Genomic DNA, 50,987 nt, shown 5'->3' with positions numbered 1-50,987 from the left:
CCGGACCTGATCCTCGCGTCGGATCAGCAGCAGGCGGGGCTCGACGCGCTCGGGCAGATTGCACCGGTGATGTGGTTCGAAAGCTTCGACGCCGCGCAGGACAACCCCGCGAAGGCGCGCGAGACGTTCCTGACCCTCGGCCGCCTTCTGGACCGCGAGGCGGCGGCGCGCGAGACGCTGAAGGAGATCGACGCACGCACCGCAGCCGCGGGCGCCCGCGTGCACGCGCATTTCGGCGGCGAGGTCCCGCCGGTTGTGCCGGTCCGCCTGCTGACGCCCGCGGCCGTTCGCGTGCACGGCGCGAACTCCATGGCGACCGCCGCGCTCGAGGGGATGGGCCTCACCCATGCTGATGCCGGCGCGCCCACCGACTGGGGCTTCACTCAGCGCCGGGTCGAGGACCTGTCGGAGTACGAGGACGCGATCGTGCTGCACATCGACCCGTTCCCGGCGGGTGAAGAGCTTTACGACACGCCGCTGTGGCGCTTCATGCCCTTCGTGCAGGCCGACCGCTTCGCCGTGGCCGAGCCCGTCTGGACCTTCGGTGGCGCGCTTTCGGTCGCGCGGCTGGCCGAGGCTTTCGCCGACGCCCTGACCGAACTGCCGGTCGAATGAAACGCCTGATCGCCTTGGTCCTTCTGTGCACGGCGCTGCCCGCCGCCGCCGAGGTCACGGTCCACGACCGGCGCGGCCCGCAGACGTTTGACGCTCCGCCAGAGCGGCTGGTGGTGCTGGACTGGGCGCTGGCCGAACAGGTGCTCGACCTTGACGTGGCGCCGGTCGGCGTGGCCGAAACGGACAACTACCGCACCTGGGTCGTGCACCCGGCGCTGCCAGAGGATGTCGTCGACGTCGGCCTGCGCACCGAGCCGAACCTGGAGCGCATCGCACAACTCTCCCCCGACGCCATCCTGACCGCCGACGTGGAGCCGGAAGAATTCGCGCGGCTGGAAGAGATCGCGCCGGTCGTCGTCTTCGACGCCTGGGATGCCGACCACGACAACGTCGCCGCCGCCCTGCGTATCTACCGTGAACTGGGCGCGCTCCTGGACCGTGAGGCGCTGGCCCAAGACCGGCTGGCGGCGCAGGAGGCGGAACTGGACGCCATCGCGGCCGAGCTGGCGCACCGCTTCGGTCCCGACCCCAAGGCGACTGCCATCCGCCTGAACGACAAGGCGAGCGCCTGGGTCTACGGCGAGAATTCCGTCCCCCTCCACGTCCTGCGCCGGCTGGACTTCGAGCCCGAGATCGAAGTCCCGTCCTCGACCTGGGGTGTCGCCACCCGGCGGCTCGAGGATCTGGCGCAGGCCGAAACTGGAGTGGTGCTCGCCATCCGCCCGCACATGGGCGGGGCCGAGGCGATGCAGACGCCGCTGTGGGATTTCCTGCCCTTCGTCGCGAACGGCCGCTTTGCCGAGGTCGCGCCGGTCTGGAGCTACGGCGGCGCGCTTTCCCTCGGCCGCCACGCCCGCGCCTTCCGCGACGCGCTGCTCGCCCTCGAATGATCCCTGCCGCCGCCGTACTGATCGCGCTCCTTCTCGCGGGGGCGCTGCATCTGGCCGTCGACGCCGACGCCGGCGCGGCGCGCCTGCTGGCGCTCGCCTTTGGCGCCGAGCCGCAGAATTTTGCCGAGGCGCAGGCGTTCTATGCCGCGCTTCCCCGGGTGATCCTCGCCATGCTGGTGGGTGCGGCGCTGGGGACGGCGGGCAGCCTGATGCAGCAGATCACGCGCAACCCGCTGGTCTCGCCCCTGACGCTGGGCGCGGCCTCGGGTGCGTGGCTCGCCACCGTCATCGCCACGCTCGCCGCGCCCGCGCTTCTCGCGGCCCACGGTGCGTGGGTCAGTCTTGCCGGTGCGATCATCGCGGTCGGGCTGGTGATCGCCATCACGGGCATTCGGGGACTCGTCGGCGTGCAGGCGGTGCTGGCGGGGATGGCCGTCAACCTTCTCTTCGGCGCGGTGGCCAGCGCGGTCCTGCTGCTGAACTCTCCTTATTTCGGCCACCTCTTCCTGTGGGGGGCGGGGGACTTGGCGCAGACGGACTGGCACTGGGTGGCGTGGCTGTGGCCGCGCCTTCTGCCTGCGCTTGCCGTCGCGCTGCTGGCGGCCCGCGGCCTCGCGCTGCTGCGCCTCGGCGCGGCGGGAGCCGAGGGGCGGGGCCTGACGCTCTGGCCCTTCCTCGCCCTCACGGCGCTGGCCGCGCTGGCGCTGACGGCGTTCAGCGTGACGGCGGTGGGCATGATCGGCTTTGTCGGCCTGATCGCCCCCAACATTGCCCGCCGTGTCGGCGCGCGCCTGCCCATGGCGGAGGTCGCGGCGAGCGCCGTTCTGGGCGCGCTGGTCCTGACGCTGACGGACGCGCTGGCGGTGCTTGCCACGCAGCACGCGCGCGATCTGGTTCCCTCGGGCGCGACCACGGCCTTGATCGGCGCACCGGCGCTGATCTGGCTGGCCCGCCGCCGCATGGCGGCCGAGGATCACACCATGTTCCGCCTGCCGGGCACCCGGCCCCGACCGCCGCACCACCTCGGGCTCGCGCTCCTCGGCGCGTTGGCCTTGGCCGCGGTGGCGGCGCTATGCGTCTCGCCCGGCGCCGGGGGCTGGCGTATCGGGCTGCCCGACCCGATGATCTGGTCGTTCCGCTGGCCCCGCGTGCTGGCCGCCGCCGCCGCCGGGGCGGGCATGGCCGTCTCCGGCGTCATCCTGCAACGGCTGATCCGCAACCCGCTGGCCTCGCCCGACATCCTGGGCATGTCCTCGGGGGCGAGCTTCGCGATGATCGGCTTCACCGTCATCGCCGGCGGCTCGATCCACGAGGCGGGGCTGGGCCTGGCGCTTCTGGGCAGCTTCGCCGTGCTCCTCGCCCTGCTGTGGCTGGGGCGCAGGCAGGGCAATGCGCCCGCCGTGATCGCGCTCGTCGGCATCTCGCTGGGGGCGCTGTTCGACGCGCTGGTGAAGCTGGCGCTGGCGTCGGGCACCGACGACGCCTTCGCCATCCTCGGTTGGCTCGGCGGATCGACCTACCGTGTCACCGCGCCGAACGCGCTCATCCTGACCGTGCTGGTGGCGGTGCTCTCGCTCGCCGCGCTCGGCCTAGGCCGGTGGCTGACGCTTCTGGCGGCGGGCGAGGGCGTGGCGCGGGGGCGGGGCCTGGACCCGGCGAGGGCGAATCCGGTGGCAATGGTGGTGGCCGCCGCGCTGGCCGCCGTGGTCACCGCCTTCATGGGCCCGGTCAGCTTCGTCGGCCTGCTTGCGCCGCACGTCGCGGCGCTTCTGGGCGCACGGCAGGTGGGCCCGCAACTGGGCGCGGCGGCGCTGACCGGCGCATTGCTGCTGGTCCTGTCGGACTGGGCGGGGCGGACGCTTCTGTTCCCGATGCAATTGCCCGCCGGCACCGTGGCTGCACTGATCGGCGGCTTCTATTTCCTGGCGCTTTTGCTGCGGGCCCGGGCTCGGCCGAATACCTGACTGCCGAAGTCGGAATTGACAAATCCGAGTCCCTTGGTCAGGTTCTGCAGCAGCTGCCGCCCGAGCAGGCGGCCCATCCGGTTCAGGGAGATTTCCATGCGTACCACCATGACCGCCGTCCTGGCGCTCGCCGCCGCCACGCCCGCGCTGGCGCAGAGCAAGGGCGAGGTGCTGGCCACCTATGCCGACATCGCTGCCGCCGCCTACGAAGACAGCCTGATCACCGCCCGCGCGCTCGATGCCGCCATCCAGAGGCTGATCGCCGAGCCGTCCGCGCAGACCCTGCAGGCAGCGCGCGAGGCCTGGCTCCGGGCTCGCGTGCCCTACCAGCAGACAGAGGTCTATCGCTTCGGCAATCCCATCGTCGACGACTGGGAGGGCAAGGTGAATGCCTGGCCGCTCGACGAGGGGCTGATCGACTATGTCGACGCCTCCTACGGCGGAGCCACGGACCAGAACCGATACGCCGCCCTCAACGTCATCGCCAACCCGACCTTTTCGCTTTCGGGTGAAGACATCGACGCGACCGAGATCACGCCAGCCCTGCTGGAAAACGAGCTGCACGAGGCCGACGCGGTCGAGGCCAACGTCGCCACCGGCTACCACGCAATCGAGTTCCTGCTTTGGGGCCAGGACCTCAACGGCACCGACGCGGGTGCGGGAGAACGCCCGTGGACCGACTACGCCACGGGCGAGGACTGCACCGGCGGCAATTGCGACCGGCGCGGCGACTACCTTCAGGCCGCGAGCGACCTGCTGGTCAGCGACCTGGAATGGATGGTCGGCCAGTGGGCCGAGGGCGGCGCCGCACGCGAGGCGGTGCTGTCGGACGAGGATGCGGGGCTGGTCGCCATCCTGACCGGCATGGGCTCGCTGTCCTATGGCGAGCAGGCGGGCGAGCGCATGAAGCTCGGCGTCATGCTCAACGATCCCGAGGAAGAGCATGACTGCTTCTCGGACAATACCCACAACAGCCACTTCTATGACGGGATGGGCATCCGAAACGTCTATTTCGGCGAATACGTCCGCGCCGACGGCAGCGTCGTCTCGGGGCCCAGCCTGTCGTCGCTGGTGGCCGAGGCCGATCCACAGGTCGACGCCGCGCTGCGCGAGGATCTCAACCAGACGATGATCGAACTGGGCCAGCTCAAGACCGCGGCCGAGGCGGGGTTCTCGTACGACCGGATGCTCGAGCGTGGCAACGAGGCCGGCGAGGCGCTGATCATGGACGCCGTGAACGCGTTGGTCGAGCAGACCCGCTCGATCGAACGTGCGGTCGCCGCGCTGGGCGTGGACCAGATCGGTTTCGAAGGCTCCGACAGCCTCGACAACCCCAACGCGGTGTTCCAGTAAGCCGCCAGTCGCGGCGCGGCCCCCGGGTCGCGCCGCATCGCATTCCCGAGGACGACATGACACGCGGACCGAAGCTGCTTTTCCTCGCCACGGTCCTGGCGGGCGGCGCGGCCCTCGCCGCACCCACCGACGACCTGGCCGCGCCGCACCTGGACGTGATCCCGCGCACCGCGGAAGAGTCCGCGCGCATCGCCAGGATCGTGCAGCCCGCCAGCGACTTAACCGCAGCCGAGCCGTTCGAGGCCAACCCCGCCGGCGCCGCCACCGTGCGCGCGCGCAGCGATGCCGACGCCTTCTCCCTGCCGTCCGGAAACATCCCGTTCGAGCGCGAGCTGGACTTCAAGGTCGGCAACGGGCTGTTCAGGAAGCTCTGGGTGTCGTCCCCGTCCTCGACCCGCGCGTCCGACGGGCTGGGCCCGCTTTACAACGCGCGCTCGTGCCAGCGCTGTCACCTCAAGGACGGGCGCGGCCATCCGCCCGAGGGGCCCGACGACGACGCCACCTCGATGTTCCTGCGTCTTTCGGTTCCCGCCGCGCCGGACCAGGAGATGAGCGAGATCGAAGCGTTCCTGCTTTCCATCGAGGACGCCACGCCCCGCACGCGACCCGAGCCGACGTATGGCGGCCAGCTTCAGGACTTCGCCGTGCAGGGCCACGCCGCCGAGGGCAAGCTGGGCGTCACCTACGAAGAGGTCGAGGTCGAATTGTCGGACGGCGAGACCGCCACGCTGCGCGAACCGACCTACACCGTTGAAAACCAGGGGTACGGCCCGCTTCACCCCGACACGATGCTGTCCCCCCGCGTCGCTCCGCCGATGATCGGGTTGGGTCTGCTGGAAGCCGTGCCCGCCGCCGACATCCTCGCCCACGCCGACCCCGACGACGCGGACGGCGACGGCATCTCGGGCAAGGCGCAGATCGTCTGGTCGTTCGAGCACGACCGCCCGATGCTCGGCCGCTTCGGCTGGAAGGCCGGCGCGCCGACCATCCGCGAGCAATCCGCCAGCGCCTTCGCGGGCGATATCGGCATCTCGAACCCGATCTTCACAGCGCCCGGCGGCGATTGCACCGACGCGCAGGCCGGCTGCCTCTCGGCCCCCCACGGCGACGACGAGGTGCGCGGCCAGGAGATCGATGCCGAAGGGCTGGACCTCGTCACCTTCTATTCCCGCAACCTCGGCGTGCCCGCCCGGCGCGACATCGAAGACCGCGAGGTGCTGCGCGGCAAGCAGGTCTTCTACGACACCGGCTGCGCGTCCTGCCACACGCCGAAGTTCGTCACTCACCGGCTGGAAGATCAACCCGAGCAGAGCTTCCAGCTGATCTGGCCGTACACGGACATGCTGTTGCACGACATGGGCGAGGGGCTGGCCGACCACCGCCCCGAGGGCCGCGCCACGGGGCGCGAATGGCGCACCGCGCCGCTCTGGGGGATCGGCCTGACCGAGCAGGTGAACGGCCACACATACTTCCTGCACGACGGTCGCGCGCGCTCGCTCCTCGAAGCCGTGCTCTGGCACGGGGGCGAGGCGCAGGAGGCCCGCGATCGCGTCGTCGGGATGCCGAAGCCCGACCGCGACGCCCTGATCCGTTTCCTGGAGAGCCTGTGATGCGCCACCTCGCCGCCGCCTTGATCTTCGCCGCCAGTCCCGCTTTCGCCGGGGTGGAGGAGGCCATCGACGACCACATCCTGCCCGCCACCGCCGCGTTCGAGGCGGCGACGGAAGACCTGGCCCGCACCGCGCAGGCCGATTGCCGGGCCGAGACCCTCCGCTCCGCCTACCAGGACGCCTTTGACGCCTGGATGGGCATCAGCCACCTGCGCCTCGGCCCGCTCGAGGAAGACGGCCGCGCGCTCGCCATCGGTTTCTGGCCCGACACGCGCGGCATGGTGCAGCGCACCGTCGCGGGGCTTCTGGCCGACGCCGACCCGGTGGTGGAGTCGCCGGAGGCGTTCGCCGAGGTCTCGGTCGCCGGGCGCGGGCTCTTCGCGCTGGAACGGCTGCTCTACGACGACGCGGTGTCGGGCTATGGGGCGGACGACTATGCCTGCGCGCTCGCCACCGCCATCGCCCGCGACCTGCACCGCATGGCCGAGGACATCGACACCGAGTGGCGCGAGGATTTCGCCGCCACGCTTCGCACGGCGGGGAAGCCCGGCAACGATACCTTTCTGACGGATAAAGAGGCCGCGCAGGCGCTTTACACAGCGTTGACCACGGGGCTCGAATTCACGAAGGACCAGCGCCTCGGCCGGCCCATGGGGACCTTCGACCGCCCGCGCCCCGAGCGGGCAGAAGCCCGCCGCGCTGGTCGGTCGCTGCACAACGTCGAACTGTCGCTCGAGGCGCTGCGCGACCTTGCCCGCGCCCTCGCCACCGGTCCGACCCCGGACACCGAGGCCGCATTCGCCGCCGCGCTCGAACTGGCAGCCGAACTCGACCCCGTACTGGCCGATGTGGCGCAGGTGCAGGGCCGGTTCGAGGCCGAGATCCTCCAGCAGCGGATCGAGGCGATCCAACACGCCGTCGCCAACGAGATCGGCGTTACGCTGGGCGTTTCGGCGGGCTTCAACGCCACCGACGGAGACTGAGCCATGACCACGCGACGCGGATTCCTCGCCTCGGCCCTCGCCGCCGCCGCCATTCCCCGGCTCAGCTGGGCCGACGCCGGCGCGCCCGCCTACCTTGGCGCCGCGCGCGAGGCGGACGGCGCCTTTGCGCTCTTCGGCCTGTCGGCCACGGGCGACGACCTGTTCCGCATCCCGCTGCCCGACCGGGGCCATGCCGCCGCCGCGCATCCGGACGCGCCCGAGGCCGTGGCCTTCGCCCGCCGCCCCGGCACCTTCGCGCTGGTTATCGACTGCGCCACCGGCCAGGTGCGCCACCGGCTTGAGGCGCCGGAGGGGCGGCACTTCTACGGCCACGGCGCCTTCATCGACGGCGGCGAAACGCTGTGCACGACCGAGAACGACTTCGGGACCGGCGACGGCCGCATCGGCCTGTGGTCCCGCTCGGCCGGGTATCGGCGGATCGGCGAGATCGCGAGCCACGGCACCGGCCCGCACGACATCAAGGTGCTGCCGGGCGACGTGCTGGTGGTCGCCAATGGCGGCATCCGCACGCATCCCGATAAAGGGCGCGAGAAGCTGAACCTCGACACGATGCGCCCGAGCCTGGTCTACCTCGACGCCGAGGGCGCGCTGCTCGACAAGGTCGAGCTGGAGCGGGACCTCCACAAGAACTCGATCCGCCATCTGGCCGTGCGGCCGGACGGACTGGTGGCGTTCGCAACGCAGTGGCAGGGCGCTCCGTCCGACGGTGTGCCGCTCCTGGGCCTGCACAGGCGCGGCGCTGCGGCAAAGCTCGCCGAGGCGGACCTGGCCGAGCAGATCGCGATGCAAGGCTATGCCGGCAGCGTCGCCTTCGCGGGCGACGGACAGAGCGTCGCCATCACCTCGCCCCGCGGCGGGCGGCTGCACCGCTTCGCGCCCGACGGCGCGTTCCTCGGCACCGTGCGGCGCAGGGACGTCTGCGGCCTGGCCCCGGCGCCCGGTGGCTTCCTGGCCTCGGACGGACTGGGGGCGCTGGTGGAAGTGTCCGACCGCCTCAGCCCGCTCGCCAGCCGGGCCGGGCGTGCCTGGGACAACCACCTGATCCGCCTCGACACCGCCTGACCCAACGGTAACCCATGGGTTATCCAATGGGCAGGCATACAAGTATGGGATGTGCGCCGCAGATGCCAAAGTGTCGCCGCATTCTTTGGCCGCGCGGCGGTCGGGCCCCGGTGCGCACGGCGCACATCACCCATCCGAAAGGCGCAAAATTCTCCGCCCGCGCCTTACTGCTGCCCATATGTTCTGCGACATCCTGCCTGTGCGTCACTTCCGGAGCCGGCGATGATCGGGCGAGCTGCCAAAATACTGTCCCGTGCCTTCCCGAACATGTTCTACGCGACCTCGATCGCGTTGCTTCTGGCGGCGCTGGTGATCGTCTATTTGGATAACCAGAAGACCGCCGAGCGTCTTATCGCACTGCGCCTGTCGCCGCCGGCCACCGTTCCGCTCGAGTCGTTCGACGCCGAGCGGCACACGGGGCTGGCGGGCGAGGTTACGCTGCTGGCACAGGCGGACTTGACGGCGCCGGCGCGGGTGACCCATGGCGGGCCGCTGTCGCAGCGCCCGGCGGTCGCCTTCCCGCTGCTGCCCGCTGGGGCCGAGGCCGGCCCGGCGCTGGGCTTCGCGGTCTTCCCGGACGCGGAGCCGGACAACGGTACCGTTCTCTGGCCGCGCTACCTGACCGACGTGCGCGGCGTTGGAAAGCGCGGGCCGCTGGTCGAGCTGAATGGCACGCTGGGGGCTCCGGCGGGATTGGGCGAAGCGGTGCGTGCGGCGCTTTCGGACCGCGCGCTGGACCTCGTCCCATCGCCGGTGGCGGTGACGCCATGGGTGGGATCACGCGCCGCCGCGTTGGCCGAACCGGTCCGGACGGGCGCACGCGTCGTGCTGTTCTGGCTCGCCGCGCTCTGCCTGCTGGCGGGACTGGGCGGCACCTGGTGGAGCAGACGGCGCGAGGCGGCGCAGGAGGATGACAGGCAGATCATGCCGCAGATGTTCGCTGTCCCGTACTTCCAGCCGCTGACCGAAAGCGCCAAGGCGCGCGACCGCTTCCCGCCCTTGCCGGGGCCCGAGGACCCGCGCCTGCGCCCATCGGTGGCTCGTGGCCGCCGCCGCCACCTGCCGGTGCCGCGCCCCGTGCGCCTGAGCGTCGAGCGCAGCGCCCGCTGATCGCCGGCGAGGCGGTCGGAGCGTTTACCAAAGCTTCAGAAGGTCGTGGAAAGCGTGCTGCGGTCGACCGTCTTGCCGCCAATCCGGCGCCGACCGTGGGCGCACGGAGTGCCGCGCCTCAGAAGTCGATCTTGACGCCGGGCAGGTCGAGCTCGCGCACGAGGTCCCGCAGCTCTTGCCGGGCCGCGATGTTCGACATGTTCAGGTTGCCCACGCCGACATCCTTGAGGTCCAGCAGGGTCAGGCCGCGCGGAAACAGTTCGCGGAAGATCACGCGTTCCGAGAAGCCCGGCGCGACGCGGAAGCCGATGCGCTTGGCCAGGTTCGTCAGCGCATCCCCCATCTTCTTCTTGTTGTGCATCTGCTGCGCGCCCAGCCGGTTGCGCACCACGATCCAGTCGATGGGCTTGAGCCCGGCCTGCGCACGCAACTGGCGCGCGTTCCACACCATCTCGGAATAGACCGACGGACCGAGGATGCGGTTCGTCCGCCCGTCCACCCGCGCCAGCAGGTCGAAATCCACGAAGCTGTCGTTGAGCGGCGTGATCAGCGTGTCGGCAAGGCTGTGGGCTACCTGGCTGAGCCGCGTGTGCGAGCCGGGGCAGTCGATCAGGATGAAGTCGCTGCTTTCCTCGAGCTCGGCCACGGCGGCCGAGATGCGGCGGTCGTGCGGGTTCTCGCCCTCGGCCAGCGTCGCCTGGTCGACCTCGGGGAGTTCGCGGTAGTCGGGGCAGGGCAGATCGAGCCCTTGCCCGGCACAGAAGGCCAGGCGGTTCTCGACGTAGCGACCGAAGCTTTTCTGCCTGAGATCGAGGTCCAGCGCGCCCACGCGGTGCCCCATGCGCACCAACGCGGTGGCTACGTGCATCGAGGTGGTGGACTTGCCGGAGCCACCCTTTTCGTTCCCGACGACGATGATGTGGGCCACTTTCGTGTTCCTGCTTTGCGATTGGCTGGGGTTCGCGCCGCGCGCGGTTTTCCGCCGACACGCTACGGCGGAGCAAGATGTATTGGAAGGCACGCCGCCGGGCAACGGCGGGATCAACGACATCTTGCGTGCGCTGTGGGTCGCCTGCGCCACACCCTGCGTCGTGTGCGGCGGGCGGGGTAGGGGGCTGTCCGCCCCCTCTGACCCTGCGGGTCATTCACCCCCGAGGATATTTCAGGACCGAAGATTGTGCGGGGCGGGTATTCCGTCCGTGCAAAAGAAAAGCGGGCCCCGAAGGACCCGCTTTCCGATCTCGTATCCGGGTGGCTCAGAAGCCGAGGCCTTCGTACTTCTTCTTGAAGCGCGAGACGCGGCCGCCGGTGTCCATCAGGCGCGACGTGCCGCCGGTCCAGGCCGGGTGCACCGAGGGGTCGATGTCGAGCGCGATCTGGTCGCCTTCGCTGCCCCAGGTCGATTTCATCTGCACGACGTCGCCGTTGGTCAGCTTGACGTCGATGAGGTGGTAGTCGGGGTGGGTGTCCTTTTTCATCGCGCGTCCTTTCAGGCTTCGGCGGCGGCGCCGGTGTTCTTCGGCTTGTAGTTCGTCTGCTCGGCGATCCGGGCCGACTTTCCGCGGCGCGAGCGCAGGTAGTAGAGCTTGGCGCGACGGACCTTGCCGCGGCGCACCACGGTGATCGAGTCGATGTTGGTCGAGTAGAGCGGGAAGATACGCTCCACGCCCTCGCCGAAGGAAATCTTGCGGACGGTGAACGTGCCGGCGATGCCTTCGCCGTGCTTGCGGCTGATGCAGACGCCTTCGTAGTTCTGCACGCGGGTGCGCGTGCCTTCCGTCACCTTGTAGCCGACGCGGATGGTGTCACCCGCCTTGAAGTCCGGAATATCCTTGCCGAGCTCGGCGATCTGCTCGGCTTCCAGTTGTGCGATCAGGTTCATCTGATCCGCTCCTTTATGTCGCTCACGGTTTTCCCGCGAAGTTTGGGCGCGTCCTCAGAGCTCTTGGTCTCCTTCCGGGTCCATGCCGTGCGCCGCACGGCATGCCCGCCAGAGGTCAGGACGTCGTTCCTTGGTCAGCCTTTCGGCTTCGGCCCTCCGCCAGTCGGCGATCTTCGCGTGATGCCCGGAGAGGAGAACTTCGGGTATCTCGCGGCCTTCCCAGACGGTGGGCCGTGTGTACTGCGGGTGTTCGAGCAAACCTTCGGAGAACGATTCCTCCTCGGTCGACGCCTGATTCCCGAGCACGCGCGGTATAAGTCGGACGGTGGCGTCAAGCAAGGCCTGCGCGGCGATCTCGCCGCCGGTGAGGACGAAGTCGCCAAGGCTGACCTCCTCGATGCCGTAATGGTCGATCACGCGCTCGTCCACGCCCTCGAACCGGCCGCAGAGCAGGGTGATCCCGTCGGTGCGGCTGAAGCGTTCGGCCATGCGCTGGTCGAAGGGCCGGCCGCGGGGCGAGAGGTAGACGACCGGCCAGCGGGCGCGGTCGGCGGGCGTGTCCTGCTGTGCATGGGCGATGGCGCGGCCGACGACGTCGGGGCGCAGCACCATCCCGGCACCGCCGCCGGCGGGCGTGTCATCGACGTTGCGGTGCTTGCCCACGCCGTAGGGGCGCAGGTCGATGGTTTCGAGCCGCCACAGGCCGTCCTGCAGCGCCTTGCCGGTGAGCGAGGCGCCGAGGACGCCGGGGAAGAGGTCGGGAAACAGCGTGATGACGCGGGCCTGCCAGGCGCCGGCGAGGTGCGGCGTGTCGGTCATCAACTCGCGCGGCCGAGCCGTGGCGCGGATGGAGAGCCGGCCGTGAGAGCGGGTGGGGGTGGTCATGCGCCTTCTCCGACGGGGCAGCCGCTTGGGCCGGAGGGCAGCGCGCAGCGCCCGCCCCGTGGAAAGCGGGGCGGGCGCTGCCCGGGCCGCTGGCCCGGGCGGTCGTATCGAGCGCGGACCGGTCCTAGGCGATCGCGATGATCCCCAGCAGCACAAGCAGGAAGAGCACCAGCACGATGCCGATCAGGATCTTGGCGCCGGTCAGCGCGGCGCCGGAGATGCGGCCGAAGCCCAGCAGCGCCGCGACCGCGGCGACCACGAGCAGGATGAGAATGAGTTCGAGCATGGATTGACCTTTCACTGTCCCTTTCGTCTGGACAGGGAACGGTCCAGGAAACCTGTTGTTCCTGTTGCTTGCGGGCGCTCACTCGAACAATCCCTCGGGCGGATCGGCCACGATGCGACCCTGCGACAGGTCGACCGTCGGCACCGCTTCGCGCGTGAAAGGAAGAAGGACGGTGCGGCTCTGGCCCGAACGTCGGACCTCGAGCAGGTCGGAGGCGCCGTGGTTTAGCACCGCGGTCACGCGGCCCAGCTCGGTCCCGCCGGTATCGTGGACGGCGAGGCCGATAAGGTCGGCATGATAGAATTCGTCGTCGGGAAGCGAGGGCAGCCGGTCGCGCGGGGCGAAGAGCCGCACGCCCCGCAGGGCGTCGGCGTCTTCCTTGGTCCGCACGCCCGACAGGCGGGCGAGCAGGCCGTTGCTGGCCTGCCCGGTCAGGCGGACGTCGAAGCTGCGCGCGCCGTCCTGGGTGGTCAGCGGACCGTATCCGGCGATGGCCTCGGCCTCGGCGCAGAAACTTTTCAGCCGCACCTCGCCCTTGACCCCGAAGGCGCCCGCGATGGCACCGACGCAGACCTTGTCTTCAGCCATGCCTGCTCCCGCCCTTGGCGGCGGGGCGCGGGGCCCCGCCGGTCATGTACCCGGAAAAGGGGCGGATTACTCCGCGCCTTCCTCGGCCGGGGTCTCGGCAGCAGCGGCGGCCTTGTCGGCCTTCGCCTGTGCGCGCTCCTGCGCGGCCTTGCCCGGCTGGGCCTTCTTGGGGTTGTTGCGCTCGGCCTTTTCACGGATGCCGGCGTTCTCGAGGAAGCGGGCCACGCGGTCGGTCGGCTGCGCGCCCTGGGCGAGCCAGTACTGCACGCGCTCGAGGTTCATGATGACCCGGCGCTCGTCGTCCTTGGCCAGGAGCGGGTTGTAGGTGCCCAGCTTCTCGAGGAAGCGACCGTCGCGGGGCATCCGCGAGTCGGAGGCGACGATCGAGTAGTGCGGACGCTTCTTCGAGCCGCCGCGGGCAAGACGGATTTTCATGGCCATTTGCGTTACTCCTTTGAAATGGCGCGTTGGGGCGCGGGTGCGCCTTACGACTGGTGTGCCTCGTGGTGCCGGATGACTTCGGCGATGATGAAGGCGAGGAACTTCTTGGCGAACTCGGGATCGAGATCGGCGGCGTTCGCCAGATCTTCGAGCCGCGCGATCTGGGCCTCTTCGCGGGCGGGATCGGCGGGAGGAAGGTCGTGCTCGGCCTTGAGCCGGCCCACCGCCTGGGTGTGCTTGAAGCGCTCGCCGAGGGTGTAGACGAGAATCGCGTCGAGGCGGTCAATGCTCTCTCGATGCTCTTTCAGAAGCGCGGCGGCGCGGGCGGTGGCGTCGGACATTGGCGGCTCCGATTGTGCATTCCGTACGTTCCCGGCGCGAGGATGTACGTTTTCCATCACACGTGCTCCGGCCGGGGATGGCGGTAGACGACGTCGCCGGCGTCGGGCCGCGCGGCATCCGGGTCGGGCCGCGCGCCGAGGCGTTCGGCAAGCGCGAGCGACCTGCCATTGTCGGGGTCGATGTAGCTGACCAGCGTCTCGAAGCCGAGATCGCGGAAGGCGAAGGCGCGCGCGGCGGTCGCCGCCTCGGCGGCAAAGCCGTGGCCTTCATGCCCCTCGAACAGGAGCCAGCCGAGTTCGCGCTCGGGGAAGTGCGGGGGGCGGTTGAGGCCGACCTGCCCGACGAGCGCGCCGTCCTCCTGCCGCTCGACCGCCCAGGCGCCGAAGCCCAGGATCTCCCACTGGCCGACATCGGCCCCGAAGCGGAACCACGCGTCGCGGCGCGACAGCGGCCCGCCCATGTGGCGCGCGCGGTCGGTCGCGAAGAGTGCGGCGAAGGGCTCGAAATCCTCGGCGACGTGGGGACGCAGGCGCAGGCGGGCGGTTTCGATGGTGGGTGCGCTCATGCCGCGATCTCCGCGGCGGGGACGTGATCCATCGGACGCGCTGCCGCGCGTCGTGCATGCATCCAGTGGCGCGTGATCGCGCCGGGGCAACCGATGCCGCGGGTCGAGGCGTCGGATCGCCTCCGGCGGGAGTATTTGGAGCAAGAGGAAAACACCCGCCTCACCGCTTCTTGCCGAAGCCCGAGAGACCGGGGGGCAGGCCTGCGCCGCCGCCCATGCCGGGGAAGCCTGCGGGCATCTTGCCCGAGGCCATCTGCGCCTGCGCCGCCTCGATCTCGGCCTGGCTGGGGCCGCCCTTGCCGAAGAGCCCGCCCATGGCCTGCTTGAGCATGCCGCGGCCGCCCTTCTTGCCGAGCTTCTTCATCATGTCGCCCATCTGGCGGTGCATCTTGAGAAGCTTGTTGAGTTCGGACACCTCGAGCCCCGCGCCGGCGGCGATGCGCTTCTTGCGCGACGCCTGGAGCACCTGCGGGTTGGCGCGTTCCTTCTTGGTCATCGAGTTGATGAGGGCGATCTGGCGGCGGATGATCGAGTCGTCGAAGCCGGCCTCGGTCATCTGCTTCTGCATCTTGCCCATGCCGGGCATCATGCCCATGAGCCCTTCCATGCCGCCCATCTTCATCATCTGCTCGAGCTGCATGCGCAGGTCGTTCATGTTGAACTGACCCTTGCTCATGCGCTTCATCATGCGCTCGGCCTGTTCGGCCTCGAGCGTCTGCTGGGCCTTTTCCACGAGCGAGACGATGTCACCCATGCCGAGGATGCGGCCGGCGATGCGCTCGGGGTGGAATTCCTCGATCGCGTCCATCTTCTCGCCCAGGCCGACGAACTTGATGGGCTTGCCGGTGACCGCGCGCATCGACAGCGCGGCGCCGCCGCGGCCGTCGCCGTCCATCCGGGTGAGGACCACCCCCGAGACGCCGATCTTGCCGTCGAACTCCTCGGCCACGTTGACCGCGTCCTGGCCGGTCAGGCCATCGACGACCAGCAGCGTTTCGCGCGGGGAGACGGCGTCGCGCACGGCGGCGGCCTGGGCGATCAGCTCCTCGTCGATGTGCAGCCGACCCGCGGTGTCGAGCATGTAGACGTCGTAGCCGCCCAAGCTGGCCTGGGTCTTGGCGCGCCTGGCGATGGTGACCGGGTCCTCGCCCTTGACGATGGGCAGGGTGTCGACGCCGATCTGCTGGCCGAGGATCGCCAGCTGCTCCATCGCGGCGGGGCGGTTGGTGTCGAGCGAGGCCATCAGGATGCGCTTGTTCTGCGTATCCTTGAGCCTCTTGGCGAGCTTGGCGGTCGTCGTCGTCTTGCCCGAACCCTGCAGGCCGACCATCAGGATCGGGGCGGGGGCGTTGTCGATCTTGAGCGCGCCCGGCTCGCCTTCGCCCGAGAGGACGTTGACAAGTTCGTCGTGCACGATCTTGACGACCTGCTGGCCCGGCGTGACCGACTTCGTGACGGCCTGGCCGGTGGCCTTGTCCTGCACCGCCTTGACGAAGTTGCGCGCCACCGGAAGCGATACGTCGGCCTCGAGCAGGGCGACGCGGACTTCGCGCAGGGCGGTCTTGACGTCGTCTTCGCTGAGCGCGCCCTGCTTGGTCAGGCGGTCGAAGACGCCGGAGAGGCGGTCTGACAGGTTCTCGAACATCGCGTCTCGGCTCCTTCCACCGTTGCACTTTGGGGCGAACGTAGGAACGCCCCGCTCAAACGCCAAGCGCTCCTACGGGCGCAACGCGCTGGTAGGAGGCGATCCCGGCCACAGGCCAAGGGACCGGAAGTCTGGCGGCTTCCGGAGTTGCGTGGGGGGATAGGCGGGAACCGGCGCGGCGTCAAGTGGCTTGCAGAGAAGGGCGTGACACGAAGGCAGCACCGCCCTAGGGTTTAGTGCGACGCACTGTAGACGCGGATGTTGCAAAAGAGTTAATGCGAGCCCGTGCGTGCAATATTCGCTTGAATGAGCCGGCATTCGTGGAAATGCTGGGGCAAAACGCAACAGGAGTTAGATGATGAAATTCACTACGATTCTCGCGGCCGGCATCCTCGCGTCCTCGCAGGCGTTCGCCGGCGGTCTTGCTGGTGCCACGGAAGAGGCGGACGTCGTGCGGCCGACCGCCGTCGTGCCGGTCGGCGCGGGCGCGATCAGCCCGTGGCTCATCGCCGGTGGTGCTCTTGCAACGGCTGGTGTGGTCGCAGCGATCGCCGGTGACGACGATGACGGCACGACCACGACGACCACTACGGTCGTTGATGAGTGATTCTTCAGTTTCCGATGTAGAAAAAGGGCGCCTTTAGAGGCGCCCTTTTTTGTTTGAGGTGTTGGTTTGAGTCGCATCGCACGGAGATTGGCCGAGGGCCAAGGCGGTGTGGCGTTCATCTCTGCTTTCGTGACAGCTTGATCCGCGCTGGCGCGGTTGTCGCCAGTTGCTGGCCACACGGCTTGGGCGGGTCTACGATCGCGCTCCTGTGCGGCATCATCGGCGACAAGCGCGCGAAGCAGTGCTTACGCGGGGCGCTTAATGGCGCCCCGCGTTGTGCATGATGTGTATGGCGCGATCTCAGTCGTCTTCGCGCGCGTTGCGTTTGGCACGCAGCACGGCGAGTTCGCGGACCGAGTAGTTCGAGGGCTCCACGCCCAGATCATAGGCCAGTTGGCGCTTCGCCGCGGTCGTTCCGGCGGATATGTCGGCCCCGGCTCCGGCCAGAAGGTTCTTCAGGCGGAAGTCGTCGTTCTCTTCCAGCGCGCGGCGGATGAGCTGAAGTTCGGCCGCCGTGTAATCTGTCGTGTCCAGATCAAGTGCGCGGGCGAAGGCCGGTGCGGCGGCGGAGCGTGTCGAGGGGGCGTCGGCTTGTTCGAGAACGTAGTTCACGATGAAACGGTTGTCCTCGGCGCGCGCCGATTTCAGGCGGACGAGTTCCGCCGCGGTATACTGTTCAGGCTCCACGCCGAGGGAGCGGGCGAGTTGCGCGTTGTCGGCGAAAGCGGGAGCGGCGAGGCCGAGGGTGGCGGCGGCGATGATCGTTTTACCGAGCATGTCTCAGTGTCCTTTCTGTCTTTGTCTCGGGCCGCGAGGCGGCCGGTAAATCTGCGGCGGACGGCGGTGCGTCCGTCGTGGCAGACAGATGCTCTTCGACCGGGGCAGGGGAAAGGACGCTGATGAGCTACATCCTAGTGCGCAGATGCACAGAGAGAAGGTGTTGAAAATCATACGGGAAGGCCGGGGATCGGAGTCTGTGCGGGGCGGTACGTATTTGTTGTGCATTCCTGCTAGGCAAAGCCGGGATTGCGCCGGAGGAGCCGCCGGCGGGTCTGCAACGGCGCGGGGCGCTTGCAATCTTTTCCCGCGTGCCGTTGAAAGGAGGCCCTATAGCGGAGCAGGACGATGGCCGTCAGCAACTGGGACGAGATCCGAACGGCGTATCACGTGGCGCGGCTGGGCACGGTCAGTGGCGCTGCGGATGCGCTGGGGGTGCACCATGCCACCGTGATCCGGCATATCGACGCGCTCGAGTCGATGCTGGGCGTCAAGCTGTTCCAGCGCCACGCGCGCGGCTATACGGCGACCGAGGCGGGGCAGGACCTGCTGCAGGTGGCGCAGGCCACGGACGATCAGTTCACGCAGCTCGTCGGCCGGATACGCGGGCGGGGCGAGACGGTGTCGGGCGAGCTGGTGATCACCTCGCTCGCTTCGCTCTCACCGCGGCTGACGCCGGTGCTGGCGGACTTCCAGGCGGCGCATGACGGGCTGCTGGTGCGATACCTGACCGACGAGCGGGTGTTCCGGCTGGAATACGGCGAGGCGCACGTCGCGATCCGCGCGGGCGCCGCGCCGGAAGAGCCCGACAACGTTGTCCAGCCCTTCGTGACGATGCAGTTCGGCCTCTATGCCACGCATCGCTATGTCGAGCGGTTCGGGCGGCCTTCGGGCGACGACGACCTGACCGGCCACCATTTCGTGGCGCAGGACGACCGGTCCAACCGCGCACCGTTCCATCGCTGGCTGACGGCGAACGTGCCCGAGGCCTGCGTGACCTTCCGCGGCACCGACGAGCGGGTGCTGCGCGACGCGGTGCTGGCGGATGTGGGGATCGGCTTCGTCTCGACGCTCGAGGCGGACGATCACCCGGACCTTGTGCAGGTCATGCCGCCGCGGCCGGAATGGGCGGCGCCGCTGTGGCTCGTGACGCATGTAGACCTGCACCGGACCACGAAGGTGCAGGCGTTCCTGACGCACCTGAAGGAGGCGGCGAAGAGCTGGCCCTCGACGTGAGCGATCACGCCCGCGGGCACCTCGCGATGCTGGTCTTCTCGACCTTCGTCGCCGGTTCTTTCGTGCTGGGATCGATGGCGGCGAACCACATCGCTCCGACGGCGCTGAACGCGGTGCGCTTCGCGGCGGCCTCGATCCTGCTGGGGGTGATCGCCGGCTCGACCTCGGGGCTCAAGGCGTGGCACGCGCGGGCGCCGTGGCGCTACGTCGTGCTGGGCGGGATGTTCAGCCTGTACTTCGTCATGATGTTCGAGGGGCTGAAGACAGCCGATCCCGTCTCGGCCTCGGCGGTGTTCACGCTGACGCCCGCGATGTCGGCGCTCTTCGCCTGGCCGCTTCTGCGGCAGGGCACGTCGCGCGGAACGGCGGCGGCGCTGGTCGTGGGCGGGGCCGGGGCATTGTGGGTTATCTTCAAGGGTGATCTGGGCGCGCTCGTCCGGCTTGAGGTCGGGCGGGGCGAGTTCATCTATTTCTGGGGCTGCGTGGCGCATGCTCTCTATATTCCCATGGTGCGCATCCTGAATCGGGGCGAGCCGGCGCTGAGCTTCACGTTCTTCACGCTGCTGGGCTCGTGCGCGGTGCTGCTGGTCTGGGGCTGGGGCGACATCGCGGCGACCGATTGGATGGCGCTGCCGCCGATTGTGTGGATCACGATCGGCTATACCGCGATCTTCGCGACGGGCGCGACCTCCTTCCTGCTGCAATACGCGTCGCTGCGCCTGCGGGCGGCGAACGTCATGGCCTATACCTATCTCACGCCGTCCTGGGTGATCCTGTGGGGGATCGCCCTGGGAGCGCCGTTGCCGGGGCTCTGGGCCTTGGGCGGGATCGCGCTGACCATCCTGGCGCTGGTGTTGCTGTTCCGCCTGAGCAGCAGTGCGGAACGGCAGCGGCAGGAACCGACTGCGCCGGCGAAAGGTTCATCTCCGGCACGTTGAGGAGGCCGGAAATGAACCAGATCATCTATATCGTCGGACTTGTCGTCATCGTCCTGGCCATCCTGAGCTTCCTCTGAAGCTCAGGCGGCGGGATCGGCGGGGGCGTCCAGCTCCTGTGCCAGGAAGCGTTCGAAGGCGTCCAGATGGACCGGCTCGAACTGGCCGAAGCCCTGCATCCAGACCGATGCCTCGCGCAGGGCGTCGGGCTCGAGCTTGCACCACTTCACCCGGCCGCGCTTTTCCTGGCTGATCAGCCCGGCGGCGGCGAGGATGCCGAGGTGCTTCGAGATCGCGGCAAGCGACATGTCGAAGGGATCGGCCACGTCGGTTACGGCCATGTCGTCCTCGAGCAGCATCGACAGGATGGCGCGCCGCGTCGGGTCGGCGAGGGCGGCGAAAACGGTGTCGAGGCTGGGGCGCATCGGCGGGATATAAGGGCGCCGCCGGCCGTTGGTCAACCTGAAGGTTGAATATGGATCGGCGCGCCGGACGCAGGGGCAGGCGGCGACGTCCAAATTCAGCGCCAGACGAAATCTAGCAAAAACAGACACTTGTCGCGGATTTTTCCGCGGTGCAGCGCGCTTGACTCGGGCGGGTCCTGTTTCTAGTGTCCGCCCGACTTCCGAGGGGCCCCGGTGACATGGCCGACGATCCAGACAAGGCACGCATGCGTGCGCTCGAAGAGCGGATCGCCAAGGCCAAGAAAGCGCAGGAGCCGGCCCCCCGGTCCGAGAGCCATTACTCGCACGGCGAACTCGCCTGGCGGATGGTGATCGAACTGACGGCCGGTCTGATGATCGGTCTTGGCATCGGGTACGGGCTCGACGTGCTGTTCGGCACGCTGCCCGTTTTCCTTGTGCTGTTCGTGCTGCTGGGCTTCGCGGCCGGCGTTAAGACGATGCTGCGCACCGCGAAGTCGGTCCAGCTTGGGCATGATGAGGCGGATCAACCCGCCGACGGGGACGAGAGGAACTGAAACGTGGCGACGGAAGCGGAAACCGGCGGCTTTAACATCCACCCGATGGACCAGTTCATCGTCTCGCCGCTCTTCGGTGACGGCGAGGTGCACTGGTACACGCCGACGAACGTGACGCTCTGGATGGCGATCGGCGTGCTCTGCGTTGTGCTGCTGCTGGTCGTGGGTACCCGCGGCCGCGCCGTGATCCCGTCGCGTCACCAGTCTCTGGCCGAGCTGACCTATGGCTTCGTGCACAAGATGGTCGAGGACGTGACCGGCAAGGAGGGGCTGAAGTACTTCCCCTACATCATGACGCTGTTCATGTTCATCCTGGTCGCCAACTTCCTGGGACTGATCCCCGCCGCCTTCACCGTCACCAGCCACATCGCCGTCACGGCCGTGCTGGCGCTGGCCGTGTTCTTCGGCGTGACGATCCTGGGCTTCGTGCTGCACGGAAAGAAATTCCTGGGCCTGTTCTGGGTGACGTCGGCCCCGCTGGCGCTGCGGCCCATCCTGGCCGTGATCGAGCTGATTTCGTACTTCGTGCGTCCGGTCAGCCACTCCATCCGTCTTGCCGGCAACCTGATGGCCGGCCACGCGGTGATCAAGGTGTTCGCCGGTTTCGCCGTCGTCGCCTGGGTCGCGCCGCTTTCTGTGCTCGCCATCACCGCGATCTACGCGCTCGAACTTCTCGTGGCCTTCATCCAGGCCTACGTCTTCACGATCCTGACCTGCATCTACCTCAAGGATGCGCTCCACCCGAGCCACTGACGGTCACGACAACCAAATCCGCCAATTCCATCGCAAGGAGAGAGTTCTATGGAAGGCAACATCGCTGAACTGGGTCAATTCATCGGCGCTGGCCTGGGTGGCCTCGGCACCGGCATCGCCGCCCTCGGGGTGGGCAACGTGGCCGCGAACTTCCTGTCGGGCGCCCTGCGCAACCCGTCGGCCGCCGGCAGCCAGACCGCGACGCTGTTCATCGGCATCGCCTTCGCCGAAGCGCTCGGGATCTTCTCGTTCCTCGTGGCGCTTCTGCTGATGTTCGCCGTCTGATCCTCCTTGTGATCCTTATGACCGGGCGCGGGTGATAACCTCACCCCGCCCGGTTTCTTCCGAGGTTTCAGGGGGACGACATGGCAACCCAAGACATCACGGTTGTGACTACCGAAGATCTCGCCCACGAGAGCGCGTCGGGTATGCCGCAACTCAACGTCGAGACCTTCCCCAATCAGATCTTCTGGCTTCTGATTGCCCTGGTCGCGATCTACTACATCCTTTCCCGCATCGCGCTGCCCCGCATCGCCGCGGTTCTGGCCGAGCGGCAGGGGACGATCACCAACGATCTGGCCGCCGCGGAAGAGCTGAAGCTTAAGGCGACCGAGGCCGAGAAGGCGTATGACAAGGCGCTGGCCGATGCTCGCGCCGAGGCGCAGCGCATTGCGGCGGAGGCGAAGGCTGAAATCCAGGGCGATCTGGACAAGGCCATCGCGGACGCGGACGCGGAAATCGCCGAACGGTCGGCGGAGTCCGAGAAGCGCATCGCCGAGATCCGCGAAGGCGCCATGCAGAGCGTCGAGATCGTCGCGAAGGACACGGCCGAGGCCATCGTCGCCGCCCTGGGCGGCGCCGCCGATGCGGCCACCGTAAACGCGGCCGTCGACGCCCGTCTGAAAAGAGGTGCGGCATGAGAGTTCTGACCATCGCGCTGACGCTGGCCACCGCCAGCCCCGCGCTGGCCGCGACCGGGCCGTTCTTTTCGCTGGGCAACACGAACTTCGTGGTGCTTCTGGCCTTCCTCGTCTTCATCGGCATCCTGATCTATTTCAAGGTGCCCGGGCGTCTGATGGGCATGCTCGACCAGCGGGCCGAGGGCATCCGTTCGGACCTCGACGAGGCGCGCAAGCTGCGCGAGGAAGCCCAGACGCTTCTGGCCTCGTACGAGCGCAAGCAGGCCGAGGTGAAGGAACAGGCTGACCGCATCGTCGCCAATGCCCGCGAGGATTCGCGGGAAGCGGCCGAGCAGGCCAAGCGCGACCTCAAGGACTCCATCGCCCGCCGGATGCAGGCGGCGGAGGATCAGATCGCCTCGGCCGAGGCAGCGGCCGTGCGCCAGGTGCGCGACCGCGCGGTCGAAATCGCCGTCGCGGCGGCGGGCGAGGTCATTGCCAAGCAGATGAGCGCGCAGAAGGCCAATGCGCTGATCGACGACTCGATCAAGACGGTGCAGGCCAAGCTGCACTGAGCAGACGGCCAAGCGGCAAACATCGAACGGCCCGTGCGACAGCGCGGGCCGTTTTCTTGCGTAACGGGCTCATCGGCCGCCTCCGGCCTCTTCGCGCGGGGCGGGACCGGCAGGGAGCGAGGAGCGCCGGCTCAGCGTCCGATTTCGTTCTGGAAGCGCTGGCGGGCAATCTCTTCGTTGCGATCGGCGCGCTGCTGGTCGAGCAGGGCGCGCTCGATATAGCTCAAGTGCGCCTCCACCGCCGCCCGCGCCCCCGGCGCGTCGCGGGCCTGTAGCGCGTCGTTGATGGCGCGGTGCTGATCGAGCAGCATGTCCCGCGTCGTCCGCTGGCGGAACATGACCTGGCGGTTGTAGAAAACGCCCTCGCGCAGAAGCTCGAACATCGACCGCATCATGTGCAGCATCACGACGTTGTGGCTCGCCTCGACGATGGCGAGGTGGAACTGCGCGTCGAGCCGCGCCTCGTCCGCCGGGTTCCGCCCTGCATGGGCGGTCTCCATCTTCTCACAGATCGTGTTGACGACCTTGAGGTCGGTATTCGATCCCAGCCGCGCCGCACGCTCGACCGCGAGCCCCTCCATGTCGCGGCGGAAGGCGATGTAGTCGAACACCGCTTCCTCGTGGGTCGAGAAAAGCCGGGCCAGCGCGGGCGAGAAGGCCGAGCCCAGAACCTCGGCCACGAAGATGCCGCTGCCGGCGCGCGCGGTCAGCAGGCCGCGGTTCTGCAACTCGGCCACCGCCTCGCGCAGGGAGGGGCGCGAGACGCCCAGCTTCTCGGACAACTCGCGCTCGGACGGCAGGCGCTCTCCCGGCCGCAGGACGCCGCGCAGAATCAAAAGCTCGATCTGCCGCACGACCGAGTTCGACAGTTTCTCGGGCTGGACCTTCTGGAAGGGCATCGCATCACCGTCTGGATTGGTTCGGATATATGACCGGCCCCTCTGCCGGGGCAACAAAAAAGGCCGGGCGACGTGTGCCCGGCCTTCCTCGTTTTTTATGTTGCGGTCAGCGCGTGGGGACGATGATGATCTCGACCCGGCGGTTGAGCTGACGGCCTTCGGCGGTCAGGTTCGACGCGATCGGTTCGTTTTCGCCCGCGCCGATCGCCGCGAGGCGGCGGCCCGACACGCCGTTGGTGGCCAGAATGTTCGTCACGGCCTGCGCCCGGCGCTCCGAGAGCTGCTGGTTGTAGGCGGCCGAGCCGGTATTGTCCGTGTGGCCCACGACGCGCACCACCGAGTTCGGGTAGCGTTGCAGGTTCTGCGCCAGCACGCCGAGATCCGACCGCAGCGTCGGTGCGACGGTGGCGCTGTCGGTGGCGAACAGGATGTCTTGCGGCATACGCACGATCAGGCGGTCGCCCGTATTGACCACGTCGATGGCGCCCGACGAAAAGTCGTCGCGCAGTTCCGCCGCCTGCCGATCGAGCTGGTTGCCGATCGCCGCGCCGACGCCGGCGCCAATTACCGCGCCGATGGCCGCGTTGCGGCGCTCCGAGCTTTCACCTTCGGTCAGTGCGCCGATGGCACCGCCGGCCAGCGCGCCGGCCAGTGCGCCCTGTCCGGTGCGCTGAAGGTCCCCGCCGGGGCCGAAGCGGCTCTGCTCGGCGCAGGCGCCGAGGGTGAGCGTTGCGGCAACGGCGCAGATCAGGGTCTTCTTGGTCGTTCTCATCGTGTCCTCGTTGTTCTGTGACACATCTCCAACGCCGTCATACGCCATAAACGGCGCTTGTGCAGGGGAAATTGTCGTCTCGGCGTGGTGTCGCCGTCACAGTTTCGTCTGCGCGGCCTCGGCCGCAAGCAGCGCGCGTTTGACCGGCAGGCCCCAGTGATAGCCGCCCAGCCCGCCGCTTTTGCGCAGGGCGCGGTGGCAGGGGATCAGCCAGCTGACGGGGTTGCGGCCCACGGCGGTGCCCACGGCGCGCACGGCCTTCGGGCTGCCGATAGCGCGGGCGATTTCGCCGTACGTCGTGACGTGGCCGGTGGGAATGGACAGCAGCGCCTCCCACACCTTGATCTGGAACGGCGCGCCGATGAGGTGCAGGGTCGTCTCGCCGCGGCCCGACACGGCGGCCTCGACATGCGGCCTGACGGCGGTGGCGTCTTCGAGGAACGTCGCGGCAGGCCAGCGCGCGGTCATGTCGGCGTAGGCGGCGGCGTCGCCGGTTTCCTCGGCGAAGGCGAGGCCGCAGAGGCCACGATCCGTGGCCATGGCCAGCATCCGGCCGAAGGGGCCGTCGAACCAGCCGTAGCGGACGGTGAGGCCCGCGCCCTTGCGGGCGAATTCGCCGGGGCTCATCGCTTCCCACCGCAGGAAAAGGTCGTGCAGGCGGCCGCCGCCGGACAGCCCGACCTCGGCAGCGGTGTCGAGTGTCGTGAAGCGTGCATCCAGCAGCCGTTTGGCGTGGCCGAGCGTGAGGTATTGCTGGAAGCGCTTGGGCGACACGCCGGCCCAGCGGCTGAAGATCCGCTGGAAGTGAGCGGGCGAGAGGTTCATCTCGGCCGCGATTTCCTCGAGCGTCAGGTCGCGGCCGTCGTCGCTGTCGATCCGCTCGATCGCGCGGCGCATGAGGCGCCAGTGGTAGGTGTGTTCGGTCGTGGGGGGCTGGTGCAGGGTCATCGGCTTGTCTCCTGCGCTCAGAGGTAGGTGAAGGCGCGCGGCGGCGCGACCCGGATTTTGCGGAAAGGCTGGACGTCGCGCGTGAGGAGTGGCCTTGCGCGGGAACAGCGGCGATCGCAGGGCCTCTGTCGTGAGGGCAGGGCACGACCCCGGGCGGCGGCGAAGAGCCCGCTCATGGGGGCGGTCGCGCGCTGCCCGGCCCGCTGGCCCGGGCGGATGGGCGGATGGGCGGAGGGGACGGCGCTTTTCCTTCCGCATCCACCCTTGCCGGCTTGCAGCCCAGCGGGCATACCGCTGCCGATGGCAAAGCAGCTTCCCTATTCCACCGTCCGCGAGATCTTCGAGCGGTTCCACGCCGCCGAGCCCGAGCCGAAGGGCGAACTCGAGCATACGAATGCCTTCACGCTTGTCGTCGCCGTGGCGCTCTCGGCGCAGGCGACCGATGCCGGCGTCAACAAGGCCACGCGGGCGCTGTTCAAGGTTGCCGACACGCCCGAGAAGATGCTGGAACTGGGCGAGGAGGGGCTGACCGAGTACATCAAGACCATAGGCCTCTACCGCAACAAGGCGAAGAACGTCATCAAGCTGTCGCGCATCCTGGTCGAGGAATACGGCGGCGAGGTGCCGTCGTCGCGCAAGGCGCTGCAATCGCTGCCGGGCGTGGGGCGGAAGACGGCGAACGTCGTGCTGAACATGTGGTGGGGCCATCCGGCGCAGGCGGTGGACACCCACATCTTCCGCGTCGCCAACCGCACCGGCATCGCGCCGGGCAAGGACGTGGACGCGGTCGAACGCGCTATCGAGGACAACATCCCGGCGGAATACCAGCGCCACGCGCATCACTGGCTGATCCTGCACGGGCGCTACACTTGTGTCGCGCGCAAGCCGAAATGCCCGGCCTGCCTGATCCGCGATCTCTGTGCATACGAGGACAAGACGGCATGAAGACATTCCAAGTGGTCGGCATCGGCAACGCGATGGTCGACGTCCTGGCCCATTGCGACGACGCCTTCCTGGCCGACACCGGCATCGAGAAGGGCATCATGCAGCTCATAGACATGGAGCGCGCGGTGGACCTTTACGGCAAGATCGGTCCTGCACAGGAGGTCAGCGGCGGCTCCGCGGCCAACTCCATCGCGGGCATCGCGCATCTGGGCGGGCGCACGGCCTACGTGGGCAAGGTGAAGGACGACCAACTCGGCGCCATCTTCACCCACGACCTGCGGGCACAGGGCGCGACCTATGAGACGGCGTTCGCGCCGAAGGACCATGTGGCCGAGACCGGGCGCTGCATCGTGCTGGTCACGCCCGACGGAGAGCGGTCGATGAGCACGTATCTCGGCGTTACCGAGTTCCTCGAAGAAAGCGACATCGACGAGGCGCAGATGGCGGCGGCCGAGTGGATTTACCTGGAAGGCTACCGCTTCGACGGGCCCGAAAGCCACGCCGCCTTCGCCAAGGCAATCGCGGCGGCGAAAGGAGCGGGCGGCAAGGTATCGCTGACGCTCAGCGACCCGTTCTGCGTCGAGCGGCACCGCGACGCCTTCCGCCGGATGATTGCGGAGGACGTGGACCTGCTGTTCGCCAACCGCGCCGAGATCCTGTCGATGTACCAGACCGGGGATTTCGAGGAGGCGCTGAGCCGCGCCGCGGCCGAGGTGGAGTTCGTCGCCTGTACCGAAAGCGAGAAGGGCGCGCACATCATCACCGCGGGAGAGCGAGTGCATGTCCCGGCGGTTCCAACGAAGGTGCACGACGCCACCGGCGCGGGCGACCTGTTCGCTGGCGCGTTCCTGTGGGGGCTGAGCGAAGGGCACGGTCCCGAGATCGCCGGCCGCATGGGCTGCGTCGCGGCAAGCGAGGTGATCAGCCACATCGGTGCGCGGCCCGAGGCCGACCTGAAGGCGCTGTTCCAGAAACACGGGCTGCTCTGACCCGATGCTCGACGATCTGAGGCTGCGCGGGTTCGACATCGCGGTGTCGAACCACGCCGAGGCGATTCTGTCGGTGGACTTCCCGCGCGAGGTGGCCGAACTGGCCGAGGCGCTGACCGCGTTCAGCCTGAGCGCGGGGGAACTCATCGCCTCGGGCGGGGGCGAGGCGCCGTCGACCCAGCGCCTGCGCCGGCGGCTGACGCAGGCGGGATGGACCAAGCACGTGTTCCGCACCGAGACCAAGATCGACGGCAAGGTGCGCCAGGCCCAGAGTCACGAGATCGATCACGTGCGGCGGGCGGTGAAGGGGACGCTCGCGCTCGAGATCGAGTGGAATAACAAGGACCCGTTCTTCGACCGGGATCTCGAGAACTTCCAGCGGCTTCACGCGCAGTCGGCCATCAGCCTGGGCATTGTGGTCACGCGCGGCTCGGCGTTGCAGTCGGGGCTGTTCGACCTGGTCCGCGACTTCGTGACCGAGCAGGGGATCACGGGCGAGAAAGACGTGACGGCGCACGGCATGAAGGACCGCACCCAACGCCAACGGGAAAAGGTGGCGAAGTCCGTCGCGCGGGGCATGCCCTTCGCCGACGCCTTCGCGCGCCAGTTCGTGTCGGACAAGTTCGGGCAGGCGACGACGCACTGGGCCAAGCTCGAGGACCGCGTGAAGCGGGGCGTGGGCAACCCGTGCCCGCTGTTGCTGGTGGGGCTGCCGGCGGCGGCGATCACCGATACGCCGCCGGCCGAGCCGAAGGACGGGCTTCTGTTCTAGCTCACTCGGCCGCGACAGAGCCCGAGTTGTAGCCGTAGGTCTTCCAGCTGGGCTTGTAATCGGCGTCGGCCTGGTTGCCCCAGACGGTCCAGCCCTCGCGCACGCCGCGGCCGAACAGTTCGAGGTATGGGCCCCACGAGCAGCTTTCGATCAGCTCGTACTGTTCGTCCGGCTTGCGGGAGTGTTCGCGCTTGCGGGTCTGGATCATGTTGACCTGTCGCCGGCCCGCGGCCTCGGTCCGGGCGTTCTTGCCGCGGGTGCCGAACAGCAGAAGCTCGGTCACGTTGCGGAAATAGAAGCCTACGCCGCGCCCGTCCGAGCCGCCGTCCTTGCGGATCTTGTGCCAGACGATGTTCGACTTGTACTCGAACCCCCAGGCCTGCATCACCCGCAGCCCGTCGGGCAGCAGGGCGTTCGGCACCCACAGGTAGCAATGCGCGCGGTTCTGCATGTGCTCGGCCACTGGCAGGGCGCAGATGTCGTCGGTCGTCAGCGTCGGGTAACGCGACAGGCGCTTATGCTCGGGCGCCACCTTTCCGGTGCGGTTGACGAAGCGCCACGGCGGGTCTGCCATGACGCAGCCGAAGCTGTCACCGCCCAGGAAGGCGCGGAGGTCTTGTACGGGCGATGAATCCATAGCCGACATATTGTAGGCCCCTGCGCCGTGGCTCAACTGGAACAATGGGCGAACAGCATTATGGGCGCAGGGCCTTCGGGTCAACCTCCAGCGCTCGCGATATCGCGCCGCGACAGCCGGTCGCGGACGAGAGCCGCAAGCGCCGTCCTCCGCCCCTCGTCCCCGTCGCTGTCGGCGAGCCGCCGGGCAGCCTCGGTCAGCACGGGATCCCGGGCCGACCGACCAAGTCCGGCAAGGAAGGCTGCGGTGTAGCCGGTCATTCGGGTGTCGCGGACCGACAGAAGATTGGCGGCATGGGACAGGTCGTCGTGCAGCGCGTCGGCGTCCGGCCGCACCTCGGCCTGCGGCGCGGGACGGGGGGCGTTCGGCCGCGCCTCGGGCGGCAGGTGCGACAGGACCGCCTGCTGGAACGCGGCAAGGCTGCCGAAGGGCTTCTCGAGAAACGTGTCGGCCCCGGCGGCCAGGGCCACGTCGCGCCGCTCGGGGTCGCCGGAGGTCGCCAGCAGTGCGTGCACCCGGGGCCGGGCGGCGTGCAGATCGCGCAGCAGCAGTGCGCCCGAGCCGTCGGGCAGGCCCAAATCGACGACCGCGACCGAGGGGCGATAGGTGGCCAGATGCCGCTGCGCCGCGCCCAGCGAAGCCGCCCGGCGCACCCGCGCCCCACTCTTCAGGCACATGAGGCGCAGCGCTTCCCCCGCGTAGCGGGAATCCTCGACCACCAGCACGGTCTGGCCGAAGAGCGGCCGTTCGGGGCTGGGACGGACCGAAACGAAGTCGGGCAGGGGCTGGGTCATCGTGTCCTCCATTCTGGCGTGTCCTCCGATTTGGAGGGCGAGTCGGTGAAGGGCGCGTTAACTCTGCGGCGCGCGGCCGAGTGCGGCTTCGCGTCGCTTGCGGCGTGCCGCCCGCGCGGCCATAACCGCCCTGCTGACAAGGAGCCGCCCATGATCGGACGCCTGAACCACGTGGCCATCGCCGTTCCCGACCTCGACGCCGCGGCGGCGCAGTACCGCGACACGCTCGGCGCCTCCGTCGGCGCCCCGCAGGACGAGCCGGACCACGGCGTAACGGTCGTCTTCATCGAGCTTCCGAACACGAAGATCGAGCTTCTGTATCCGCTGGGCGACAGTTCGCCCATCGCCGGTTTCCTGGAAAAGAACCCGGCCGGCGGGATTCATCACATGTGCTACGAGGTCGACGATATCCTGGCGGCCCGCGACCGGCTGAAGGCCGAGGGCGCGCGGGTGCTGGGCGGCGGCGAGCCGAAGATCGGCGCGCACGGAAAGCCCGTGCTGTTCCTGCACCCCAAGGATTTCAACGGCTGCCTGATCGAGCTCGAGCAGGTCTGAGCCCCGGCGCGGAGCCCCGCGCCGCCGCATGACGTCCCGGTCTCGGCCGGGTAGGAGGTTAACGACATGTCCATCACCTCGGCCATCGTGCTTTATGCCGTGATCTGGTTCATGACGCTTTTTGTGGCGCTGCCGGTGCGGCTGCGCACGCAGGGTGACGAGAACGAGATCGTGCCGGGCACCCATGCGGGCGCGCCGGCAAATCTTCAGATGAAGCGCAAGGCGCTGTGGGTCACCGGCATCAGCTTCGTGCTGTGGATCTTGATCGCCGGCATCATCCTGTCGGGCTGGATCACCGTGCGCGATTTCGACTGGTTCGGCCGGATGGACCCGATTCCAACAAGTGGAACAGGTGGGTGAACACCGCCGCACCCAGCACGGGCACGGTCAGGTTCACGACCGGGATGGTCAGCGGCAACGCCATCAGCGTGCCGGCCAGCCAGATCGTGCCGCCGTGCCGCCGGCGCGCGGCGCGGGCGCCCTGGCGGCCAAGCCGGCGGATCGCCACCATCTGGAAGTACTCCCGTCCAAGAAGGAAGCCGTTGACCGCCCAGAACACGAACGGTGCGGCGGGCGCGACCAGCAGGTAGACGATCAGGCCGGCGAGGTTCACGCCCACAACCAGGGCGAGGAACCCGGCCGCATCGGCGATCTGCGTCGACCACGCGATGCGGTCGGCGGGCGGCAGGTGCGGGTAATGCTTCGCCTCGACCGCGTCGGCCACGTCGTCCAGGAAGAACCCGGTGAAGACCGAGGCGACCGGCACCATCAGCACCACCGACAGCACCAGCACCAGCAGGATACCGGCGACCGACGCGGCGTCGTCCACCCACGCGATCTCGCCGATCCAGGGCAGCGACATCGTCTCGGGCAGAAGCCAGCCGATGCCGGTCACGGTCAGCCAGCCCAGCCCGGCCAACAGCAGGACGGTCAGGCCGAGCCCCAGGATCAGCACCCGGCGGAAGGTCGAGTCGCCGATCTGCCCCAGCGCGCGGGAGAGGGCCGTCAGGATCATGCGTCGACCCAGGTGGTCAGCGCGTCGATGTCGGGGCGCGGACGCTCGGGCGGGGCGAACTTCTCGGTCCCGATATGGATCAGGCCGGCGACCCATTCCTGCGGGGCGAGGCCGAGCCCCTCTTCCACGAAGGCGCGATCGTGCGAGGCCCAGCCGGTCAGCCAGTTCGCGCCCCAGCCCGCCGCGAGCGCGGCGTTGAGAAGCTGAAGGCAGGCCGCCCCGGCCGACAGCGTCTGCTCGATCTCGGGGATCTTGTCCGACGGCCTGGGGCTTGCCACAACGACCACCGCGAGGTCGCCGTCGGCGTACTGGGTGCGCTGCTTGGCGATGTCCTCGGGAGTCTTGCCCAAGCGCGCGCCGCGGGTTTCGACCATCTCCGCCAGGCGGACGAGGGCGGGCTTTTGCAGCACGATGAAGCGCCACGGCTCGAGCTTGCCGTGATCCGGCGTACGGCCGGCGGCGGTCAGAAGCGGGCGCAGCTGGTCGCGATCCGGCACCGGCGTCGTCAGCGTCTTGGCGGGGCGGGAGCGGCGGGCGAGCAGGAAGTCGAGCGCGGGCTGATTGGCGTCGGGCATGGGGTCTCCGAAGTGCATTTATAGTGAGGCCGGGGGCTGTCTGCCCCCGGACCCCCGAGGATATTTCTTGACCGAAGATGATCTAGGCGTGGAGCCGTGCGAGGTCGTCGATCCAGCCGTCGAGGAAGGCATCGAAGGCCGGGCCGGGCTGGCGCGCGGCATAGACCGCCGCCTGCGGGTCGGGAGCCTCGACGGCGCTGCCCGAAAGCTCGGCGATGACGGCGTGGCCGCAGAAGGGCACGTACATCTCGGAATAGCCGCCCTCGTGCGTCATGACGAGGCGGCCGTCGCACAGGTCGTCGGCCATCTGCATGGTGCGGCGCGTGAGCTCCCGGAAGGTCCCGGCGGTGCAGAGCATGCGGCCCAGCGGGTCGATCAGGGCGGCGTCGAAGCCGCAGGCGACCACGATGGCGTCGGGGCGGAAGCGGGAGAGGGCTGGGGCGACGATGCGGTCGAAGGCGGCGAGATAGCCGGTGTGGCCGGTGCCGGCGGGCAGCGGGATGTTGACGTTGAAGCCTTCGCCCTTGCCCTCTCCGCGCGCCGAGGCATCGCCGGTGTTGGTGGGATAGTTCCGCTCCTGGTGGAGCGAGATCGTCAGCACGTCGTCGCGGCCGTAGAAGATCGCCTCGGTCCCGTTGCCGTGGTGCACGTCCCAGTCGATGACGGCGATGCGCGCGGCGCGGGTCTCGGCGAGCGCGGCCTCGACGGCGACGGCGATGTTGGCAAGCAGGCAGAAGCCGTTCTGCCACTCGGGCAGGCAGTGGTGGCCGGGCGGGCGCGACAGGGCATAGGCGTTCTTCACCTCGCCCTTCAGCACCGCCTGCAGCGCGGTCTGCGCCAACCCGGCCGAGCGCGCCGCGATCTCGAACCCGCCAGGCAGGAACGGCGCCGAGCTGCCGAGTTCGCCGCCCTTTTCGTCGGACATTGCCTTGAAGGTTTCGAGGAAGGACAACGGGTGCACGCGTTCGAGGTCGACCCAGCTTGATTCGGGAGCCGAGCGGACGTCGAGTTCCTGCGTCAGGCCGGTGACGTCCATCAGGGACTTCAGGCGGCGCTTGGTCTCGGGCGCCTCGGGCAGACCGCCGAAGGTCGGCTGCACCAGCCCACCGGCGGGCACGGTGAAGGCATAATTGCCGCCGCCGTGCCAGAAACAGCGTTCGTCCCAAAAAAATCCCGTGGTCATGCGCGCCTCCGTCGTGTCGGGTGGGAACCTGACCCGAGGCCGGGGGAGTGTCCAGAGGAGGAAGCATGGCTGATCTGAGCGAGCAGGCCCGCCCCGGCGCCGAGATCGTCGTGAGGGTGACGCCGAAGGCGTCGCGCGACGCGGTGGAGGTGGATGCGGGTGGGGTGCTGCGCATCCGCGTGACCGTCGCGCCCGAGGGCGGGAAGGCCAACGCGGCGGTGCAGAAGCTTCTGGCGCGGGCGCTGGGCGTCCCGAAGTCGCGCCTGACGCTGGTGCGCGGTGCCAAGGCGCGGGACAAGGTGTTCCGCGTCGAGGACTAGTCGCCGCCGATTTGCAGCCGATATGCGCCCTCGGGCAGGTCGAGCGCGGCGGCCAGGTCGCGCAGCTGCGACATCGACAGCGTGACCGTCTGTACCCGGTCGGTGCGCGTGTCGAGCTGCTCGACGGTGACGCAATCCTCGAAGGCGTGGATGGTGATGTCTTCCTGGCGGTGGACGGCGGCCTCGTCCACCAGCGTCACCACGGTCGCGTCGAAGTCGTGTTCGATCGTAAACATGCGATCCACCCTACGCCGGCCACGCGCCGGCGCAAGCGGCAGGAACCCGCACCGGGGCAGGGCGTTGCCGCGGGCGGAGGGCGGATGCTGGAGTGGATCAGGCAAAACTACGAGATCGTGCAGGTCGCCGTGGGCGTGGTGACCGTGTTCGTCTGGGTCGCTTACCTTCAACTCCTGCTGATCTCGTTCCGCCGGCAGCGGCGGCCGATGATCCTGATCAATTGCGGCGCGGGCGAGGGTGTGCGGGCGCGGTGCTTCATCTCGAACCTTGGAATGGAGCCGGTGTATCTGCTGGACGTGACGATCCGCGTCGAGACGTGTGAGGGCTTCGAGACGGCGGCGATCACCGACCGAAATCCAGAGCTGGAGGGCGAGGTGTCGCGCCCGGCGGACGCCACGCACCAAGGGCCGCTCGAGACGGGCAACATTCTCGACATCGGCAGCTTCGAGACGCTGGTCGAGCGTGCCATCGGTGACGAGGAGGGCGTGCACTGGGAGGACGTGGTGCGGCTGGAGTTGACCGCCATCATTGCCACGGCCGCGGACAACCGCCTTGGCGGAGCGCGCCGGAGCTTCGCCATCGAGGAGGGCGATCCCTACCGGCTGGTCGCCGAGAGCCTGACCGCAAGTCAGATCCGCAGCCGCGCCGACCGGCGGCGCATCACCCGTTGGCTGGAGGAGCGGCGGCGCGGCGTCGCGCGTTACAGCGAATGACGGCGCATCCTGCGCCTGTGCAGGGCGAAGAGTGCGGGGGCGGCGATCCGCTCGTAGAGCCAGCCCGCGAAAGGACGGACGCCGCGGCGGTCGACTGCGCAGGCGAGCCAGCGGTACCGCGGCATCGCTTCCCACAGCCGCAGGAACGCGTCGAGCCCGGCATGAAGTTGTCCGTCGCGCACCACGTAGAGCCGCCGCGCCGCCGTCTCCCGCGTCAGGCCGTGGCGGGTCAGGTCCGTCTCGTGCAAGTCGGTGAATCCGATGGGCAGGCCGCGCGCATGCGCGTGCCGGCGATAGGCCGTGATCTCGGCCGAGCAGATGGGGCAGCGCCCGTTGTAGATGACGTCGAGCCGTTCCGTCATGCGCCGCGACGTAGCGGCGGCATGCCGGGCGGACAGGCCCGGGCGCTTGCGGCTGGTCGCCGCAGGCGGGGACGCTATGGTGACATTGAGGACGAGCAGGAGAAACACACATGCGCGCACTGATCCTGACCCTTGCTCTGGCGCTTTCGGGCTGCGCCGTCGCTCCGACTGCGCCGGTGCCTGTCCCCGAGACCCGGACGGCCCCGTCAGCCGTGCCGGCGCCGCGGATGAACCCGGACGTCGCGGCGCGGAACTTCGTGAACGTCGTGCAGCGGGTCGAGCCGGTGGCCGAAGACATATGCCGGGCCGAAACGCGCGGCGTGAACTGCGACTTCGCCGTGGTCGTGGACGACCGGCAGGGGCTGCCGCCCAATGCGTTCCAGACCATCGGCCCGACCGGGCGGCCGATCATCGGCTTCACGCTGTCGCTCATCGCCGAGGCGCGTAATGCCGACGAACTCGCCTTCGTGCTGGGGCATGAGGCCGCGCACCATATTGCCGGACATTTGGACCGCCAGCGTCAGTCCGCGCTGACCGGCGCCATGCTGGCCGGTGCGCTGGCGACGCTGGGCGGGGCCGACGTCGCCACGGTCGAGAACGCGCAGAGCTTCGGGGCCGAGGTCGGCGCGCGGCGGTACTCCAAGGGCTTCGAGCTCGAGGCCGATCGGCTTGGCACGGCCATCGCGGCGTATGCGGGATACGATCCGCTCCGGGGGGCCGAGTATTTTACTCGCTCGCCCGACCCGGGCAACGTCTTCCTGGGCACGCACCCGCCAAATGCGGACCGCATCGCCACGGTGCGGGCGGCGGCGGCGCGGCTTTAAGGCCGTGCGGCGCGCATGGCGCAACACATCGCCGGCCGGGGCGCGATTGTTTCCGCAGTGACAGCGGTTTCCCGCGTGCCGGGCCGGCTTTCGCCCCACGTCGTTGTCAACGCCGGGCGCTCGGGCCAAGCATGCCCTGAGCGGAAGCATAGGATCATCACCTGCCTCCGCGGCCGCAGAAGGGGCGAGCGATGGAGATCGAGATTCGCGGCGACCGCATCGGGACGTATGCGGATGCGCGTCTGAACGGGACACAGCCGCCGCGCGCGATCCTCACGCTGCGCGGGGTCAAGCCGCTGGGTGCCCGCACCCAGACCTTCCGGCTTGACCCGGCAGACAGCGCCGCGGGTCACCCGCTCTATCGTCTGCGCGCCACCAACGGCGCGATGCTCGCCCGCGATCTCGCTCCCAGGACCGACCTGCCCGAAGGGCTGGGCGTTGGGACCACGCACGTTCTGCTGGAGAACGGGGAGGGGACGCGCATCGTCGTGGAACTCGACGGTCTTGCCGAAGGCGAAAGCCGGCGCGTCTATGCGCAGGAGCCGGACCGCCGCGAGCGACGGCGCGATCTTGACGAGGCCGAGCCGCCGGGCGGTGCCGCCTGCTTCGCCGCCGGGACGCGCGTGACCGGTCGGCTCGGGCGGCAGAGAATTGAGGATCTGCGCCCGGGCGACCCGGTCTGGACACTGGACCGGGGGCTTCAGCCGGTGCGCTGGATCGGCCGACAGACCGTCGCCTTCGGACCCGAGACCGAGTATCTGCGCCCGGTGCGCATCGCGCCCGGGGCACTGGGCGCCGGCGCGCCCGCGCGCGAGGTGGTGCTTGCCCCGCATCACCGGGTGCTGGTGACCGGCTGGCGGGCCGAGTTGTTCTTCGGCATGGAGGAAATCCTGGTGCCGGCCCGGGCCTTGACCGGGGCCGAGGGCGTGACGCGAGACACCGCCGCACCGCATGTCAGCTACGTGGGTCTCGTCTTCGAGCAGCACGAGATCCTCGAGGTCGGCGGCCTGCTTTGTGAGAGCCTCCATCTCGATTCGCTGCGGGTCGAGGCGTTGACCGACGCCGAACGCTCGGACCTCTTCACCGTGTTCCCGCAGCTTCGGCTGTTCAGGTCGGCCGTCACGTGCGGCCCCGTTCGTCCCACCGCCGCGCTGGGAGAGGGGCAGATCGGCTTCGGCTGAGCACGCTTGATTCAGATCATGTCCGGCCCGGCGCCTCTGCCTCACTCTGACCGTAACGGCAGAGACGAGGAGGAGCCGTCATGCTCGGTATGTCACGCTACGACCGCCACGCGATGCTCGTGAACCGCATGGCCGACACGGCCGGCGTCGACTTGGGTGAGGCGCTGCAACGCGGTCGGATTACGCCTGACGATCTTTCGGATCTCGTGTTCAGCTGTGTCGCCTGTCGTGACGCCGATGCCTGCCCGAAATGGCTGGACGACCATGCGGGGCGGACCGTGCCAGCGCCCGGCTTCTGCCGCAACAAACCCTGGTTCGAGGCCCGCCGCGCCGAAGTGGTCGCGGATGCCCCGAGAGATCACGGAGAAGAAAGATGAGCCTGTTCGAGAAGATCGACCGCCACGTGTCGCTGATGCACGGAATGGCCGAGCGCTGTGACGCCGACCTGAGCGCGATGGTCGAGCGTCCGCGCGGTGCCGAGATTTATCGCGCCGCCGTGCTGCGCTGCACCGGCTGCCGCTGCCCGGGTGCCTGCGCCCACTGGCAGGCCGAGCACGAGACCGCGGAGGCCGCGCCCGCCTTCTGTCGCAACCGCGAGCTGTTCGCGGAGCTGGCCTGAGGCGCGGGAAATGGCAGACGTGTCTGCTCGGCGGGGCTAAAGTGCCCGCGAGAGCCTGCTGGAAGGGGGGCGCGATGAAGCGTCCGCATGTTTACTTGGCGTCCATCCTGGCGCTGGCCGCCTGTGCGGCGGCCGAAGCGCCTTCGCCGCTTGCGGTCGGCGAGCCGTACCGAGAGCCGGTTGACCAGTGCCGGTGGGTGACGGAGAGGGCGGCGCTCGATGCGTACGCGCGGCCTGAGGCCGACCTCGTCGCCTGTCCGGCAGACTATGACGGCATCGGCATCTTCGTGATGGACGTCAACGCGCGGCCGGTGGGACGGTGGGGCGCATGGCAGTTGTTCGAGGTGCCGCATCCCTGAACAGGAACCGCCGCGCATTCGGGTGGGTTGCAGCCCCGTGACCCAAGGAGGCTCGCATGCTCCGCTTCGTCCTGCCCGCGCTCGTCCTGCCCGCCCTGACGGTGGCCCTGGACTTGCCTGACCTGCCCGACACGCTCGAGACACCTGAAGAACTGGGCGCGGCGGCCGAGACACTGGCCGGGACGGCGGCGGATCGAGTGCTGGTGGCCGGCTTGATCGGAAGCGAGCTCGCCGGTCCCTCGGGCAAGGCGCTGGGCACGGTCGAGAACCTGGTCATGCTGCCCGGCGGTCGCATCGTGGCGGCGCTGGTCGAGATGCCGGACGGTACGCGCATCGCCGTGCCGTTCCAGGCGGTGAAGATCGCCGGCGCGGCCGAGACGGCCCGCGCATCCGTCCCGTTCGATGCCGAGGAACTGCGCGACCTGCCCGCGCTCGCGGACTTGGCGACGGCGCTGGATGGCTGACCCGTCGGCGCGGACCCTGACGATCGAGGAACGGCCCGAGATCCCGCGCGACGGTCTGATCCTGGGCTATGGCGCGATGGTGCCTCTGGCGCTGGGCGCGGTGGCGATCTGGATCGCGCCGGAGCGGTGGGCCGACCTGGCGCTGTGGCTGACCATGGCTTGGGGCGCGGCGATCCTTCTGTTCCTGTCCGGCGTCCGTCGGGGGCTGAGCTTCCGGACCGAAGGCGGGCCGCAGCCTGCGCAATTCGTCGCCACCTTCTGGCTGTTCGGCGCGGGACTTGTGTCGCTGCTTCTGCCGCCGCTCTGGGCGCTTACGCTGCAATTGGCGGGTTACGTGTTCCTGCTGCTGGCCGACCCGCCCGCGGCGCGCCGGGGCGAGGCGCCGATTTACTTCGTGCGGCTGCGGCGCCCGCAGATGTCCATCGCCGTCGCCGCGCTGGCTGCGGCCATCGCCGGAATGGTGGCCTAGCCGGTCTCCTGCTCGAGCCAGCTTAGAGTGCCCGGCTCGGCCTCGACCCGCTGCCAGGTGATGGCGGGCAGGTCATACGGGTGCAACTCGCCGATCAGATCGCAAAGCGCGGTGGCGCGGGTTTCGACGCTTTTCAGGCTCAGCATCTGCTCGGTGTCTTCTTCGACCGCGCCCTCCCAGCAGAACACGCTGGTGAGCGGGCCCCAGATATTGGCGCAGGCGGCGAGCTTCCGTTCGACCGCCGCGCGCGCGATGGCAAGCGCGGTGTCACGGTCGGGGCAGGCGACGTGCATGTCGATGGCTTGGGTCATGCTGCGAAGGTAGCGCCACTGGCGCCGCCCGGCCAGATCAGACGCGGCGGCCCCAGAGGTCGTATTCCCCGGCCTCGTCCACCTCGACCGTCACGATGTCGCCCGGCTTCAGGTCCTCGTGCCCTTCGTCGATGAACAGGCATCCGTCGATCTCGGGGGCGTCGGCCTTGGTGCGGCAGGTGGCGGCGTCGTCCTCGACCTCGTCGACGATGACCTCAATCCGCTGGCCGACCTTGGCGGCGAGCTTCGCTTCCGAGATCGCCTGCGCCTTCTCCATGAACCGCTCCCACCGGTCCTGCTTGACCTCTTCGGGCACGTGGCCGGGCAGTGCGTTCGAGCGGGCGCCGGCGACGTTCTCGTACTTGAAGCAGCCCACGCGGTCGAGTTGCGCTTCGTCCAGCCAGTCGAGCAGCGTCTGGAACTCGGCCGCGGTTTCGCCGGGATAGCCGACGATGAAGGTCGAGCGCAGCGTCAGGTCCGGGCAGACCGCGCGCCAGGCGGCGATCTCGTCCAGCGTCCTCGACCCGGCGACCGGCCGCGCCATGCGCTTGAGCGTGTCGGGGTGGGCGTGCTGGAACGGGATGTCGAGGTAGGGCAGGACCAGTCCCTCGGCCATCAGCGGGATCAATTCGCGGACATGCGGATAGGGATAGACGTAGTGCATCCGCACCCATGCGCCAAGCTGGCCCAGTTCCTTCGCGAGGTCGAGGATCGGGAACTGGGCACGCTCGCCCCGCGGCCAGTCGGTGCCGTAGGCGCTGGTATCCTGGCTGATCACCAGAAGCTCCTTCACCCCGGCCTCGACCAGCTTCTCGGCCTCGCGCACCACCGCCTTCTGCGGCCGGGACGCAAGCTTCCCGCGCATGTCGGGAATGATGCAGAAGCGGCACTTGTGATTACAGCCCTCGGAGATCTTGAGGTAGCTGAAATGTCGCGGCGTCAGCGAGACACCCGAGGCCGGCAGCAGGTCCACGAACGGGTCCGGCGCGGGCGGCACGGCCGAATGCACGGCGTCGAGCACCTGTTCGTATTGGTGCGGCCCGGTCACGGCCAGCACCTTGGGATGCGTGCCGGTGATGTACTCGGGCTCCGCCCCCAGGCAGCCGGTGACGATAACGCGTCCGTTCTCGGCCAGCGCCTCTCCGATGGCGTCGAGGCTTTCGGCCTTGGCCGAGTCGAGGAACCCGCAGGTATTCACGATCACCGCGTCCGCGCCGGTGTAATCGGGCGAGATGCCGTAACCTTCGGCCCTGAGCCGCGTGAGGATGCGTTCACTGTCCACCAGCGCCTTTGGGCAGCCGAGGGAGACCATGCCGATTGTCGGCTGGCCGTCGCGGCGCGTCTCGGTGATGCGCGCGCGGGAAAGGTCGGGGCGGAGGTCTGGCGGGTTCATGGACATGCGCCGCCATGTAGGCGATGCCGCGCCCCTGCGGAAGGGGGCACGCGCGCGCACGCACGAAGGCGTCAGCGGCCGGGCGGCTGCATGAGCGGCGCTGCGCTGCGCAGGGCCGGTCCATGCACTTTTGACGATGCCTTGACGTTCGGCGGTGCCGCCCTTGCAGCGATCCTGACGGTACATTGACGGCCGTGGGCGACATTCGGGCACCCCCAACGTCGAGCCGAGGATCCTAGCCATGCCTGTTCATGCCCGCCCCGCGACGACAGCCTCCCGCCCGCGCCGGCCAGGAGGGGTCGGCGCCATCCTTCGATGCGTCCTGCACTGGCTCATCGCACGCAACCGCGCCTACCGCGACTCCTGCCACCTGCGCGACATGCCCGATCACCGCCTGCGCGATATCGGGCTGAGCCGCAGGGATGTCGACACCGCAATCCTGCGCCGCTACCCCATCCGCCCCATGAACCGGAGCCCGCATGGCGGCGAGTTGTGGTGACGCGCATGCGGAAACCGGCGGCCACGCAGGGCGACCGCCGGTGAAAGAAACGCGATGAAAGTCGGCGTCAGCGCCGGCGGTCGCGGCGCGAGCTCATGGGCTGGAAGGCGACGCCGACATGCGCTTCGCAATACGGCTTGCCCGGCTGCACGGCGAGGCCGCAGAACCAGAAATCCTCGGTTGCCGGGTCGCCGACAGGCCATTTGCAGGTCCGTTCGGTCAGTTCCATCAGTCCGATCTTGCGCGCGCTCTTCTCGACCTCGCGCACCGAGGCCAGCGCCTCGGGGCTGATCTCGTTCGCGGACGGCTGCGGCGGCAGGGGCTGGCCCGCCGGGATGATGGGTTTTCGCGCCGGGGTCGGCGCGGGCGCGGCGGCGCGCGCCTCGGGCTTTTCGGATGCCACTTCGGGGGTCTCCACTTTCGTCTCCTGGACCGGCGCGGGTGCGGGTTCCGGTTCGGCCGCGGGGGCGGCCTCGGGTTTGGCGGCCTTCGAGGGCGCGGCCCCGACGCGGTTCGACAGACCCAGGCGATGAACCTTTCCGATCACCGCGTTCCGCGTCACACCGCCCAGTTCCTTGGCGATCTGGCTGGCGGACTGTCCCTCGTTCCACATCCGTTTCAGAAGCTCAACGCGCTCGTCGGTCCAGGACATCGGCTTTCCTTGACGTTATGAAGCCGGGGCCCCGTCGGACGCTCCCGGCTTGAGAATTCCTGCGAGCCCCTATTCTAGTCACGCCTGACGCGGTTACAAGGACCGCCCGAGTCGCGAAGAGGTAAGGCATGGCAGATACGGCGGAAATGGGTGAACGGCGCTTCGGGCGCTGGAACGCGATGGGGCTTTACACCCTGGCCGAGCGCGAGGTGAAGCGCTTTCTCGCGGTTTGGACGCAGACGCTGCTGGCGCCGCTTATCACGGCGGGACTGTTCCTGACGGTGTTTGCGCTGGCCATCGGCCCGACCCGGGGCGAAGTCATGGGCGTGCCGTTCGTGGTGTTCCTGGCGCCGGGCATCCTGATGATGACGGTGATCCAGAACGCTTTCGCCAACACGTCGTCGTCGATCATGATCTCGAAGGTGCAGGGCAACATCGTCGACACGCTGATGCCGCCGCTGTCGCCGCTGGAACTTGTGATCGGGTACATGGCCGGCGCCGTGGGCCGCGGCCTGTTCGTGGCCTGCGCCATCTGGGTGCTGGTCGCGGTGACGGTCGGCGTGGGCCTGCCGCATCCGTTCTGGGCGCTGACCTTCGTCATCCTCGGCTCGGCGTTCCTGGGCGGACTGGGTGTCGTCGCGGCAATCTTTTCCAGCAAGTTCGACCAGATGGCGGCGATCACCAACTTCATCATCACGCCGCTCAGTTTCCTCTCGGGCACGTTCTACTCGATCGAGACGCTGCCGCCGGCGATGTACTGGCTTACGCACCTCAACCCGGTCTTCTATCTCATCGACGGGGTGCGGTACGGCCTGATCGGCCATTCCGACAGCTCGCCCTGGCTGGGGCTCCTGGTGTGCCTGTTTTCCACCGGGCTCGTGCTGGCGCTCTGCTGGTACTGGTTCCGCAAGGGCTATCGCCTAAAGGCCTGACCACGCGGGCCGGGGCGCATCGCGTCCCGGCCGCCGCTGGACAAGCGCCGCCCGCCGGTATAGCGCATCCGGCATGAGCACCGTCCGCATCTCCGCCGACCTCCGACGCCGACGCATCCGCGCCTGACGTCCCGCTCCGCGTGCGATGCACGCCTCTTCCACATCACATGACGTTGACTTGCCCGGGTGCGTGGGGCACCTCTTGGGCTTCCTGATCCGAGGACCTGCCGATGATCCCGTCGATCCTGCCGACCTATAACCGTGCGCCGCTTTCGTTCGTGAAGGGCGAAGGCACGTGGCTGATCGAGCAGGACGGTCGACGCTTCCTCGACCTCGGCGCGGGCATCGCCGTGAACGCGCTGGGCCATGCCCATCCTGCGCTGGTCGAGGCCCTGACGACGCAGGCGCAGGCGCTCTGGCATACGTCGAACCTCTACGACATCCCGGCGCAAAGAAAGCTCGCCGACGCGCTGGTCGAAAAGACCTTCGCCGACACCGTGTTCTTCACCAACTCGGGCACCGAATCCTGCGAACTCGCGGTGAAGATGGCCCGCAAGTACCACTACGAGAAGGGCAGCCCCGACCGCACCGACATCGTCACCTTCGAGGGCAGCTTCCATGGCCGCTCCTCGGCCGGCATCGCCGCCGCCGGGGGCGAGAAGATGACAAAGGGCTTCGGCCCGCTCCTGCCCGGCTTCGTCCACGTGCCCTGGGGCGATCACGAGGCGTTCCACGCCGCGATCACCGACACCGTCGGTGCCATCCTCATCGAGCCTGTGCAGGGCGAGGGCGGCATCCGTCCGCTGCCCGACCAGTGCCTGAAGGGCCTGCGCGACCTGTGCGATGAGAAGGGCATCCTGCTGATCCTCGACGAGGTGCAGTGCGGCATGGGGCGGACCGGCAAGCTCTTCGCACACGAATGGGCGGGGGTGGAGCCCGACATCATGATGATCGCCAAGGGCATCGGCGGGGGTTTCCCGCTGGGCGCGGTGCTCGCCACCGAGGACGCCGCCCGCGGCATGACGGCCGGCACCCACGGCTCCACCTACGGCGGCAATCCGCTGGCCTGCGCCGTGGGCGCGAAGGTGATGGAGACCGTCGCCGACGACGCCTTCCTGGCCGAGGTGAATCGCAAGGCCGGCCTCCTGCGCCAGAAGCTCGAAGGGCTCGTCGCGGCGCACCCGGATGTCTTCGACCACGTGCGCGGCTCGGGCCTGATGCTCGGGCTGAAATGCAAGCTGCCCGCCGCGGACGTGGTGAAGGAGGGCTATGCGCACCAGGTGCTGACGGTTCCGGCGGGAGACAATGTCGTCCGCCTTATCCCGCCGCTCAACATCACGGACGAGGAACTCGCCGAAGCGATTTCCCGTCTCGACGCCGCCGCCACGCAGGTGAAACGCGATGCGGCCTGACGTCGTGGTGTCATCTTTGGTCCAGAAATATCCTCGGGGGGTCCGGGGGGCAGACGGCCCCCCGGCGCTTCCCATCGGAGACGCCCCATGAACCACTTCCTCGACATCAACCGGACCGACACCGGCGCACTCCGGCAGATCATCGACAGCGCCCGAGCCATGAAAGGTGCGCGCGACGGCCAGCCGAAGGGCGCGCCGGATGCCGAGCAGCCGCTGGCCGGGCACATGGTGGCGCTGATCTTCGAGAAGCCCTCGACGCGGACGCGGGTGTCGTTCGACGTGGGCGTGCGGCAAATGGGCGGTCAGACCCTGGTCCTGTCGGGCGCGGACATGCAGCTCGGCCACGGCGAGACCATCGCCGATACCGCGCGGGTGATGAGCCGCTACGTCGACCTGATCATGATCCGCACCTTCGAGGAAGCGACGCTGCTCGAGATGGCCGAGCATGCGACGGTGCCCGTGATCAACGGGCTGACCAACCGCACGCATCCCTGCCAGATCATGGCCGACATCCTGACCTATGAAGAGCATCGCGGCCCCATCAGGGGGAAGAAGGTCGTCTGGTCGGGCGACGGCAACAACGTCTTCGCCAGCTTCGCCCAAGCCGCCGGACAGTTCGGCTTCGACCTGACCTTCACCGGTCCCCAGACGCTGGACCCCGAGCGGGTGTTCCTGGACGAGGCGCGCGCCAAGGGCGTGACCATCGAGATCGAGCGCGATCCGGCCAAGGCGGTCGAGGGCGCGGACCTCGTGGTCACCGACACCTGGGTGTCGATGCACGACCCGCAATCGGCGCGCGAGCGGCGGCACAACCAGCTGCGGCCCTACCAGGTGAATGAGCGGCTGATGTCGCACGCCAAGCCCGACGCGCTGTTCATGCATTGCCTGCCCGCCCATCGCGACGACGAGGCGACGAGCGCGGTGATGGACGGCCCTCACTCGGTGATCTTCGACGAGGCCGAGAACCGCCTGCACGCCCAGAAGGCAATCTTGCGCTACTGCCTGGACGTGTGAGTTTCATCGCTCCCTCCGGTCGCTCTTCGCGAGAAGCGACCGGAGGGAGCGATGAGCGCGCACTATTCCAGCGTCGCGATCACCGCTCGCAAGTCCTCGATGCCCCAGCCCTTCTCGGATGAGGTGACGATCAACTCGGGATAGGCGGCCGGGTGCTTCGACAGCTTCGTGCGGACCTGCGCCAGCACCTTCTCTCGTTCCGCCGCCTTGACCTTGTCCGCCTTCGTCAGCACCGCCTGAAACGTCACGGCGGACCTGTCCAGAAGCGTCATAATCTCCTCGTCCACCGCCTTTACGCCGTGCCGTGCATCGATCAGGACGAAGGCGCGGCGCAGGCTCTGCCGGCCGGCCAGGTACGCCTTGAGCAGGCGCTGCCATGCCTCGACCACCTTCAGCGGCGCATTGGCGAAGCCGTAGCCGGGCAAGTCGACGATGTAATGGCTGTCGGCGGCGGTGAAGAAGTTGATCTCCTGCGTGCGGCCCGGCGTGTTGGACGCCCGTGCCAGCCCCTTGCGGTTGGTCAGCGCGTTGATCAGGGACGACTTCCCGACGTTCGAGCGCCCGGCGAAGCAGATCTCGGTGCGGTCGGCGGGCGGCAGGCCGTCCATCGCGACCACGCCCTTCAGGAACTCGGTCTCGCCGGCGAATAGCATTCGGCCGGCCTCCCGCGCGGGCGCATCGGGCTCGGCGAGGGGGAAGGGAAGGGTGTCGGTCATGCGGAAAGGGCCTCCAGGTCGCCCCGGCGCAGGGCCGGAATGGCGGCGGCGATACGGTTGGCGGGCCAATCCCACCATGCAAGGTCGAGCAGCCGGGCGATGGTGTCGTCGTCGAAGCGTTTGCGCACTTCGCGTGCGGGATTGCCGGCGACGACCGTGTAGGGGGCGACGTCGCGCGTGACCACCGCCTTGGCCGCCACGACGGCGCCCGCCCCGATGGTGACGCCGGGCATGATCCAGGCCTCGCCGCCGATCCAGACGTCGGGCCCTATGACCGTGTCGCCGCGGGACTGGGCGCGGTAGCCGTCGAGGTCGAAGTCGGTGCCCCATTCGCGGAAGATGTCGAACGGGTAGGTCGTCACGCCACGCATGTCGTGGGCGGCGCCGTTCATCACGATGCGCGCGCCTGTGGCAATGGCGGAGAACGCGCCGATGGTCAGGTGGTCGCCCATGAAGTCGTGGTGGTGCAGCACGTTGTGCTCGAAGAACGCCTCGGCCGCGTCCAGGTCGTCATAATAGGCGAAGGGCCCGACGGTGACGTTGGACCGGCCCTCGGCCAGCGGACGCAGGAACACCACCCGCGGATGCTCGGCCAGGGGGTGCAGCGTGTCGGGGTGGGGGCCGGGCATTGCGATCTCCTGCGCCGATGCGCAACCGCCGCCCCGAGGGGCGGCGGCGCGGATCACTTCTCTTGCGGCTTCTTGCGCTGGAAGCTTCGCATGATGTTACCGAATAGGTCGGGCTTGTAGCCCTGGCTACGCATGATCGCGTACTGCTGGATGAACGTGATCGTGTTGTTCGCGATCCAGTACAGCACAAGCCCGCTCGCGAACTGGCCCAGCATGAACATGAACACCCACGGCATCCAGGCGAAGACCATTGCCTGCGTCGGGTCCGTTGGCGCCGGGTTCAGCTTCTGCTGAAGCCACATCGAGATGCCCAGCAGGATCGGCAGGATGCCCAGCGAGATGATCGCGAGGAAGGAATCCGGCGACGGCGCAGCATAGGGCAGAAGGCCGAACAGGTTCAGGATCGACGACGGGTCGGGGGCCGACAGGTCGCGAATCCAGCCGATCCAGGGCGCGTGCCGAAGCTCGATGGTGACGAAGATCACCTTGTAGAGCGAGAAGAAGATCGGGATCTGCAGAAGGATGGGCAGGCAGCCCGAGGCCGGGTTCACCTTTTCCTTCTTGTAAAGACCCATCATCTCTTGCTGGAGCTTCTGGCGGTCGTCGCCCGCCTTCTCCTTGATCTTCTCCATCTCGGGCTGAAGTTCCTTCATCTTCGCCATCGAGACGTAGGACTTGTAGGCCAGCGGGAAGAGCAGCGCCTTGATCATGAGCGTCAGCACGATGATCGACCAGCCCATGTTGCCGATCAGGCCGTTGAGCCAGTGCAGCACCGCAAAGATCGGCTTGGTAAGGAAGAAGAACCAGCCCCAGTCGATCGAGTCGATGAAGCCTGCGATACCGCGGTCGTTCTGGTACTCGCGGATCGTCTCCCACTCCTTCGCGCCGGCGAAGAGAAGTTGGGTGCTCGACGCGATCTCGCCCGGCGCGACCTCGAGCGTCGGCAGACGCGACTCGGTCTGGTAGGCGTCGCGGCCCGGCACGTACTGCGCCACCGAAAGGAAGCCCTGGCCCGGCTCGGGGATCAGCGTGGTCATCCAGTACTTGTCGGTGAAGCCGAGCCAGCCGTTCTCGGTCACCGGGATCACGTCGGCGTTGGGGCCCCAGCGCTCATCGGCCTCGAGTTCGGGCATGTCGTCGTAGTCGATTTCCTCGAGCTCGCCGTCCGACATGCGCACGACGCCCTCGTGCAGGATGAAGAAGCCGGTCGTGTCCGGCTCGCCCTGCCGGGCCACGATGCCGTAGGGGGCGACGCGCACCGGCTCGCCGGTCGCGTTCTCGACCGACTGCTCGACCGTGAACAGGTATTCGTCGTCGATCGAGATCGTGCGGCGGAAGGTCAGGCCGGCGTCGTTGTCCCAGACCAGCGTGACGGGCGTCTCGGGCGTGAGGGTGTCGTTGCCTTCGACCTGCCACAGCGTGTTCGCGCCTGGCACGTCCTCGAACCCGAGCGCGCCGCCCGGCGCCCAGCCGAAGAGCGCGTAATACGGGTTCGCGCTGCCCAGCGGCGACAGAAGCTGCACGTTGGGCGAACCGGGCGCGATCTCTTCCTGGTAATCGCGCAGCGCCAGCGTGTCGATGCGGCCGCCGAGAAGCGAGATCGAGCCGGACAGGCTGGGCGTTTCCACCGCGACGCGCGGCGCTTCGGCTTCCACGTCCTCGCGCGGGCCCTCGGCCGTCGCGACGGGCGCGGCCGGATCGCCGCCCTGTGCCGGGGGAAGGGCGCGGGCGGTGTCGGTCTCTTCCACGACGGGTGCGTTCGGATCCGTCACCGGCTCTTCCGGCGGGAACAGGACGAACCAGACGAGGATGACCAGGAAGCTGAGCGCGGTGGCGAGGATGAGGTTCTTGTTCTGATCGTCCATGAGGGACTGCACCTGTCGGTTTTCGAGGTCAGCGTGGTTCAACAGGCCGCGCCTGCAAAGGTCAAGCCGTTTCGCCCCGCGCCGCTGCGGCCAACGGGCGCTGATCGCGCAGGCGTGAGAAGGGGCTGGCTTATTCCTGCGGCCGCAGGTCAGGCACGTCGTCCGCGCCCTCGGCCGTCGTGCCCGCTCGGGCGAGGCCGGCGAAATCGAAGAGCTTGGGGTCGAGCAGGTGCGAGGGCCGCGCATTCATCAGGGCGCGGAACATCACCTGCCGCCGGCCCGGCGAGTTCTTCTCCCACCCGTCGAGGATCTGCTTGACCTGCTGACGTTGCAGCCCGTCCTGGCTGCCGCACAGGTCGCACGGGATGATCGGGTAGTTCATGGAGCGGGCGAAACGCTCGCAATCCTCCTCGGCCACATGCGCGAGGGGGCGATAGACGAACAGGTCGCCTTCCTCGTTCACCAGCTTCGGCGGCATCGTCGCAAGGCGGCCGCCGTGGAACAGGTTCATGAAGAACGTCTCGAGGATGTCGTCGCGGTGATGGCCCAGCACGACGGCCGAGCACCCTTCCTCGCGCGCGATGCGGTAAAGGTGTCCCCGGCGCAGGCGTGAGCAGAGAGCGCAGAAGGTCCGGCCCTGCGGGATCTTGTCCATCACGACCGAGTAGGTGTCCTGGTACTCGATCCGGTGCGGCACACCCATCTTCTCCAGGAACTCGGGCAGCACCGTCGCGGGAAAGCCCGGCTGGCCCTGGTCGAGGTTGCAGGCCAGGATCTCGACGGGCAGCAGGCCGCGCCACTGAAGCTCCGTCAGCGCGGCGAGAAGAGTGTAGCTATCCTTGCCGCCCGACAGGCAGACCAGCCAGCGTGCGCCGCGCTCGATCATGCCGTATTGCTCGATCGCCTCGCGCGCCTGGCGCACGACGCGCTTGCGCAGCTTGCGGAACTCGGTGGTCGAGGGCGCGCCGTGAAACAGCGGATGAATTTCGGTATCGTCGAGCATGCGCCCGACCTAGCCCCTGCCGCGCCGCCCGCCAAGAGGATTCGCATGCGCCGTTTCGACCAACCCGCACAGCCCGTCGATCCATATCCATCGGCCGAGACCGAGATCGCCGGCTTCCGGTACGACAGCGCATTGGTGCTGGTGAGGGCGAAGGACGCGGTGAAGCTGCGGACGGGCGAGGACGCCGACTACATCGTCGGGCGCGACTATTTGTGTTCGTGGCGTCCGCCCGAGGGAGACTGGCGGCAGCTGCGGGTTCCGGCGGGACTGGTGACGGACCTTGCCAGCGTGCCGGCGCCGTTCCGCGGTGTCGTGGGACGGGTGGGGCCGTGGCTCGAGGCGGCGATCGTGCACGACTATCTCTACATCGCGTGGCAGGACGTCCCCGGCAGGGGACCGCAGCCCGCAGACAAGCGCTTCGCCGACCGGATCATGCTGGCCGCGATGCGCGAGGCGCAGGTGTCGGCGTGGCGGATGTGGACGATCTATGGCGCGGTCACGCTTTTCGGCGGCGCGACGTTTGAGCGGCCGAACGCGGACCGCTACGTGGACCTCGACGATCTGGACCTGAGCGGCCAGATGGCCGAGACGGTCCCGCGCTAAGGAACGTTGTCGATACCGCTGCCGCCCCACGGGTGGCAGCGTCCGATCCGGCACAGCGTCAGCCAGCCGCCGCGGACTGCCCCGTGCTTTTCCAGCGCCTCGAGCGCATAGGCCGAGCAGGTGGGCTGATAGCGGCAGTTGAAGCCGACCCAGGGGCTGAAGACCAGGCGATAGGTCCGGACGGGCAGCGCGAAGACGCGGGCGAGCGGCGTCATCGGTGCACCTGGGCCAGCGCACGCTCCAAATCCTCGATCATCCGGGGCAGGGGGCGCTTGGCCGTCGCGTCCTTGCGGCCGATCAGGACGTAGTCCCAGCCGGGCCGCCCGTGATGCGGCAGGACGGCGCGCGCGATCTCGCGCAGCCGCCGCTTGGCGCGATTGCGGGCGACGGCATTGCCGACCTTCTTCGAGCAGGTATAGCCGATGCGCACCCGACCCGGCGCTTCCTCGGGCGCACGCTTGCGCGCCTGGAGCATGAAGGCGGGTGCCCCCTGTCGCTTCGCGCGGGCGGCTTTCAGGAAATCCGCGCGCTTGCGCAGGATCTCCGGACACGACGAAACCGCCGCAAGGCCGTCTGCGACCTTGGCGCTTGCGCCTGTCGCTCCGGCCTCCGGCGGTGTCATCATCTGCCCTGTGGCGGCGCTCAGGCGCTCAGCGACTTCCGGCCGCGGGCGCGGCGGGCGTTCAGGATCTTGCGGCCGGCCTTGGTGGCCATGCGGGCGCGGAACCCGTGGCGGCGCTTGCGAACCAGGTTCGAAGGCTGGAAAGTGCGTTTCATCTGTCGGTCTCCGTCAGGCGGCCCAAATCCCTGCCGGATTCGAAGGCCCGTGCATGTTCGAAGCCCGCCCTCTAAGGACATTCCTCAGGCAAGTCAACAGCGCCGGACCCGGCTGCAACACTCGATGTCCGCAGGCGGGCGATTGTTACAGTTTCCCGCCTTGGGAGGCCACCGGAGGTCGTCGTTCTTCACTGGCCATCAACCGGGCGTGATGTGGCAGGCGGGACCGCATCGGCGGGTTCATGTCTTGTGGCATGAAAGCGGCGGGACGGCAGAGGAATGGCCATGAGCGACACGACCCGACCTGAACCGCGCGGCGGCCTTTTGCGCAAGCTTCCGCTGATCGCCATCGCAGTGGTGGCGGTCCTCGGCGCGCTTACTCTGGGCGACTGGCTCAGCTTCGAGACGCTGGCCGAGAATCGCGAGCGGCTGCTGGCGTTTCGCGATTCGAACTACGTCGCGATGGTGCTCGTCTTCATTGCGGCCTATGTCGCCATCGTCGCCTTTTCGCTCCCCGGTGCGACGGTGGCGACGCTGGCGGGCGGG

General features: G+C 68.6%; 68 protein-coding genes (2 of these 68 running past the window's edge). 36 read left to right on the top strand and 32 right to left on the bottom strand.

Features of this window, described 5'->3' with window-relative positions; translation table 11 throughout:
• From BM162_RS15490 to BM162_RS15455, 8 genes are all read left to right on the top strand, one after another.
• On the top strand, positions 1 to 615 hold the 3' portion of the coding sequence (locus BM162_RS15490) for an iron-siderophore ABC transporter substrate-binding protein (protein WP_093423887.1). The gene continues 285 nt to the left of window position 1, outside the view; only the last 615 of its 900 coding nucleotides appear in the window; its start codon lies beyond the left edge, outside the window; it ends in the stop codon at positions 613 to 615.
• Positions 612 to 1,505, top strand: a complete 894-nt coding sequence (locus tag BM162_RS15485) for an iron-siderophore ABC transporter substrate-binding protein (protein WP_093423884.1) — start codon at positions 612 to 614, stop codon at positions 1,503 to 1,505. The genes BM162_RS15490 and BM162_RS15485 overlap by 4 nt, the downstream gene beginning before the upstream one ends.
• Complete coding sequence (gene fhuB / locus BM162_RS15480) at positions 1,502 to 3,469, top strand: Fe(3+)-hydroxamate ABC transporter permease FhuB (protein ID WP_093423882.1); 1,968 nt, start codon at positions 1,502 to 1,504, stop codon at positions 3,467 to 3,469. The genes BM162_RS15485 and fhuB overlap by 4 nt, the downstream gene beginning before the upstream one ends.
• Before the next feature lie 96 nt (positions 3,470 to 3,565).
• Positions 3,566 to 4,822, top strand: coding sequence for an imelysin family protein (locus tag BM162_RS15475; protein ID WP_093423879.1), 1,257 nt, complete (start codon positions 3,566 to 3,568; stop codon positions 4,820 to 4,822).
• Positions 4,823 to 4,878: 56 nt separating this feature from the next.
• Positions 4,879 to 6,432: a di-heme oxidoreductase family protein gene (locus BM162_RS15470; RefSeq protein ID WP_177215180.1), complete on the top strand. Its 1,554-nt coding sequence runs from the start codon at positions 4,879 to 4,881 to the stop codon at positions 6,430 to 6,432.
• Positions 6,432 to 7,415 (top strand): imelysin family protein, encoded by a 984-nt coding sequence (locus BM162_RS15465; protein WP_093423877.1) that lies wholly within the window; start codon positions 6,432 to 6,434, stop codon positions 7,413 to 7,415. Before BM162_RS15470 ends, BM162_RS15465 begins: the two co-directional genes overlap by 1 nt.
• A gap of 3 nt (positions 7,416 to 7,418) precedes the next feature.
• A complete protein-coding gene (locus tag BM162_RS15460; RefSeq protein WP_093423874.1) occupies positions 7,419 to 8,498 on the top strand; it encodes a DUF1513 domain-containing protein in 1,080 nt (359 codons plus the stop codon).
• Between the two features lie 222 nt (positions 8,499 to 8,720).
• On the top strand, positions 8,721 to 9,608 hold the full coding sequence (locus BM162_RS15455; protein WP_093423871.1) for a hypothetical protein: 888 nt from the start codon (positions 8,721 to 8,723) through the stop codon (positions 9,606 to 9,608).
• A gap of 118 nt (positions 9,609 to 9,726) precedes the next feature.
• Here BM162_RS15455 and BM162_RS15450 read toward each other — a convergent pair whose 3' ends face one another.
• From BM162_RS15450 to ffh, 10 genes are all read right to left on the bottom strand, one after another.
• Positions 9,727 to 10,536, bottom strand: a complete 810-nt coding sequence (locus tag BM162_RS15450) for a division plane positioning ATPase MipZ (RefSeq protein ID WP_093423868.1) — start codon at positions 10,534 to 10,536, stop codon at positions 9,727 to 9,729.
• A 328-nt stretch (positions 10,537 to 10,864) separates the two neighbouring features.
• Positions 10,865 to 11,086: a 50S ribosomal protein L31 gene (rpmE, locus tag BM162_RS15445; RefSeq protein ID WP_093423866.1), complete on the bottom strand. Its 222-nt coding sequence runs from the start codon at positions 11,084 to 11,086 to the stop codon at positions 10,865 to 10,867.
• Positions 11,087 to 11,097: 11 nt separating this feature from the next.
• The gene (gene rplS, locus BM162_RS15440; RefSeq protein ID WP_093423863.1) at positions 11,098 to 11,490 is read right to left on the bottom strand and encodes a 50S ribosomal protein L19; all 393 of its coding nucleotides are present in this window, start codon (positions 11,488 to 11,490) and stop codon (positions 11,098 to 11,100) included.
• Between the two features lie 54 nt (positions 11,491 to 11,544).
• Positions 11,545 to 12,375, bottom strand: a complete 831-nt coding sequence (gene trmD, locus BM162_RS15435; RefSeq protein WP_093423860.1) for a tRNA (guanosine(37)-N1)-methyltransferase TrmD — start codon at positions 12,373 to 12,375, stop codon at positions 11,545 to 11,547.
• Between the two features lie 124 nt (positions 12,376 to 12,499).
• Entirely contained in the window at positions 12,500 to 12,661 is a 162-nt protein-coding gene (locus tag BM162_RS15430) for a DUF1328 family protein (RefSeq protein WP_093423858.1), read from the bottom strand.
• 78 nt (positions 12,662 to 12,739) lie between these two features.
• Complete coding sequence (gene rimM / locus BM162_RS15425; RefSeq protein ID WP_093423855.1) at positions 12,740 to 13,249, bottom strand: ribosome maturation factor RimM; 510 nt, start codon at positions 13,247 to 13,249, stop codon at positions 12,740 to 12,742.
• 66 nt (positions 13,250 to 13,315) lie between these two features.
• Positions 13,316 to 13,690 (bottom strand): 30S ribosomal protein S16, encoded by a 375-nt coding sequence (rpsP, locus tag BM162_RS15420; RefSeq protein ID WP_093423853.1) that lies wholly within the window; start codon positions 13,688 to 13,690, stop codon positions 13,316 to 13,318.
• A gap of 44 nt (positions 13,691 to 13,734) precedes the next feature.
• Positions 13,735 to 14,031: a chorismate mutase gene (locus tag BM162_RS15415; protein ID WP_093423850.1), complete on the bottom strand. Its 297-nt coding sequence runs from the start codon at positions 14,029 to 14,031 to the stop codon at positions 13,735 to 13,737.
• A 56-nt stretch (positions 14,032 to 14,087) separates the two neighbouring features.
• Entirely contained in the window at positions 14,088 to 14,597 is a 510-nt protein-coding gene (locus BM162_RS15410; protein ID WP_093423848.1) for a GNAT family N-acetyltransferase, read from the bottom strand.
• Positions 14,598 to 14,757: 160 nt separating this feature from the next.
• Positions 14,758 to 16,242 (bottom strand): signal recognition particle protein, encoded by a 1,485-nt coding sequence (gene ffh, locus BM162_RS15405; RefSeq protein ID WP_093423845.1) that lies wholly within the window; start codon positions 16,240 to 16,242, stop codon positions 14,758 to 14,760.
• A 358-nt stretch (positions 16,243 to 16,600) separates the two neighbouring features.
• Here ffh and BM162_RS15400 point away from each other — a divergent pair, with 358 nt between their 5' ends.
• Positions 16,601 to 16,849, top strand: a complete 249-nt coding sequence (locus BM162_RS15400) for a hypothetical protein (protein WP_143096166.1) — start codon at positions 16,601 to 16,603, stop codon at positions 16,847 to 16,849.
• A gap of 300 nt (positions 16,850 to 17,149) precedes the next feature.
• Here the strand turns inward: BM162_RS15400 and BM162_RS15395 are convergent, their stop codons facing one another.
• The gene (locus BM162_RS15395; protein WP_093423840.1) at positions 17,150 to 17,626 is read right to left on the bottom strand and encodes a hypothetical protein; all 477 of its coding nucleotides are present in this window, start codon (positions 17,624 to 17,626) and stop codon (positions 17,150 to 17,152) included.
• Between the two features lie 348 nt (positions 17,627 to 17,974).
• Between BM162_RS15395 and BM162_RS15390 the strand changes: the two genes are divergently transcribed.
• Both BM162_RS15390 and BM162_RS15385 read left to right on the top strand, forming a co-directional pair.
• Positions 17,975 to 18,862, top strand: a complete 888-nt coding sequence (locus tag BM162_RS15390) for a LysR family transcriptional regulator (protein ID WP_093423836.1) — start codon at positions 17,975 to 17,977, stop codon at positions 18,860 to 18,862.
• Positions 18,859 to 19,800: a DMT family transporter gene (locus BM162_RS15385; RefSeq protein ID WP_245759283.1), complete on the top strand. Its 942-nt coding sequence runs from the start codon at positions 18,859 to 18,861 to the stop codon at positions 19,798 to 19,800. The genes BM162_RS15390 and BM162_RS15385 overlap by 4 nt, the downstream gene beginning before the upstream one ends.
• A gap of 80 nt (positions 19,801 to 19,880) precedes the next feature.
• Here the strand turns inward: BM162_RS15385 and BM162_RS15380 are convergent, their stop codons facing one another.
• Positions 19,881 to 20,222, bottom strand: a complete 342-nt coding sequence (locus tag BM162_RS15380; RefSeq protein WP_093423831.1) for an ArsR/SmtB family transcription factor — start codon at positions 20,220 to 20,222, stop codon at positions 19,881 to 19,883.
• Positions 20,223 to 20,440: 218 nt separating this feature from the next.
• Between BM162_RS15380 and BM162_RS15375 the strand changes: the two genes are divergently transcribed.
• The 5 genes from BM162_RS15375 (at position 20,441) to BM162_RS15355 (ending at position 23,003) form a co-directional block, all read left to right on the top strand.
• On the top strand, positions 20,441 to 20,776 hold the full coding sequence (locus BM162_RS15375) for an AtpZ/AtpI family protein (protein ID WP_093423829.1): 336 nt from the start codon (positions 20,441 to 20,443) through the stop codon (positions 20,774 to 20,776).
• A gap of 45 nt (positions 20,777 to 20,821) precedes the next feature.
• A complete protein-coding gene (locus BM162_RS15370) occupies positions 20,822 to 21,529 on the top strand; it encodes a F0F1 ATP synthase subunit A (protein WP_093423939.1) in 708 nt (235 codons plus the stop codon).
• A 48-nt stretch (positions 21,530 to 21,577) separates the two neighbouring features.
• Complete coding sequence (locus tag BM162_RS15365) at positions 21,578 to 21,814, top strand: F0F1 ATP synthase subunit C (RefSeq protein ID WP_093423826.1); 237 nt, start codon at positions 21,578 to 21,580, stop codon at positions 21,812 to 21,814.
• Between the two features lie 80 nt (positions 21,815 to 21,894).
• A complete protein-coding gene (locus tag BM162_RS15360) occupies positions 21,895 to 22,449 on the top strand; it encodes a F0F1 ATP synthase subunit B' (RefSeq protein WP_093423824.1) in 555 nt (184 codons plus the stop codon).
• Positions 22,446 to 23,003: a F0F1 ATP synthase subunit B gene (locus BM162_RS15355; RefSeq protein ID WP_093423821.1), complete on the top strand. Its 558-nt coding sequence runs from the start codon at positions 22,446 to 22,448 to the stop codon at positions 23,001 to 23,003. Before BM162_RS15360 ends, BM162_RS15355 begins: the two co-directional genes overlap by 4 nt.
• A 131-nt stretch (positions 23,004 to 23,134) precedes the next feature.
• Here the strand turns inward: BM162_RS15355 and BM162_RS15350 are convergent, their stop codons facing one another.
• The 3 genes from BM162_RS15350 to BM162_RS15340 form a co-directional block, all read right to left on the bottom strand.
• Positions 23,135 to 23,902 carry a FadR/GntR family transcriptional regulator gene (locus tag BM162_RS15350; protein ID WP_093423819.1) on the bottom strand — a complete coding sequence of 256 codons (768 nt, stop codon included), beginning with the start codon at positions 23,900 to 23,902 and terminating at the stop codon, positions 23,135 to 23,137.
• A 106-nt stretch (positions 23,903 to 24,008) separates the two neighbouring features.
• Positions 24,009 to 24,674: a YiaD family glycine zipper/OmpA-like lipoprotein gene (locus tag BM162_RS15345; RefSeq protein ID WP_093423937.1), complete on the bottom strand. Its 666-nt coding sequence runs from the start codon at positions 24,672 to 24,674 to the stop codon at positions 24,009 to 24,011.
• A gap of 96 nt (positions 24,675 to 24,770) precedes the next feature.
• Complete coding sequence (locus BM162_RS15340; RefSeq protein WP_093423816.1) at positions 24,771 to 25,622, bottom strand: methylated-DNA--[protein]-cysteine S-methyltransferase; 852 nt, start codon at positions 25,620 to 25,622, stop codon at positions 24,771 to 24,773.
• Positions 25,623 to 25,922: 300 nt separating this feature from the next.
• Between BM162_RS15340 and nth the strand changes: the two genes are divergently transcribed.
• From nth to BM162_RS15325, 3 genes are read left to right on the top strand one after another with little or no spacing between them, the layout of a single operon-like run.
• Positions 25,923 to 26,567 carry an endonuclease III gene (gene nth, locus BM162_RS15335; protein ID WP_093423814.1) on the top strand — a complete coding sequence of 215 codons (645 nt, stop codon included), beginning with the start codon at positions 25,923 to 25,925 and terminating at the stop codon, positions 26,565 to 26,567.
• Positions 26,564 to 27,556 (top strand): adenosine kinase, encoded by a 993-nt coding sequence (locus BM162_RS15330; RefSeq protein ID WP_093423811.1) that lies wholly within the window; start codon positions 26,564 to 26,566, stop codon positions 27,554 to 27,556. The genes nth and BM162_RS15330 overlap by 4 nt, the downstream gene beginning before the upstream one ends.
• A gap of 4 nt (positions 27,557 to 27,560) precedes the next feature.
• Positions 27,561 to 28,328 carry a BglII/BstYI family type II restriction endonuclease gene (locus BM162_RS15325; RefSeq protein WP_093423809.1) on the top strand — a complete coding sequence of 256 codons (768 nt, stop codon included), beginning with the start codon at positions 27,561 to 27,563 and terminating at the stop codon, positions 28,326 to 28,328.
• A 1-nt stretch (position 28,329) separates the two neighbouring features.
• On the opposite strand, the gene BM162_RS15320 is transcribed toward BM162_RS15325, so the two are convergent.
• Together BM162_RS15320 and BM162_RS15315 are read right to left on the bottom strand one after the other, a co-directional pair.
• Positions 28,330 to 28,965 (bottom strand): MT-A70 family methyltransferase, encoded by a 636-nt coding sequence (locus BM162_RS15320; protein WP_093423806.1) that lies wholly within the window; start codon positions 28,963 to 28,965, stop codon positions 28,330 to 28,332.
• Positions 28,966 to 29,045: 80 nt separating this feature from the next.
• On the bottom strand, positions 29,046 to 29,771 hold the full coding sequence (locus tag BM162_RS15315; RefSeq protein WP_245759282.1) for a response regulator: 726 nt from the start codon (positions 29,769 to 29,771) through the stop codon (positions 29,046 to 29,048).
• A gap of 138 nt (positions 29,772 to 29,909) precedes the next feature.
• Here BM162_RS15315 and mce point away from each other — a divergent pair, with 138 nt between their 5' ends.
• Entirely contained in the window at positions 29,910 to 30,314 is a 405-nt protein-coding gene (gene mce / locus BM162_RS15310) for a methylmalonyl-CoA epimerase (RefSeq protein WP_093423803.1), read from the top strand.
• A 66-nt stretch (positions 30,315 to 30,380) separates the two neighbouring features.
• Positions 30,381 to 30,674, top strand: a complete 294-nt coding sequence (locus BM162_RS15305) for a DUF1467 family protein (RefSeq protein WP_093423801.1) — start codon at positions 30,381 to 30,383, stop codon at positions 30,672 to 30,674.
• Here the strand turns inward: BM162_RS15305 and BM162_RS15300 are convergent.
• From BM162_RS15300 to BM162_RS15290, 3 genes are all read right to left on the bottom strand, one after another.
• Positions 30,607 to 31,329: an EI24 domain-containing protein gene (locus tag BM162_RS15300; protein ID WP_093423798.1), complete on the bottom strand. Its 723-nt coding sequence runs from the start codon at positions 31,327 to 31,329 to the stop codon at positions 30,607 to 30,609. The two genes, BM162_RS15305 and BM162_RS15300, sit on opposite strands and share 68 nt — an antisense overlap.
• The gene (locus BM162_RS15295; protein ID WP_093423933.1) at positions 31,326 to 31,904 is read right to left on the bottom strand and encodes a nitroreductase family protein; all 579 of its coding nucleotides are present in this window, start codon (positions 31,902 to 31,904) and stop codon (positions 31,326 to 31,328) included. The genes BM162_RS15300 and BM162_RS15295 overlap by 4 nt, the downstream gene beginning before the upstream one ends.
• An 82-nt stretch (positions 31,905 to 31,986) precedes the next feature.
• Positions 31,987 to 33,087, bottom strand: a complete 1,101-nt coding sequence (locus BM162_RS15290) for a class II histone deacetylase (RefSeq protein WP_093423796.1) — start codon at positions 33,085 to 33,087, stop codon at positions 31,987 to 31,989.
• 65 nt (positions 33,088 to 33,152) lie between these two features.
• Between BM162_RS15290 and BM162_RS15285 the strand changes: the two genes are divergently transcribed.
• Positions 33,153 to 33,407 (top strand): DUF167 domain-containing protein, encoded by a 255-nt coding sequence (locus tag BM162_RS15285; protein WP_093423793.1) that lies wholly within the window; start codon positions 33,153 to 33,155, stop codon positions 33,405 to 33,407.
• On the opposite strand, the gene BM162_RS15280 is transcribed toward BM162_RS15285, so the two are convergent.
• Positions 33,404 to 33,643: a DUF8831 family protein gene (locus BM162_RS15280; RefSeq protein WP_093423791.1), complete on the bottom strand. Its 240-nt coding sequence runs from the start codon at positions 33,641 to 33,643 to the stop codon at positions 33,404 to 33,406. The genes BM162_RS15285 and BM162_RS15280 overlap by 4 nt on opposite strands.
• A gap of 84 nt (positions 33,644 to 33,727) precedes the next feature.
• Here BM162_RS15280 and BM162_RS15275 point away from each other — a divergent pair, with 84 nt between their 5' ends.
• Positions 33,728 to 34,357: a hypothetical protein gene (locus BM162_RS15275; protein ID WP_093423788.1), complete on the top strand. Its 630-nt coding sequence runs from the start codon at positions 33,728 to 33,730 to the stop codon at positions 34,355 to 34,357.
• Here BM162_RS15275 and BM162_RS15270 read toward each other — a convergent pair.
• Positions 34,345 to 34,719 (bottom strand): thiol-disulfide oxidoreductase DCC family protein, encoded by a 375-nt coding sequence (locus BM162_RS15270; protein ID WP_093423930.1) that lies wholly within the window; start codon positions 34,717 to 34,719, stop codon positions 34,345 to 34,347. The two genes, BM162_RS15275 and BM162_RS15270, sit on opposite strands and share 13 nt — an antisense overlap.
• A 110-nt stretch (positions 34,720 to 34,829) precedes the next feature.
• Here BM162_RS15270 and BM162_RS15265 point away from each other — a divergent pair, with 110 nt between their 5' ends.
• The 7 genes from BM162_RS15265 (at position 34,830) to BM162_RS15235 (ending at position 38,635) form a co-directional block, all read left to right on the top strand.
• Complete coding sequence (locus tag BM162_RS15265; protein ID WP_093423785.1) at positions 34,830 to 35,543, top strand: M48 family metallopeptidase; 714 nt, start codon at positions 34,830 to 34,832, stop codon at positions 35,541 to 35,543.
• A 191-nt stretch (positions 35,544 to 35,734) separates the two neighbouring features.
• Complete coding sequence (locus BM162_RS15260) at positions 35,735 to 36,724, top strand: Hint domain-containing protein (protein WP_093423782.1); 990 nt, start codon at positions 35,735 to 35,737, stop codon at positions 36,722 to 36,724.
• Between the two features lie 89 nt (positions 36,725 to 36,813).
• Positions 36,814 to 37,101, top strand: coding sequence for a DUF6455 family protein (locus tag BM162_RS15255; protein ID WP_143096165.1), 288 nt, complete (start codon positions 36,814 to 36,816; stop codon positions 37,099 to 37,101).
• Positions 37,098 to 37,343: a DUF6455 family protein gene (locus BM162_RS15250; protein WP_093423776.1), complete on the top strand. Its 246-nt coding sequence runs from the start codon at positions 37,098 to 37,100 to the stop codon at positions 37,341 to 37,343. The genes BM162_RS15255 and BM162_RS15250 overlap by 4 nt, the downstream gene beginning before the upstream one ends.
• A gap of 74 nt (positions 37,344 to 37,417) precedes the next feature.
• A complete protein-coding gene (locus BM162_RS15245; RefSeq protein WP_093423773.1) occupies positions 37,418 to 37,702 on the top strand; it encodes a hypothetical protein in 285 nt (94 codons plus the stop codon).
• 56 nt (positions 37,703 to 37,758) lie between these two features.
• The gene (locus BM162_RS15240; protein WP_093423770.1) at positions 37,759 to 38,166 is read left to right on the top strand and encodes a PRC-barrel domain-containing protein; all 408 of its coding nucleotides are present in this window, start codon (positions 37,759 to 37,761) and stop codon (positions 38,164 to 38,166) included.
• A complete protein-coding gene (locus tag BM162_RS15235; RefSeq protein ID WP_093423767.1) occupies positions 38,159 to 38,635 on the top strand; it encodes a DUF3429 domain-containing protein in 477 nt (158 codons plus the stop codon). The genes BM162_RS15240 and BM162_RS15235 overlap by 8 nt, the downstream gene beginning before the upstream one ends.
• Here BM162_RS15235 and cutA read toward each other — a convergent pair.
• Positions 38,632 to 38,946: a divalent-cation tolerance protein CutA gene (cutA, locus tag BM162_RS15230; protein ID WP_093423765.1), complete on the bottom strand. Its 315-nt coding sequence runs from the start codon at positions 38,944 to 38,946 to the stop codon at positions 38,632 to 38,634. The two genes, BM162_RS15235 and cutA, sit on opposite strands and share 4 nt — an antisense overlap.
• A gap of 37 nt (positions 38,947 to 38,983) precedes the next feature.
• Entirely contained in the window at positions 38,984 to 40,345 is a 1,362-nt protein-coding gene (rimO, locus tag BM162_RS15225) for a 30S ribosomal protein S12 methylthiotransferase RimO (RefSeq protein ID WP_093423762.1), read from the bottom strand.
• Between the two features lie 235 nt (positions 40,346 to 40,580).
• On the opposite strand from rimO, the gene BM162_RS15220 reads away from it, so the two are divergent.
• Positions 40,581 to 40,838, top strand: coding sequence for a DUF1127 domain-containing protein (locus BM162_RS15220; protein WP_093423759.1), 258 nt, complete (start codon positions 40,581 to 40,583; stop codon positions 40,836 to 40,838).
• Between the two features lie 67 nt (positions 40,839 to 40,905).
• On the opposite strand, the gene BM162_RS15215 is transcribed toward BM162_RS15220, so the two are convergent.
• Positions 40,906 to 41,490, bottom strand: coding sequence for a GcrA family cell cycle regulator (locus BM162_RS15215; RefSeq protein ID WP_093423756.1), 585 nt, complete (start codon positions 41,488 to 41,490; stop codon positions 40,906 to 40,908).
• A 128-nt stretch (positions 41,491 to 41,618) separates the two neighbouring features.
• Here BM162_RS15215 and BM162_RS15210 point away from each other — a divergent pair, with 128 nt between their 5' ends.
• From BM162_RS15210 to argF, 3 genes are all read left to right on the top strand, one after another.
• Positions 41,619 to 42,422: an ABC transporter permease gene (locus BM162_RS15210; RefSeq protein ID WP_245759281.1), complete on the top strand. Its 804-nt coding sequence runs from the start codon at positions 41,619 to 41,621 to the stop codon at positions 42,420 to 42,422.
• Between the two features lie 230 nt (positions 42,423 to 42,652).
• Entirely contained in the window at positions 42,653 to 43,834 is a 1,182-nt protein-coding gene (locus BM162_RS15205; protein ID WP_093423754.1) for an aspartate aminotransferase family protein, read from the top strand.
• An 87-nt stretch (positions 43,835 to 43,921) separates the two neighbouring features.
• Complete coding sequence (argF, locus tag BM162_RS15200; protein WP_093423751.1) at positions 43,922 to 44,848, top strand: ornithine carbamoyltransferase; 927 nt, start codon at positions 43,922 to 43,924, stop codon at positions 44,846 to 44,848.
• A 62-nt stretch (positions 44,849 to 44,910) separates the two neighbouring features.
• On the opposite strand, the gene yihA is transcribed toward argF, so the two are convergent.
• From yihA to ttcA, 4 genes are all read right to left on the bottom strand, one after another.
• Positions 44,911 to 45,564, bottom strand: a complete 654-nt coding sequence (gene yihA, locus BM162_RS15195; RefSeq protein WP_093423749.1) for a ribosome biogenesis GTP-binding protein YihA/YsxC — start codon at positions 45,562 to 45,564, stop codon at positions 44,911 to 44,913.
• Complete coding sequence (locus tag BM162_RS23485) at positions 45,561 to 46,193, bottom strand: CatB-related O-acetyltransferase (RefSeq protein ID WP_093423746.1); 633 nt, start codon at positions 46,191 to 46,193, stop codon at positions 45,561 to 45,563. Before BM162_RS23485 ends, yihA begins: the two co-directional genes overlap by 4 nt.
• A 53-nt stretch (positions 46,194 to 46,246) precedes the next feature.
• Complete coding sequence (yidC, locus tag BM162_RS15185; protein WP_093423744.1) at positions 46,247 to 48,058, bottom strand: membrane protein insertase YidC; 1,812 nt, start codon at positions 48,056 to 48,058, stop codon at positions 46,247 to 46,249.
• 130 nt (positions 48,059 to 48,188) lie between these two features.
• On the bottom strand, positions 48,189 to 49,061 hold the full coding sequence (ttcA, locus tag BM162_RS15180) for a tRNA 2-thiocytidine(32) synthetase TtcA (protein ID WP_093423741.1): 873 nt from the start codon (positions 49,059 to 49,061) through the stop codon (positions 48,189 to 48,191).
• 45 nt (positions 49,062 to 49,106) lie between these two features.
• Between ttcA and BM162_RS15175 the strand changes: the two genes are divergently transcribed.
• Positions 49,107 to 49,664 (top strand): DUF1353 domain-containing protein, encoded by a 558-nt coding sequence (locus BM162_RS15175; protein WP_177215178.1) that lies wholly within the window; start codon positions 49,107 to 49,109, stop codon positions 49,662 to 49,664.
• Here BM162_RS15175 and yidD read toward each other — a convergent pair.
• The 3 genes from yidD to rpmH are packed head-to-tail and all read right to left on the bottom strand — an operon-like array spanning position 49,661 to position 50,441.
• Positions 49,661 to 49,879 (bottom strand): membrane protein insertion efficiency factor YidD, encoded by a 219-nt coding sequence (gene yidD, locus BM162_RS15170; protein ID WP_093423738.1) that lies wholly within the window; start codon positions 49,877 to 49,879, stop codon positions 49,661 to 49,663. The two genes, BM162_RS15175 and yidD, sit on opposite strands and share 4 nt — an antisense overlap.
• Complete coding sequence (rnpA, locus tag BM162_RS15165; RefSeq protein ID WP_093423922.1) at positions 49,876 to 50,286, bottom strand: ribonuclease P protein component; 411 nt, start codon at positions 50,284 to 50,286, stop codon at positions 49,876 to 49,878. Before rnpA ends, yidD begins: the two co-directional genes overlap by 4 nt.
• A gap of 20 nt (positions 50,287 to 50,306) precedes the next feature.
• Positions 50,307 to 50,441 carry a 50S ribosomal protein L34 gene (rpmH, locus tag BM162_RS15160; protein WP_012177012.1) on the bottom strand — a complete coding sequence of 45 codons (135 nt, stop codon included), beginning with the start codon at positions 50,439 to 50,441 and terminating at the stop codon, positions 50,307 to 50,309.
• 285 nt (positions 50,442 to 50,726) lie between these two features.
• On the opposite strand from rpmH, the gene BM162_RS15155 reads away from it, so the two are divergent.
• Positions 50,727 to 50,987, top strand: the beginning of a protein-coding gene (locus BM162_RS15155; protein WP_093423736.1) for a TVP38/TMEM64 family protein. Its footprint extends 474 nt past the window's final position; 261 of the gene's 735 nt are visible here — the first part of the coding sequence; it begins with the start codon at positions 50,727 to 50,729; the stop codon falls past the right edge of the window.

Origin of the sequence: Tranquillimonas alkanivorans (genome assembly GCF_900115595.1) — a bacterium.
Taxonomy (GTDB): Bacteria; Pseudomonadota; Alphaproteobacteria; order Rhodobacterales; family Rhodobacteraceae; genus Tranquillimonas; species Tranquillimonas alkanivorans.
Note: the sequence above shows the minus strand (reverse complement) of the source record. Positions and strands in the feature narration are given on the sequence as shown.

Excerpts from the sequence above, each read along its gene's own strand:
- BM162_RS15485 (WP_093423884.1), top strand. The coding sequence starts at position 612 with ATGAAACGCCTGATCGCCTTGGTCCTTCTGTGCACGGCGCTGCCCGCC.
- fhuB (WP_093423882.1), top strand. The coding sequence starts at position 1,502 with ATGATCCCTGCCGCCGCCGTACTGATCGCGCTCCTTCTCGCGGGGGCG.
- BM162_RS15475 (WP_093423879.1), top strand. The coding sequence starts at position 3,566 with ATGCGTACCACCATGACCGCCGTCCTGGCGCTCGCCGCCGCCACGCCC.
- BM162_RS15470 (WP_177215180.1), top strand. The coding sequence starts at position 4,879 with ATGACACGCGGACCGAAGCTGCTTTTCCTCGCCACGGTCCTGGCGGGC.
- BM162_RS15465 (WP_093423877.1), top strand. The coding sequence starts at position 6,432 with ATGCGCCACCTCGCCGCCGCCTTGATCTTCGCCGCCAGTCCCGCTTTC.
- BM162_RS15460 (WP_093423874.1), top strand. The coding sequence starts at position 7,419 with ATGACCACGCGACGCGGATTCCTCGCCTCGGCCCTCGCCGCCGCCGCC.
- BM162_RS15455 (WP_093423871.1), top strand. The coding sequence starts at position 8,721 with ATGATCGGGCGAGCTGCCAAAATACTGTCCCGTGCCTTCCCGAACATG.
- rpmE (WP_093423866.1), bottom strand. The coding sequence starts at position 11,086 with ATGAAAAAGGACACCCACCCCGACTACCACCTCATCGACGTCAAGCTG.
- rplS (WP_093423863.1), bottom strand. The coding sequence starts at position 11,490 with ATGAACCTGATCGCACAACTGGAAGCCGAGCAGATCGCCGAGCTCGGC.
- trmD (WP_093423860.1), bottom strand. The coding sequence starts at position 12,375 with ATGACCACCCCCACCCGCTCTCACGGCCGGCTCTCCATCCGCGCCACG.
- BM162_RS15430 (WP_093423858.1), bottom strand. The coding sequence starts at position 12,661 with ATGCTCGAACTCATTCTCATCCTGCTCGTGGTCGCCGCGGTCGCGGCG.
- rimM (WP_093423855.1), bottom strand. The coding sequence starts at position 13,249 with ATGGCTGAAGACAAGGTCTGCGTCGGTGCCATCGCGGGCGCCTTCGGG.
- rpsP (WP_093423853.1), bottom strand. The coding sequence starts at position 13,690 with ATGGCCATGAAAATCCGTCTTGCCCGCGGCGGCTCGAAGAAGCGTCCG.
- BM162_RS15415 (WP_093423850.1), bottom strand. The coding sequence starts at position 14,031 with ATGTCCGACGCCACCGCCCGCGCCGCCGCGCTTCTGAAAGAGCATCGA.
- BM162_RS15410 (WP_093423848.1), bottom strand. The coding sequence starts at position 14,597 with ATGAGCGCACCCACCATCGAAACCGCCCGCCTGCGCCTGCGTCCCCAC.
- ffh (WP_093423845.1), bottom strand. The coding sequence starts at position 16,242 with ATGTTCGAGAACCTGTCAGACCGCCTCTCCGGCGTCTTCGACCGCCTG.
- BM162_RS15400 (WP_143096166.1), top strand. The coding sequence starts at position 16,601 with ATGAAATTCACTACGATTCTCGCGGCCGGCATCCTCGCGTCCTCGCAG.
- BM162_RS15395 (WP_093423840.1), bottom strand. The coding sequence starts at position 17,626 with ATGCTCGGTAAAACGATCATCGCCGCCGCCACCCTCGGCCTCGCCGCT.
- BM162_RS15390 (WP_093423836.1), top strand. The coding sequence starts at position 17,975 with ATGGCCGTCAGCAACTGGGACGAGATCCGAACGGCGTATCACGTGGCG.
- BM162_RS15380 (WP_093423831.1), bottom strand. The coding sequence starts at position 20,222 with ATGCGCCCCAGCCTCGACACCGTTTTCGCCGCCCTCGCCGACCCGACG.
- BM162_RS15375 (WP_093423829.1), top strand. The coding sequence starts at position 20,441 with ATGGCCGACGATCCAGACAAGGCACGCATGCGTGCGCTCGAAGAGCGG.
- BM162_RS15370 (WP_093423939.1), top strand. The coding sequence starts at position 20,822 with ATGGACCAGTTCATCGTCTCGCCGCTCTTCGGTGACGGCGAGGTGCAC.
- BM162_RS15365 (WP_093423826.1), top strand. The coding sequence starts at position 21,578 with ATGGAAGGCAACATCGCTGAACTGGGTCAATTCATCGGCGCTGGCCTG.
- BM162_RS15360 (WP_093423824.1), top strand. The coding sequence starts at position 21,895 with ATGGCAACCCAAGACATCACGGTTGTGACTACCGAAGATCTCGCCCAC.
- BM162_RS15355 (WP_093423821.1), top strand. The coding sequence starts at position 22,446 with ATGAGAGTTCTGACCATCGCGCTGACGCTGGCCACCGCCAGCCCCGCG.
- BM162_RS15350 (WP_093423819.1), bottom strand. The coding sequence starts at position 23,902 with ATGCCCTTCCAGAAGGTCCAGCCCGAGAAACTGTCGAACTCGGTCGTG.
- BM162_RS15345 (WP_093423937.1), bottom strand. The coding sequence starts at position 24,674 with ATGAGAACGACCAAGAAGACCCTGATCTGCGCCGTTGCCGCAACGCTC.
- BM162_RS15340 (WP_093423816.1), bottom strand. The coding sequence starts at position 25,622 with ATGACCCTGCACCAGCCCCCCACGACCGAACACACCTACCACTGGCGC.
- nth (WP_093423814.1), top strand. The coding sequence starts at position 25,923 with ATGGCAAAGCAGCTTCCCTATTCCACCGTCCGCGAGATCTTCGAGCGG.
- BM162_RS15330 (WP_093423811.1), top strand. The coding sequence starts at position 26,564 with ATGAAGACATTCCAAGTGGTCGGCATCGGCAACGCGATGGTCGACGTC.
- BM162_RS15325 (WP_093423809.1), top strand. The coding sequence starts at position 27,561 with ATGCTCGACGATCTGAGGCTGCGCGGGTTCGACATCGCGGTGTCGAAC.
- BM162_RS15320 (WP_093423806.1), bottom strand. The coding sequence starts at position 28,965 with ATGGATTCATCGCCCGTACAAGACCTCCGCGCCTTCCTGGGCGGTGAC.
- BM162_RS15315 (WP_245759282.1), bottom strand. The coding sequence starts at position 29,771 with ATGGAGGACACGATGACCCAGCCCCTGCCCGACTTCGTTTCGGTCCGT.
- mce (WP_093423803.1), top strand. The coding sequence starts at position 29,910 with ATGATCGGACGCCTGAACCACGTGGCCATCGCCGTTCCCGACCTCGAC.
- BM162_RS15305 (WP_093423801.1), top strand. The coding sequence starts at position 30,381 with ATGTCCATCACCTCGGCCATCGTGCTTTATGCCGTGATCTGGTTCATG.
- BM162_RS15300 (WP_093423798.1), bottom strand. The coding sequence starts at position 31,329 with ATGATCCTGACGGCCCTCTCCCGCGCGCTGGGGCAGATCGGCGACTCG.
- BM162_RS15295 (WP_093423933.1), bottom strand. The coding sequence starts at position 31,904 with ATGCCCGACGCCAATCAGCCCGCGCTCGACTTCCTGCTCGCCCGCCGC.
- BM162_RS15290 (WP_093423796.1), bottom strand. The coding sequence starts at position 33,087 with ATGACCACGGGATTTTTTTGGGACGAACGCTGTTTCTGGCACGGCGGC.
- BM162_RS15285 (WP_093423793.1), top strand. The coding sequence starts at position 33,153 with ATGGCTGATCTGAGCGAGCAGGCCCGCCCCGGCGCCGAGATCGTCGTG.
- BM162_RS15280 (WP_093423791.1), bottom strand. The coding sequence starts at position 33,643 with ATGTTTACGATCGAACACGACTTCGACGCGACCGTGGTGACGCTGGTG.
- BM162_RS15275 (WP_093423788.1), top strand. The coding sequence starts at position 33,728 with ATGCTGGAGTGGATCAGGCAAAACTACGAGATCGTGCAGGTCGCCGTG.
- BM162_RS15270 (WP_093423930.1), bottom strand. The coding sequence starts at position 34,719 with ATGACGGAACGGCTCGACGTCATCTACAACGGGCGCTGCCCCATCTGC.
- BM162_RS15265 (WP_093423785.1), top strand. The coding sequence starts at position 34,830 with ATGCGCGCACTGATCCTGACCCTTGCTCTGGCGCTTTCGGGCTGCGCC.
- BM162_RS15260 (WP_093423782.1), top strand. The coding sequence starts at position 35,735 with ATGGAGATCGAGATTCGCGGCGACCGCATCGGGACGTATGCGGATGCG.
- BM162_RS15255 (WP_143096165.1), top strand. The coding sequence starts at position 36,814 with ATGTCACGCTACGACCGCCACGCGATGCTCGTGAACCGCATGGCCGAC.
- BM162_RS15250 (WP_093423776.1), top strand. The coding sequence starts at position 37,098 with ATGAGCCTGTTCGAGAAGATCGACCGCCACGTGTCGCTGATGCACGGA.
- BM162_RS15245 (WP_093423773.1), top strand. The coding sequence starts at position 37,418 with ATGAAGCGTCCGCATGTTTACTTGGCGTCCATCCTGGCGCTGGCCGCC.
- BM162_RS15240 (WP_093423770.1), top strand. The coding sequence starts at position 37,759 with ATGCTCCGCTTCGTCCTGCCCGCGCTCGTCCTGCCCGCCCTGACGGTG.
- BM162_RS15235 (WP_093423767.1), top strand. The coding sequence starts at position 38,159 with ATGGCTGACCCGTCGGCGCGGACCCTGACGATCGAGGAACGGCCCGAG.
- cutA (WP_093423765.1), bottom strand. The coding sequence starts at position 38,946 with ATGACCCAAGCCATCGACATGCACGTCGCCTGCCCCGACCGTGACACC.
- rimO (WP_093423762.1), bottom strand. The coding sequence starts at position 40,345 with ATGTCCATGAACCCGCCAGACCTCCGCCCCGACCTTTCCCGCGCGCGC.
- BM162_RS15220 (WP_093423759.1), top strand. The coding sequence starts at position 40,581 with ATGCCTGTTCATGCCCGCCCCGCGACGACAGCCTCCCGCCCGCGCCGG.
- BM162_RS15215 (WP_093423756.1), bottom strand. The coding sequence starts at position 41,490 with ATGTCCTGGACCGACGAGCGCGTTGAGCTTCTGAAACGGATGTGGAAC.
- BM162_RS15210 (WP_245759281.1), top strand. The coding sequence starts at position 41,619 with ATGGCAGATACGGCGGAAATGGGTGAACGGCGCTTCGGGCGCTGGAAC.
- BM162_RS15205 (WP_093423754.1), top strand. The coding sequence starts at position 42,653 with ATGATCCCGTCGATCCTGCCGACCTATAACCGTGCGCCGCTTTCGTTC.
- argF (WP_093423751.1), top strand. The coding sequence starts at position 43,922 with ATGAACCACTTCCTCGACATCAACCGGACCGACACCGGCGCACTCCGG.
- yihA (WP_093423749.1), bottom strand. The coding sequence starts at position 45,564 with ATGACCGACACCCTTCCCTTCCCCCTCGCCGAGCCCGATGCGCCCGCG.
- BM162_RS23485 (WP_093423746.1), bottom strand. The coding sequence starts at position 46,193 with ATGCCCGGCCCCCACCCCGACACGCTGCACCCCCTGGCCGAGCATCCG.
- yidC (WP_093423744.1), bottom strand. The coding sequence starts at position 48,058 with ATGGACGATCAGAACAAGAACCTCATCCTCGCCACCGCGCTCAGCTTC.
- ttcA (WP_093423741.1), bottom strand. The coding sequence starts at position 49,061 with ATGCTCGACGATACCGAAATTCATCCGCTGTTTCACGGCGCGCCCTCG.
- BM162_RS15175 (WP_177215178.1), top strand. The coding sequence starts at position 49,107 with ATGCGCCGTTTCGACCAACCCGCACAGCCCGTCGATCCATATCCATCG.
- yidD (WP_093423738.1), bottom strand. The coding sequence starts at position 49,879 with ATGACGCCGCTCGCCCGCGTCTTCGCGCTGCCCGTCCGGACCTATCGC.
- rnpA (WP_093423922.1), bottom strand. The coding sequence starts at position 50,286 with ATGACACCGCCGGAGGCCGGAGCGACAGGCGCAAGCGCCAAGGTCGCA.
- rpmH (WP_012177012.1), bottom strand. The coding sequence starts at position 50,441 with ATGAAACGCACTTTCCAGCCTTCGAACCTGGTTCGCAAGCGCCGCCAC.